Source organism: Streptomyces sodiiphilus, from assembly GCF_039529215.1.
Classification (GTDB): Bacteria; Actinomycetota; Actinomycetes; order Streptomycetales; family Streptomycetaceae; genus Streptomyces; species Streptomyces sodiiphilus.
In genome coordinates, this window is the sequence record NZ_BAAAMJ010000057.1 from 1 (window position 1) to 54513 (window position 54513).

The 54513-nt window shown below is 73.3% G+C and carries 56 protein-coding genes and 2 pseudogenes (1 of these 58 only partly in view); 30 read left to right on the forward strand and 28 right to left on the reverse strand.

The window, feature by feature from the left end:
* The 4 genes from panC to ABD299_RS20895 form a co-directional block, all read right to left on the reverse strand.
* On the reverse strand, positions 1–673 hold a 673-nt coding region (gene panC, locus ABD299_RS20880; protein WP_344264902.1), incomplete at its 3' end, for a pantoate--beta-alanine ligase.
* On the reverse strand, positions 670–1578 hold the full coding sequence (locus tag ABD299_RS20885; RefSeq protein WP_344264905.1) for a Rossmann-like and DUF2520 domain-containing protein: 909 nt from the start codon (positions 1576–1578) through the stop codon (positions 670–672). The genes panC and ABD299_RS20885, both read right to left, overlap by 4 nt.
* Positions 1579–1734: 156 nt before the next feature.
* A complete protein-coding gene (locus ABD299_RS20890; RefSeq protein WP_344264908.1) occupies positions 1735–2466 on the reverse strand; it encodes a response regulator in 732 nt (243 codons plus the stop codon).
* The gene (locus ABD299_RS20895; RefSeq protein ID WP_344264911.1) at positions 2463–3758 is read right to left on the reverse strand and encodes a sensor histidine kinase; all 1296 of its coding nucleotides are present in this window, start codon (positions 3756–3758) and stop codon (positions 2463–2465) included. Before ABD299_RS20895 ends, ABD299_RS20890 begins: the two co-directional genes overlap by 4 nt.
* Before the next feature lie 98 nt (positions 3759–3856).
* Between ABD299_RS20895 and ABD299_RS20900 the strand changes: the two genes are divergently transcribed.
* On the forward strand, positions 3857–4909 hold the full coding sequence (locus tag ABD299_RS20900) for an SAM-dependent methyltransferase (protein WP_425581385.1): 1053 nt from the start codon (positions 3857–3859) through the stop codon (positions 4907–4909).
* Positions 4910–4914: 5 nt separating this feature from the next.
* Here ABD299_RS20900 and ABD299_RS20905 read toward each other — a convergent pair whose 3' ends face one another.
* Positions 4915–6075 carry an NADH-quinone oxidoreductase subunit D gene (locus ABD299_RS20905; RefSeq protein WP_344264917.1) on the reverse strand — a complete coding sequence of 387 codons (1161 nt, stop codon included), beginning with the start codon at positions 6073–6075 and terminating at the stop codon, positions 4915–4917.
* A gap of 71 nt (positions 6076–6146) precedes the next feature.
* On the opposite strand from ABD299_RS20905, the gene ABD299_RS20910 reads away from it, so the two are divergent.
* On the forward strand, positions 6147–6659 hold the full coding sequence (locus ABD299_RS20910) for a PH domain-containing protein (protein ID WP_344264920.1): 513 nt from the start codon (positions 6147–6149) through the stop codon (positions 6657–6659).
* A gap of 5 nt (positions 6660–6664) precedes the next feature.
* A complete protein-coding gene (locus ABD299_RS20915; RefSeq protein WP_344264923.1) occupies positions 6665–8182 on the forward strand; it encodes a PH domain-containing protein in 1518 nt (505 codons plus the stop codon).
* An 18-nt stretch (positions 8183–8200) separates the two neighbouring features.
* Here the strand turns inward: ABD299_RS20915 and ABD299_RS20920 are convergent, their stop codons facing one another.
* Together ABD299_RS20920 and folP are read right to left on the reverse strand one after the other, a co-directional pair.
* Positions 8201–8677, reverse strand: a complete 477-nt coding sequence (locus ABD299_RS20920; RefSeq protein ID WP_344264926.1) for a nuclear transport factor 2 family protein — start codon at positions 8675–8677, stop codon at positions 8201–8203.
* A complete protein-coding gene (folP, locus tag ABD299_RS20925; RefSeq protein WP_344264929.1) occupies positions 8674–9639 on the reverse strand; it encodes a dihydropteroate synthase in 966 nt (321 codons plus the stop codon). Before folP ends, ABD299_RS20920 begins: the two co-directional genes overlap by 4 nt.
* Positions 9640–9967: 328 nt before the next feature.
* Here folP and folB point away from each other — a divergent pair, with 328 nt between their 5' ends.
* The 3 genes from folB to ABD299_RS20940 are packed head-to-tail and all read left to right on the forward strand — an operon-like array spanning position 9968 to position 11471.
* Positions 9968–10327 (forward strand): dihydroneopterin aldolase, encoded by a 360-nt coding sequence (gene folB / locus ABD299_RS20930; RefSeq protein ID WP_344264932.1) that lies wholly within the window; start codon positions 9968–9970, stop codon positions 10325–10327.
* Positions 10324–10932, forward strand: a complete 609-nt coding sequence (folK, locus tag ABD299_RS20935; protein WP_344264935.1) for a 2-amino-4-hydroxy-6-hydroxymethyldihydropteridine diphosphokinase — start codon at positions 10324–10326, stop codon at positions 10930–10932. Before folB ends, folK begins: the two co-directional genes overlap by 4 nt.
* Positions 10933–10988: 56 nt before the next feature.
* The gene (locus tag ABD299_RS20940; protein WP_344264938.1) at positions 10989–11471 is read left to right on the forward strand and encodes a DUF3180 domain-containing protein; all 483 of its coding nucleotides are present in this window, start codon (positions 10989–10991) and stop codon (positions 11469–11471) included.
* 4 nt (positions 11472–11475) lie between these two features.
* Here ABD299_RS20940 and ABD299_RS20945 read toward each other — a convergent pair whose 3' ends face one another.
* Entirely contained in the window at positions 11476–12642 is a 1167-nt protein-coding gene (locus ABD299_RS20945; RefSeq protein ID WP_344264941.1) for an ABC transporter ATP-binding protein, read from the reverse strand.
* Here ABD299_RS20945 and ABD299_RS20950 point away from each other — a divergent pair.
* The 4 genes from ABD299_RS20950 to ABD299_RS20965 all read left to right on the forward strand — a co-directional run bounded on the left by ABD299_RS20950 (position 12641) and on the right by ABD299_RS20965 (position 16057).
* On the forward strand, positions 12641–13417 hold the full coding sequence (locus tag ABD299_RS20950; RefSeq protein ID WP_425581386.1) for an ABC transporter permease: 777 nt from the start codon (positions 12641–12643) through the stop codon (positions 13415–13417). The genes ABD299_RS20945 and ABD299_RS20950 overlap by 2 nt on opposite strands.
* Positions 13408–14157 (forward strand): ABC transporter permease, encoded by a 750-nt coding sequence (locus tag ABD299_RS20955; RefSeq protein ID WP_344264947.1) that lies wholly within the window; start codon positions 13408–13410, stop codon positions 14155–14157. The genes ABD299_RS20950 and ABD299_RS20955 overlap by 10 nt, the downstream gene beginning before the upstream one ends.
* Before the next feature lie 62 nt (positions 14158–14219).
* Entirely contained in the window at positions 14220–15134 is a 915-nt protein-coding gene (locus ABD299_RS20960; RefSeq protein ID WP_344265071.1) for an ABC transporter substrate-binding protein, read from the forward strand.
* A 104-nt stretch (positions 15135–15238) separates the two neighbouring features.
* Positions 15239–16057, forward strand: a complete 819-nt coding sequence (locus ABD299_RS20965; RefSeq protein ID WP_344264950.1) for a hypothetical protein — start codon at positions 15239–15241, stop codon at positions 16055–16057.
* A 30-nt stretch (positions 16058–16087) separates the two neighbouring features.
* Here ABD299_RS20965 and folE read toward each other — a convergent pair whose 3' ends face one another.
* The 6 genes from folE to dacB form a co-directional block, all read right to left on the reverse strand.
* Positions 16088–16693 carry a GTP cyclohydrolase I FolE gene (gene folE, locus ABD299_RS20970; RefSeq protein ID WP_344264953.1) on the reverse strand — a complete coding sequence of 202 codons (606 nt, stop codon included), beginning with the start codon at positions 16691–16693 and terminating at the stop codon, positions 16088–16090.
* A 99-nt stretch (positions 16694–16792) separates the two neighbouring features.
* A complete protein-coding gene (gene ftsH, locus ABD299_RS20975; RefSeq protein ID WP_344265074.1) occupies positions 16793–18805 on the reverse strand; it encodes an ATP-dependent zinc metalloprotease FtsH in 2013 nt (670 codons plus the stop codon).
* Between the two features lie 303 nt (positions 18806–19108).
* Positions 19109–19648 carry a hypoxanthine phosphoribosyltransferase gene (gene hpt / locus ABD299_RS20980; RefSeq protein WP_344264955.1) on the reverse strand — a complete coding sequence of 180 codons (540 nt, stop codon included), beginning with the start codon at positions 19646–19648 and terminating at the stop codon, positions 19109–19111.
* Positions 19641–20729, reverse strand: a complete 1089-nt coding sequence (tilS, locus tag ABD299_RS20985; protein ID WP_344264957.1) for a tRNA lysidine(34) synthetase TilS — start codon at positions 20727–20729, stop codon at positions 19641–19643. Before tilS ends, hpt begins: the two co-directional genes overlap by 8 nt.
* A gap of 223 nt (positions 20730–20952) precedes the next feature.
* On the reverse strand, positions 20953–22086 hold the full coding sequence (locus ABD299_RS20990; RefSeq protein WP_344264960.1) for a zinc-dependent metalloprotease: 1134 nt from the start codon (positions 22084–22086) through the stop codon (positions 20953–20955).
* A 69-nt stretch (positions 22087–22155) separates the two neighbouring features.
* Positions 22156–23610: a D-alanyl-D-alanine carboxypeptidase/D-alanyl-D-alanine endopeptidase gene (dacB, locus tag ABD299_RS20995; RefSeq protein ID WP_344264963.1), complete on the reverse strand. Its 1455-nt coding sequence runs from the start codon at positions 23608–23610 to the stop codon at positions 22156–22158.
* 87 nt (positions 23611–23697) lie between these two features.
* On the opposite strand from dacB, the gene ABD299_RS21000 reads away from it, so the two are divergent.
* On the forward strand, positions 23698–24195 hold the full coding sequence (locus tag ABD299_RS21000) for an inorganic diphosphatase (RefSeq protein WP_344264965.1): 498 nt from the start codon (positions 23698–23700) through the stop codon (positions 24193–24195).
* 26 nt (positions 24196–24221) lie between these two features.
* On the opposite strand, the gene ABD299_RS21005 is transcribed toward ABD299_RS21000, so the two are convergent.
* Positions 24222–25895, reverse strand: a complete 1674-nt coding sequence (locus tag ABD299_RS21005; RefSeq protein WP_425581387.1) for a threonine/serine exporter family protein — start codon at positions 25893–25895, stop codon at positions 24222–24224.
* A 177-nt stretch (positions 25896–26072) separates the two neighbouring features.
* Here ABD299_RS21005 and ABD299_RS21010 point away from each other — a divergent pair, with 177 nt between their 5' ends.
* Positions 26073–27005 carry a DUF368 domain-containing protein gene (locus tag ABD299_RS21010; protein WP_344264968.1) on the forward strand — a complete coding sequence of 311 codons (933 nt, stop codon included), beginning with the start codon at positions 26073–26075 and terminating at the stop codon, positions 27003–27005.
* A 39-nt stretch (positions 27006–27044) separates the two neighbouring features.
* Here ABD299_RS21010 and ABD299_RS21015 read toward each other — a convergent pair whose 3' ends face one another.
* The 3 genes from ABD299_RS21015 to ABD299_RS21025 all read right to left on the reverse strand — a co-directional run bounded on the left by ABD299_RS21015 (position 27045) and on the right by ABD299_RS21025 (position 30308).
* Complete coding sequence (locus ABD299_RS21015) at positions 27045–27806, reverse strand: MerR family transcriptional regulator (RefSeq protein WP_344264971.1); 762 nt, start codon at positions 27804–27806, stop codon at positions 27045–27047.
* Between the two features lie 147 nt (positions 27807–27953).
* Positions 27954–29411 (reverse strand): aldehyde dehydrogenase family protein, encoded by a 1458-nt coding sequence (locus tag ABD299_RS21020; protein WP_344264974.1) that lies wholly within the window; start codon positions 29409–29411, stop codon positions 27954–27956.
* 57 nt (positions 29412–29468) lie between these two features.
* Entirely contained in the window at positions 29469–30308 is an 840-nt protein-coding gene (locus ABD299_RS21025) for a helix-turn-helix domain-containing protein (RefSeq protein WP_344265080.1), read from the reverse strand.
* 323 nt (positions 30309–30631) lie between these two features.
* Here ABD299_RS21025 and ABD299_RS21030 point away from each other — a divergent pair, with 323 nt between their 5' ends.
* Positions 30632–31117, forward strand: a complete 486-nt coding sequence (locus ABD299_RS21030; RefSeq protein ID WP_344264977.1) for an ATP-binding protein — start codon at positions 30632–30634, stop codon at positions 31115–31117.
* An 11-nt stretch (positions 31118–31128) separates the two neighbouring features.
* On the opposite strand, the gene ABD299_RS21035 is transcribed toward ABD299_RS21030, so the two are convergent.
* From ABD299_RS21035 to rpmG, 4 genes are all read right to left on the reverse strand, one after another.
* On the reverse strand, positions 31129–31344 hold the full coding sequence (locus ABD299_RS21035) for a DUF397 domain-containing protein (RefSeq protein ID WP_425581388.1): 216 nt from the start codon (positions 31342–31344) through the stop codon (positions 31129–31131).
* A gap of 226 nt (positions 31345–31570) precedes the next feature.
* Positions 31571–32716, reverse strand: coding sequence for a CobW family GTP-binding protein (locus tag ABD299_RS21040; RefSeq protein WP_344264983.1), 1146 nt, complete (start codon positions 32714–32716; stop codon positions 31571–31573).
* Positions 32716–32970 (reverse strand): type B 50S ribosomal protein L31, encoded by a 255-nt coding sequence (locus ABD299_RS21045; RefSeq protein ID WP_344264986.1) that lies wholly within the window; start codon positions 32968–32970, stop codon positions 32716–32718. Before ABD299_RS21045 ends, ABD299_RS21040 begins: the two co-directional genes overlap by 1 nt.
* A gap of 50 nt (positions 32971–33020) precedes the next feature.
* Complete coding sequence (gene rpmG / locus ABD299_RS21050; RefSeq protein WP_344264989.1) at positions 33021–33185, reverse strand: 50S ribosomal protein L33; 165 nt, start codon at positions 33183–33185, stop codon at positions 33021–33023.
* A 64-nt stretch (positions 33186–33249) separates the two neighbouring features.
* Here rpmG and rpmB point away from each other — a divergent pair, with 64 nt between their 5' ends.
* The 6 genes and pseudogenes from rpmB (at position 33250) to mreB (ending at position 40152) form a co-directional block, all read left to right on the forward strand.
* Positions 33250–33486: a 50S ribosomal protein L28 gene (gene rpmB, locus ABD299_RS21055; protein WP_344264992.1), complete on the forward strand. Its 237-nt coding sequence runs from the start codon at positions 33250–33252 to the stop codon at positions 33484–33486.
* Entirely contained in the window at positions 33486–33791 is a 306-nt protein-coding gene (gene rpsN, locus ABD299_RS21060) for a 30S ribosomal protein S14 (protein ID WP_344264995.1), read from the forward strand. The genes rpmB and rpsN overlap by 1 nt, the downstream gene beginning before the upstream one ends.
* 105 nt (positions 33792–33896) lie before the next feature.
* Positions 33897–34844 carry a DUF3048 domain-containing protein gene (locus ABD299_RS21065; protein ID WP_344264998.1) on the forward strand — a complete coding sequence of 316 codons (948 nt, stop codon included), beginning with the start codon at positions 33897–33899 and terminating at the stop codon, positions 34842–34844.
* Positions 34845–34983: 139 nt separating this feature from the next.
* Positions 34984–36891, forward strand: coding sequence for an ABC transporter ATP-binding protein (locus ABD299_RS21070; RefSeq protein WP_344265001.1), 1908 nt, complete (start codon positions 34984–34986; stop codon positions 36889–36891).
* Positions 36892–37296: 405 nt separating this feature from the next.
* Positions 37297–38927: pseudogene (locus ABD299_RS21075) on the forward strand (beta-N-acetylhexosaminidase).
* Positions 38928–39048: 121 nt separating this feature from the next.
* Positions 39049–40152 carry a rod shape-determining protein gene (gene mreB / locus ABD299_RS21080; RefSeq protein ID WP_344265004.1) on the forward strand — a complete coding sequence of 368 codons (1104 nt, stop codon included), beginning with the start codon at positions 39049–39051 and terminating at the stop codon, positions 40150–40152.
* Between the two features lie 24 nt (positions 40153–40176).
* Here mreB and ABD299_RS21085 read toward each other — a convergent pair whose 3' ends face one another.
* The gene (locus ABD299_RS21085; RefSeq protein WP_344265006.1) at positions 40177–41280 is read right to left on the reverse strand and encodes a peptidoglycan DD-metalloendopeptidase family protein; all 1104 of its coding nucleotides are present in this window, start codon (positions 41278–41280) and stop codon (positions 40177–40179) included.
* 178 nt (positions 41281–41458) lie between these two features.
* On the opposite strand from ABD299_RS21085, the gene ABD299_RS21090 reads away from it, so the two are divergent.
* The gene (locus tag ABD299_RS21090) at positions 41459–42535 is read left to right on the forward strand and encodes an SDR family oxidoreductase (RefSeq protein ID WP_344265008.1); all 1077 of its coding nucleotides are present in this window, start codon (positions 41459–41461) and stop codon (positions 42533–42535) included.
* A 63-nt stretch (positions 42536–42598) separates the two neighbouring features.
* Positions 42599–42928, forward strand: coding sequence for a plasmid stabilization protein (locus tag ABD299_RS21095; protein ID WP_344265011.1), 330 nt, complete (start codon positions 42599–42601; stop codon positions 42926–42928).
* Between the two features lie 31 nt (positions 42929–42959).
* Here the strand turns inward: ABD299_RS21095 and ABD299_RS21100 are convergent, their stop codons facing one another.
* Positions 42960–44330: a cytochrome P450 gene (locus tag ABD299_RS21100; protein WP_344265014.1), complete on the reverse strand. Its 1371-nt coding sequence runs from the start codon at positions 44328–44330 to the stop codon at positions 42960–42962.
* Positions 44331–44410: 80 nt separating this feature from the next.
* Positions 44411–45286, reverse strand: coding sequence for a SigB/SigF/SigG family RNA polymerase sigma factor (locus ABD299_RS21105; RefSeq protein WP_344265016.1), 876 nt, complete (start codon positions 45284–45286; stop codon positions 44411–44413).
* Between the two features lie 460 nt (positions 45287–45746).
* Between ABD299_RS21105 and ABD299_RS21110 the strand changes: the two are divergent.
* The 6 genes and pseudogenes from ABD299_RS21110 to ABD299_RS21135 form a co-directional block, all read left to right on the forward strand.
* A pseudogene (locus tag ABD299_RS21110) lies at positions 45747–47130 on the forward strand (thiamine pyrophosphate-dependent enzyme); the annotation flags it as partial.
* Positions 47127–48011 carry an SDR family oxidoreductase gene (locus ABD299_RS21115; protein WP_344265018.1) on the forward strand — a complete coding sequence of 295 codons (885 nt, stop codon included), beginning with the start codon at positions 47127–47129 and terminating at the stop codon, positions 48009–48011. The pseudogene ABD299_RS21110 and the gene ABD299_RS21115, both read left to right, overlap by 4 nt.
* 102 nt (positions 48012–48113) lie before the next feature.
* On the forward strand, positions 48114–48467 hold the full coding sequence (locus tag ABD299_RS21120; protein WP_344265021.1) for a DUF8129 domain-containing protein: 354 nt from the start codon (positions 48114–48116) through the stop codon (positions 48465–48467).
* Positions 48464–48781: a DUF6480 family protein gene (locus tag ABD299_RS21125; RefSeq protein WP_344265023.1), complete on the forward strand. Its 318-nt coding sequence runs from the start codon at positions 48464–48466 to the stop codon at positions 48779–48781. The genes ABD299_RS21120 and ABD299_RS21125 overlap by 4 nt, the downstream gene beginning before the upstream one ends.
* A 2-nt stretch (positions 48782–48783) precedes the next feature.
* Positions 48784–50001 (forward strand): carboxylate-amine ligase, encoded by a 1218-nt coding sequence (locus ABD299_RS21130; protein ID WP_344265025.1) that lies wholly within the window; start codon positions 48784–48786, stop codon positions 49999–50001.
* On the forward strand, positions 50001–51053 hold the full coding sequence (locus tag ABD299_RS21135; RefSeq protein WP_344265026.1) for an iron-containing redox enzyme family protein: 1053 nt from the start codon (positions 50001–50003) through the stop codon (positions 51051–51053). The genes ABD299_RS21130 and ABD299_RS21135 overlap by 1 nt, the downstream gene beginning before the upstream one ends.
* Here the strand turns inward: ABD299_RS21135 and ABD299_RS21140 are convergent.
* Together ABD299_RS21140 and ABD299_RS21145 are read right to left on the reverse strand one after the other, a co-directional pair.
* Positions 51018–51269: a CDGSH iron-sulfur domain-containing protein gene (locus ABD299_RS21140; protein ID WP_344265029.1), complete on the reverse strand. Its 252-nt coding sequence runs from the start codon at positions 51267–51269 to the stop codon at positions 51018–51020. The two genes, ABD299_RS21135 and ABD299_RS21140, sit on opposite strands and share 36 nt — an antisense overlap.
* Positions 51253–51882, reverse strand: coding sequence for a HemK2/MTQ2 family protein methyltransferase (locus tag ABD299_RS21145; RefSeq protein ID WP_344265032.1), 630 nt, complete (start codon positions 51880–51882; stop codon positions 51253–51255). The genes ABD299_RS21140 and ABD299_RS21145 overlap by 17 nt, the downstream gene beginning before the upstream one ends.
* 146 nt (positions 51883–52028) lie before the next feature.
* Here ABD299_RS21145 and ABD299_RS21150 point away from each other — a divergent pair, with 146 nt between their 5' ends.
* The 3 genes from ABD299_RS21150 (at position 52029) to ABD299_RS21160 (ending at position 54329) form a co-directional block, all read left to right on the forward strand.
* Positions 52029–53210, forward strand: coding sequence for a zinc-dependent alcohol dehydrogenase (locus tag ABD299_RS21150; protein ID WP_344265034.1), 1182 nt, complete (start codon positions 52029–52031; stop codon positions 53208–53210).
* 126 nt (positions 53211–53336) lie between these two features.
* Positions 53337–53756 (forward strand): DoxX family membrane protein, encoded by a 420-nt coding sequence (locus ABD299_RS21155; RefSeq protein ID WP_344265037.1) that lies wholly within the window; start codon positions 53337–53339, stop codon positions 53754–53756.
* A 123-nt stretch (positions 53757–53879) separates the two neighbouring features.
* Positions 53880–54329, forward strand: a complete 450-nt coding sequence (locus ABD299_RS21160; RefSeq protein ID WP_344265040.1) for a hypothetical protein — start codon at positions 53880–53882, stop codon at positions 54327–54329.
* A gap of 94 nt (positions 54330–54423) precedes the next feature.
* Here ABD299_RS21160 and ABD299_RS21165 read toward each other — a convergent pair whose 3' ends face one another.
* Positions 54424–54513: the final stretch of a glycoside hydrolase family 6 protein gene (locus ABD299_RS21165; protein ID WP_344265043.1), read on the reverse strand. It continues 1122 nt past the right edge of the window; 90 of the gene's 1212 nt are visible here — the last part of the coding sequence; the start codon falls outside the window, past its right edge; its stop codon occupies positions 54424–54426.

The following is a 54513-nucleotide window of genomic DNA, read 5'->3' on the forward strand; positions in this document are numbered from 1 at the left end:
AGGCCAGGGCCGGCTCGGCGGCCAGCCGGTCGCGGGCGGTGAACAGCGCGCGGGACAGCGCCAGCGCGGTGGAGCGCTCCTCGGCCGACAGGTAGCGGTTGCGGCTGGACAGGGCCAGGCCGTCCTCCTCCCGCACGGTCGGCACGCCGACGATCTCCACGGGGAAGTTGAGGTCCTTGACCATCCGCCGGATCAGCGCGAGCTGCTGGGCGTCCTTCTCCCCGTAGAAGGCGAGCGTGGGCCGGGTCAGGTGCAGCAGCTTGGCCACCACCGTCAGCATGCCGTCGAAGTGCCCGGGCCGCGACGCGCCCTCCAGGCGCTCGCCGGCGGGCCCCGCGCTGATGCGCACCTGCGGCCGGCCGCCGGGGTAGACGGTGTCGTCACCCGGCGCGAAGACGACGTCCGCGCCGGCCCGCTCGGCGATCCTGGCGTCGGACTCCAGCGTCCGCGGATACCGGCCGTAGTCCTCGCCCCGGCCGAACTGCAGCGGGTTGACGTAGACGGTGACGACCAGCTGCCCGCCGCGCGGCAGCCGCTCGCGGGCGGCACGGATCAAGGCGGCGTGCCCCTGGTGCAGCGCTCCCATGGTCATCACCACCGCCCGCGGGGGTCCGCCCCCGGCGGGCAGCGCCGCGTGCAGGTCCTCGGCGCGGTGCAGCACGGAGAAGGTCATCGCTCCTCGTCCCCCAGTACGCCCAGCAGTTCCTGGGCCAGCTCCGGTTTCAGCAGACCGTTGTCCAGTGCCCGGTCGGCGGTGGTGCGGGCCATCGCCAGGTAGCCGGCGAGCGCCTGCGGGGCGTGCGCGCGCAGCTCGGCGACGTGTGCGGCGACGGTGCCCGCGTCACCGCGGGCCACCGGGCCGGTCAGCGCCGCGTCGCCGGACCGCAGGGCGTTGTCCAGGGCCGCGCCCAGCAGCGGGCCGAGCATCCGGTCCGGCGCGGCCACCCCGGCGGTGCGCAGCAGTTCCATCGACTGGGCGACCAGCGTCACCAGGTGGTTGGCGCCCAGCGCCAGGGCGGCGTGGTAGAGCGGGCGGGCCCGCTCCTCGATCCACTCCGGCTCGCCGCCCATCTCGATGACCAGCGCCTCCGCGGCCAGCCGCAGCTCCTCGGGGGCGGTGACGCCGAACGAACAGCCGGCCAGCCGCTGGACGTCCACCGAGGTGCCGGTGAACGTCATCACCGGGTGCAGCGCCAGCGGCAGCGCGCCCCTGCGCAGGGCGGGGTCCAGAACGGCGGTGCCGTAGCGGCCGGAGGTGTGCACCAACAGCTGGCCCGGCCGTACGGCGCCGGTGCCGGCGAGCCCGGTCACCAGGCCGGGCAGGACGTCGTCGGGGACGGTGAGCAGCACCAGGTCGGCGCGGGCCAGCACCTCGGCGGGGTCGGCCAGCTCCACCCCGGGCAGCAGTTCCGCGGCCCGGCGGCGGGAGGCGTCCGAGACGCCGGAGGCGGCGACCGGCCGGTGTCCGGCCAGAGCGAGCGCGGCGCCCAGCGCGGCGCCGACGCGTCCGGCACCGACCACGCCGACGGCGAGCCGGGCCGGACGGTCGTGTGCCTCGGTGGTGAGGGGTGCGTTCACGGCGGGAGGGCCTCTTTCGGTCCATGCGTTCCGGGCCGCGGCGCGGTCCCGGACGTGTACCGGCCATGCTACGGGGCACCGGACGCCGCGGCCCCGGCGCCCGGGCAGCCCCGCACGCCGTCCGGTGGCCGGAACGCTCCCGCCGGCCCCGTCCCGTCAGGCTCCGCCCCGGGCCCGCACCAGGCCCGTCTCGTAGGCCAGCACCACCGCCTGCACCCGGTCGCGCAGCCGCAGCTTGGCCAGGATGCGCCCGACGTGGGTCTTCACCGTCGCCTCGGACACGAAGAGGGAGGCGGCGATCTCACCATTGGACAGGCCCTGGGCGACGAGCAGCAGCACTTCCCGTTCCCGGCCGGTCAGCAGTCCGAGGCCGGGGTGGGAGACGGCACCGGTGGCCGGGAGGATCGCGGCGAAGCGGTCCAGCAGTCTGCGGGTGGTGGTGGGAGCCACCACGGCGTCGCCGCTGTGCACGGAACGGATGGCGGCCAGCAGCTCGTCCGGCGGCACGTCCTTGAGCAGGAACCCGGAGGCGCCGGCCTTCAGGCCGGAGAAGGCGTACTCGTCCAGGTCGAAGGTGGTCAGGATCAGCACCGACGGGCTGCCCGGCCCGCCCTGCCCCTCCTGGCACACCAGCCGGGTCGCCTGCACCCCGTCCATCCGGGGCATCCGCACGTCCATCAGGATCACGTCGACGGTGGTGGTCCGCAGCACGTCGAGCGCCTCCGCGCCGTCGCCGGCCTCGGCCACCACCTCCATGTCGGGCTGGGCCGCCAGCACCATGCGGAAGCCGGTGCGCAGCAGCACCTGGTCGTCGACGAGCATCACGCGGATCGGCGCCGAGCCGTCCCGCGCCCCGTCGTCGTGCTCCCGGTCCGTCTCCGTCGTCATGTCTCCGCCGCTCCCGCTGTTCCGGCCGATCCGGCTGATCCGGCCGCTTGTTCCGTTCCCGGCGGGTGTCCCGCGCCTCCGCGGCCGGCCGGCTCCGCGTCGCCCAGCGGCAGCCTGGCCAGGATCCGGAAGCCTCCGCCCGGGCGGGGTCCGGCCTCCAGCCGGCCGCCGACCATGCCGACCCGCTCCCGCATGCCGATCAGCCCGTGGCCCTGCCCGTCGGCGCCGCCGTCCCGGTACAGGTCGCGCTGCGCGCCGCGGCCGTCGTCCTCGGCGAGCACGGTGAGCAGGCCGCCGTCGTAGGTCAGCCGGACCGTCGCGCCCGCCAGCGGACCGCCGTGCTTGCGGCTGTTGGTCAGCGCCTCCTGCACGATCCGGTAGGCGGTGAGCTCGACCCCGCTGGGCAGCGGCCGGGGGGTGCCCTCGATCCGGAAGTCCACCGGGAGCCCGGCGTCGCGGACCTGGTCCACGAGGTCCGCGAGCTGCCCCACGCCGGGCTGCGGATGGTAGCCCTGCGCGGAGGCCTCGTCGCCCTCCGCCGGCGCCCGCAGCACACCCAGCAGCCTGCGCATCTCGGTGAGCGCCTGCCGGCCCGTCTCGGAGATCGTCTCCAGGGCGCCGCGGGCCTGCTCCGGCGCGGTGTCCAGGACGTAGGCGGCGCCGTCGGCCTGGACCACCATCACGGACACGTTGTGCGCCACCACATCGTGCAGTTCACGGGCGATCCGGGCGCGCTCGGCCGCCACCGCCATCCGCGCCTGGGTCTCCCGTTCCTCCTCCAGCCGCGCGGCGCGCTCCTCCAGTTCCGCGTAGTAGGCGCGCCGGGTGCGCAGCGAGTCCCCGAGCACCCAGGCCAGGCAGAAGGCGACGGTGAGGAAGACGGTCTCGACCGCCGTGGCGGCCGGCGACTCCTCACCCCCGGACCAGCGCAGCACGGCCAGCGAGGGCGCGATCAGGGAGGCGGCGAGCGCCGCCCGGGAGGGCAGGCGCGGCGGGCGGGAGGCGACGGTGAAGGTGATCAGCAGGAAAGCGAAGTTCAGCGGCAGCGGCGGAAGGTCGGTGATCAGCTGCAGCGCCCCGGTGGCCAGGGCCAGCGCCAGCATGGCCTCCGGGAAGCGGCGCCGCAGCGTCACCACGGTGGTCAGAGCTCCCAGGACCGCCAGCCCCGGCAGGGGCTCGACGGACATCTGCGAGTCGGCGGCGAGCAGGGCCGAGGGAACGAACAGGATGAACGCCCAGCACCCGTCCACCCCGGTGGGGTGACGGCGCAGGAAGTCGTACAGCCGGTTCACGTCACCCAGCGTAGGCAACCGGGAGGCGAGAGGAGTCACCCGGACGACCGATCCACGAGACCGCCAACTAGTCCTCAGGGTGGACAACGCGCCGTACCGTGTCCTGCGTGAGCACTGGTGAGGCGTGGGACGGGCGGCGGCCGGTCCGCTGGCGGACCGCCGCCGAGCGGGCGCTGTACGGCCCCGGCGGCTTCTTCGTCCGGGAGGCGCCCGCCGCCCACTTCCGGACCTCCGTGCACGCCTCGCCGCTGTTCGCCGGCGCGGTCGCCCGGCTGCTGCTGCGGGTGGACGAGGCGCTGGACCGCCCGGGAGAACTGGCGCTGGTGGACGTCGGCGCGGGCCGCGGTGAACTGCTGGCCGGGGTGCTGGAGGAGCTGCCGGCGTCCGTGGCCGGCCGGGTGCGGGCCTGCGCGGTGGAGCGGGCGCCCCGCCCGGAGGGCCTGGATCGGCGCGTGAGGTGGCGGGAGCGGCTGCCCGGCCCGGTCACCGGCCTGCTGTTCGCCAACGAGTGGCTGGACAACGTGCCGGTGGACGTCGCGGAGACGGACCCCGCGGGAGTGCCGCGGTACGTGCTGGTGGACGGCTCCGGCCGGGAGTCCCCGGGGGACCCGGTGACCGGTGCGGACGCCGCGTGGCTGCGCCGCTGGTGGCCCGGGTCTGCCCGGCCGGGGACGCGGGCCGAGATCGGGCGGCCGAGGGACGCCGCCTGGGCCGCCGCGGTGGGATGCCTGCGCCGCGGTGTCGCGGTCGCCGCCGACTACGCGCACAGCAGGGAGAGCCGGCCGCCGGCGGGCACCCTGACCGGCTACCGGGACGGGCGGGCGGTGGCTCCGGTGCCGGACGGCGGCTGCGACCTGACCGCCCATGTGGCCCTGGACGCGTGCGCGGCCGCCGGACGCCCGGCGGGCGGGGCGGCGGGGGACGCGGCCCCGGTGCTCTCCTCGCAGCGCGAGGCGCTGCGCGCGCTGGGCGTGGACGGCCGGCGGCCCCCGCTCGCGCTGGCCTCCCGGGACCCCGCGGGGTACGTCGCCGCGCTGGTCCGGGCGGGCGAGGCGGCGGAACTGCTGGACCCGGCGGGGCTGGGCGCCTTCGGCTGGCTGGTCCAGCCGGTGGGCGTCCCCTCCCCCCTGCCGCCCGGCGCCCCGCGCTGAGAGGGCTACTTGTCGATGTCGCCGACGACGAAGAAGAACGACCCGAGGATGGCGACCATGTCGGCCACCAGCGTGCCGGGCAGCAGTTGGCTCAGTGCCTGGATGTTGTTGAACGAGGCGGTCCGCAGCTTCAGCCGGTGCGGGGTCTTGTCACCCTTGGACACCAGGTAGTAGCCGTTGACCCCCAGCGGGTTCTCCGTCCAGGCGTACGTGGCACCCTCCGGGGCCTTCAGCACCTTGGGCAGCCGCTGGTTGACCGGGCCCGGCGGCAGCTCGGCGAGACGGTCCAGGCAGGCGTCGGCCAGTTCCAGCGCGTTGCGGGTCTGGTCCAGCAGCACCTCGAAGCGGGCCAGGCAGTCGCCCTCGGTCCGGGTGACGACGCGCAGCGTGTCCTGGAGCTCCCCGTAGGCGAGGTACGGCTCGTCGCGCCGCAGGTCGAAGCCGACGCCGCTGGCGCGCGCGATCGGTCCCGACACCCCGTAGGCGTGGACGGTCTCCGGTGCGAGCACGCCCACGCCCTTGGTGCGCGCCCGGAACACCTCGTTGCCCGACACCAGGTCGTCGATCCGGCCCAGGCCCGACCGCACCTTCGCCACGGCCTGCCGCGCCCGGCCCGTCCAGCCTGCCGGGAGGTCCTCCTTGAGGCCGCCGACCCGGTTGAACATGTAGTGCATCCGCCCGCCGGACACCTCCTCCATGACGTGCTGGAGGTCCTCCCGTTCGGAGAAGGCGTAGAAGATGGGTGTGAGGCCGCCCAGCTCCAGCGGGTAGGAGCCCAGGAACATGAGGTGGTTGAGGGCCCGGTTCAGCTCGGCGAGCAGCGTCCGCAGCCACACGGCGCGCTCGGGGACCTCCATGCCGAGCATCCGCTCGACGGCGAGCACCACGCCGAGCTCGTTGGAGAACGCCGACAGCCAGTCGTGCCGGTTGGCCAGCACGATGATCTGCCGGTAATCCCGGGCCTCGAACAGTTTCTCCGCCCCGCGGTGCATGTAGCCGACCACCGGTTCGGCCCGGGAGATGCGTTCGCCGTCCAGGACCAGCCGCAACCGCAGCACCCCGTGGGTGGAGGGATGCTGGGGGCCGATGTTGAGCACCATGTCGGTGCTCTCCGCCGCGCCGCCCACGCCGACCGTCGCCTCGGTGATGCCCGTGCTGTCCGCCATGCCGGACAGTGTGGCAGCTCTCCGGACCGATGCCTACGCGCTGTCACGCCCGGCCCTCTAAGCTCGACGGCATGGACACCGTGGCGGATGGGCCGCAGCAGGACGGCGGAGAGCGGCCGGGAACCGGCGAGTGGCTGGGGGTGCGCCCCGGGCTGCTCACCATGCGGCGGCTGCTGCTGGCGCTGTGGCTGGGGCCGGTGGTGGCGACGGCCGCCGTGCTGCCCGCGCTGCTGGGCGCCCCGCGGTGGTCGCTGCTGGGGCTGCTGCCGGCCGGCATCGTCTGCTGGGCCTGGTGGGTACTGGGCCGCAACTGGCGCTCCTGGCGGTATCTGGAGCGCGCCGACGACCTGCTGATCCGGCGGGGCATCCTGTGGCGGCAGCTGACCGTGGTGCCCTACGGAAGGATGCAGCTGGTGGAGGTCACCTCGGGCCCGCTGGAGCGCAGGTTCGGGCTCTCCCGGCTGCAACTGCACACCGCCGCGGCCGCGACCGACGCGGCCATCCCCGGCCTGGACCCGGCGGAGGCCGAGCGGCTGCGGGACCGGCTGACGGAGCTGGGCGAGGCCCGCTCGGCAGGGCTGTGAGCGCCATGGAGGACTTCGTACCGGACAGCTCCCCGGCCAGCCGGCCCGTCCCGCGCGAGGAGGACACCGGACCGGAGGCCCCCGGGCCCGGGGGGACCGCCCCGGAACCGGACCGGGCGGCGCAGGTGCCGGGGACGATCCAGGACGCCGTGCGGGACGACGACCCGGCCGCCGCGTTCCCCGGCGGCCGGGGCAAGCGCCTGCACCCGGTGACACCGTGGCGGCGGGCCTGGGCGCCGCTGGCCGGCCTGTTCGCGATCTTCATGCAGAACCCGGAGCGGCTCCGCGCCTGGGTGACCGCCCTGGACCTGGGCTGGATCCTGCTGCTGGTCGTGCTGTTCCTGGCGTCCGCGGCGGCCTACGGCTATCTCTCCTGGCGGGTCACCCGCTACCTGGTGACCGAGACCGAGCTGCGCATCCGCACCGGCCTGCTGTTCCGGCGCACCGCCCATCTGCGGCTGGACCGCATCCAGTCGATCGACGTCAGCCGCCCGCTGCTGGCGCGGGCGCTCGGCGTGGCGAAGCTGAAGATGGACGTGGTGGGCTCCGGCTCCAACGACGAACTGGCGTTCCTGGGCGAGACGGAGGCCCGCGATCTGCGGGCCGAACTGCTGGCGCGGGCCGCCGGCATAGCCCCGGAGGCCGCGCCGACGGCCGGGGAGGCGCCGGCCCGGGAGCTGTTCCGGGTCGAGACCAGGACTCTGGCCCTGGCCCTGGCCCTGCTGGGCAGCGGCTGGGGCGCCCTGCTGGCCGTGCTGGTCATCCCCCCGCTGGTGTGGCAGTTCACCTCCAGCGCCTTCGCAGCGGTCGTGGTGGGTCTGCCGATGATCGCGGCGGTCTGGCAGAGCAGCGTGGGCGGTTTTCTGACCCAGTACGGCTGGACGGTCAGCGAGTCCCCGGACGGCCTGAGGCTGGATCACGGCCTGCTGCAGAAGGACCACGCGACGGTCCCGCCGGGCAGGGTGCAGTCCGTGCGGATCGTCGAGCCGATGCTGTGGCGGCCGCGCGGCTGGGCCCGGCTGGAGCTGGAGGTCGCGGGAGCGGGGAACGAGAGCGGCCTGCTGGTCCCGGTCGCCAGCCGGCAGGTGTGTGCGGCGCTGATCGGCCGGATCCTGCCGCAGGTGGACATCGACGAGGCGATGGCCTCGGTGCGCCTGGCGCCGCGGCGGGCGCGCTGGGCGGTGCCCGTCTGGCGCCGCGGCTTCGGCCACGGCGTGACGGACACGGTCTTCGTGGCCCGGCGGGGCCGGCTGCGCCGGGTGCACACGCTGGTGCCGCACGCGAAGGTGCAGAGCGTGCGGATGACGCAGGGGCCCTGGGAGCAGCGCCTGCGCCTGGCCGACATCCACGTGGACCACGGTGCCAACGGAACGGCCACCGCCCGCCTGCAGGACGCGTCGTACGCGGCGGGCGAGGTGTCCGCGCAGGCGGACCGGTCCCGGCTGGGCCGCCGGACCGCCGCCCCGGAACGCTGGCTCACCACCGGCCCGCCCCCCGCCGTCCCTCCGGCGGACCCGTCCTGACAAGGAGGCGTAGGCGTGTCAGCCGATCTCGGCGATGCCGCCCTCGCCCGGTTCCTCGTCGTCCTCGTCCTCGCGGTCGATCAGGACGGGTGATCCGTGGTGGGACCACATCTTCCAGCCGCCGTCCTCCGTGCGCCGGAAGACGTTCGTGGCCACCACCAGGCCGCCGACCAGAGGACCGGCGGTGCCGTCGTCCTCGGCCGGGCCGCCGCTGAGGATGTTCTCCGTGCAGGTCACCAGCGCGGTGTCTCCCAGGACGGACACCTCGACGTCGGTGAGGAAGAACTGGATGTACTCGGTGTTGGCCATGATCAGGGCGTAGGACCGCATCACCTCGTCGCGCCCGGTGAGCACGGGCCAGCCGGGGTGGACGACACTGATCTCCTCGTCCAGCCAGTGGCCGGCCATCGCCTCGAGATCGCCCTTCTCCAGAGCGTCGTACAGCGCGGTGTTCGCGGCTTCCACCGCTTCGATGTCGGTGCGGGCACTGCTCATACCGATCCCTCCGCTCCCTCCGCGGCCGGTCCGCCTGCCGGGTGTGCCGTCTTCGCCCCGTTCGTGCTCGTGGCCGTCCTTTCCGTGCTCCCCGCTTCTTCCGCGTCCGCGGCCTCGTTCACGGCCCGCACCACCCGTACCGCGTCCGCGCTGGCCCGGACCTCGTGCACCCGCACGGCCCAGGCCCCGGCGTGGGCCGCGAGCGCCGAGACCGCGGCCGTGGCGGCGTCCCGCTCCCGGGCGGGCGGCGGGCTGCCGTCCGGACCGGCCAGGACCCGCCCCAGGAACCGCTTGCGGGAGGCGGCGATCAGCAGCGGCCGGCCCAGTTCGCGGCGCAGCCTGCCGGCCGCCGCCACCAGCGCGAGGTCGTGCTCGGCGCGCTTGGCGAAGCCCAGGCCGGGATCGACGACGATGCGGTCGGCCTCGATACCGCCGGCGACGGCCCGGTCCAGGCCGGCCCGCAGTTCGCCGATCACCTCGGTGACGACGTCCCCGTAGACGGCCCGGTCGTTCATGTCGATGCTCCGGCCTCGCCAGTGCATCACCAGATAGGGGACCCGCGCGTCGGCGACCACCGGCACCATCGAGGGGTCGGCCCGCCCCCCGCTGACGTCGTTGACCAGCCGGGCGCCGGCGGCGACGGCCTGCCCGGCGACCGACGCCCGCATGGTGTCCACGCTGACGGTGACCCCTTCGGCGGCCAGGTCGCGCACCACCGGGATCACCCGGCGCAGCTCCTCGGCCTCGTCCACTCGGGAGGCGCCCGGCCGGGTGGATTCCCCTCCCACGTCGATCAGGTCGGCGCCCTCCGCCACCAGTTCCAGACCGCGTTTGACCGCCGTCTCGGGGTCGAACCAGCGTCCGCCGTCCGAGAAGGAATCGGGTGTGACATTGACCACCCCCATGACCGCGCAGCGATTCCACCGGGGCAGCCCTCTCACCTGGCCGCGCGAGTTCCTCATGTCCCCAGAGTAGGTCCTGTGCTGCCCGCCGGGGCGCGGCCGGGAGTAGCGGGCGCCGGCACGGGGAAGGGATGCGGCACTCCGGCGCATGAGTGCGACGACATCGCAGGTCACCCGTTCGAGCGGTACCGGAGGGGTGACCGCGTAGGTCCTTGCACGGCCGGGTATGCGCGGCGACGCCTGATGATCATGGCCCGGCCCCTTCCCGACCCCACGGGCGGGGCGGTGCACGGCTCGCAGGTAGATTCGAAAGCCGGGTGCGCCGCGGCGCACCCGGACGCCGGATCCCGTGCCGGAAGGACAATCCGACCCGAGGGAGTGACGCACGATGGACCGTATCGCCCTGCGCGGGCTGCGCGGCCGGGGCTTCCACGGCGTGCTCCCCCACGAGCGCGCGAACGGCCAGCCTTTCGTGGTGGATGTCGAGCTGTGGCTGGACACCCGCCCGGCCGCGGCCGAGGACGACCTGACCCTGACGGTGAACTACGGCACCCTGGCCGAGGAGGTCACGGCTGTCCTCACCGGTGAGCCGTGCCGGCTGATCGAGACGCTGGCACAACGGATCGCGGATCACTGCCTCACGTACGACGCGGTGCTGGAGGCCGAGGTGACCGTGCACAAGCCGAAGGCCCCGATCCCCGTTCCCTTCGACGACGTGACCATCACCATCAAGCGGAGCCGATCATGACCCCGAGCACTGCGTCATCCCCCGACCCGACCGTCCAGCCGGTCCCGGCCTCGGTGGTGCGCCAGGTCGACGCCGCCGACTCCACGCTGCACAACCCGAAACGGGCCGTGCTCTCCCTCGGCAGCAACCAGGGCAACCGGCTGGAGACCCTGCAGGGCGCGATCGACGCGCTCGCGGACACCCCCGGCCTGCGGGTCAAGGCGGTGTCCCCGGTCTACGAGACGGAACCGTGGGGCGTGGAGCCCGGCAGCCAGGCCACCTATTTCAACGCCGTGGTCCTGGTGAGGACCACCTTGCCGCCCTCCTCCCTGCTGGAGCGCGCGCACGCCGTCGAGGAGGCGTTCGCGCGCGTGCGGGACGAGCGCTGGGGGCCGCGCACCATCGACGTGGACATCATCGCCTACCAGGGTGTGGTGTCCGGCGACCCCGCGCTGACGCTTCCTCACCCCCGGGCCCATGAGCGTGCCTTCGTGCTGGTGCCGTGGCACGATGTCGAACCCGGCGCCGAGGTGCCCGGGCACGGGCCGGTGGCGGGGCTGCTTCCGGAGCTGTCCGGCCAGCAGGTGACGCTCCGCGCCGACCTGGAGCTCGTCCTGCCGGACTGAACCGGGGCCGGGCCGGATGCGCCGAGGACCGACCACGACGAGGGGCACACACAGCGGTGGAGCAACTGCGGATCCGTACGCTGATCGGACTGTTCGTCGCGGCGTTCGCCCTCACCTGGGCCGGTGCCGGGCTGTGGGACACCTGGGGAACGCCGCCCGCCGTCCCGCTGCTGGCCCCGGTGGTGCTGGGCGCCATCGCGGTGGTGCTGCTGGCGACCGCCTTGTCGCTGCGTTCCCGGCTCCGCGCCCAGCGTGACCGGGTGCCGGGCGCGCGGGGGGTGGAGCCGCTGATGGCGGCCCGCGCGGTGGTGCTCGGACAGGCCAGCGCGCTGGTCTCGTCGGTGGTGGCGGGCATGTACGGCGGCTTCGGGCTGTTCCTGGTGCTGGAGTACATGGAGGTGGCCAACCGCCGCAGCCAGGCGCTCTACGCGGGTCTCTCGGTGCTCGCGGGTGCGGCGGTGTGCGCGGTGGCGGTCTTCCTGGAGCGGGTGTGCAGGCTCCCGGGCGATGACGACGACCCCCTGGGCAGCCCGGTGTGATGCCTCAGGCGTCCGGAACGGTCTCCAGCAGGACATCCGCGCGGGCCAGCTCCCGGGCGTCGGCGTCAATGGAGCGACGCAGCGCCTCATGCAGCCGGGCCGGGGTGAGAACCCCCAGGAAACGGTCGCCGTCCAGCACGGCTATCCAGCCCGCGTCGTACTGCAGCATCGTGCTGAATGCCTGCTTCAGCGGGGCGCCCACGGGCAGCCACGCCTCCATCCGCCGGGCGTGCGCGGCCACCTGCCCGGCGGGCGAGACCATGCCGTCCGCCCCTTCGGCGGGCACCCAGCCGTGCAGTGCGCCCTTGCCGTCCAGGACCACGGCCCAGCGCGCGCCCTGGTCGCGCATGGCCGCGACGGCGTCGCTCATGGTGTCCGTCAGCCGGACCACCGGCGGCTGCTCCAGGTCTCCCTCCTCCACAGGGGTGACCGACAGCCGCTTCAGGCCCCGGTCGGCGCCGACGAAGGAGGCGACGTAGTCGGTGGCGGGGGCGCCGAGCACGGTGGCCGGCGTGTCGAACTGCTCGATGCGGCCGTGCCCGTAGACGGCCATCCGGTCCCCGAGCCGGACGGCCTCCTCGATGTCGTGGGTCACGAACAGCACCGTCTTGCGCACCTCGGCCTGGAGCCGCAGGAACTCGTTCTGCAGGTGCTCGCGCACCACCGGGTCCACCGCGCCGAACGGCTCGTCCATCAGCAGCACCGGCGGGTCGGCGGCCAGCGCCCGGGCCACCCCGACCCGCTGCCGCTGCCCACCGGACAGCTGGTCGGGATAGCGGTCGCCGTGGACGGAGGGGTCCAGGCCCACCAGGTCCAGGAGTTCGGCCGCGCGCTCCCGGGCCGGTGCCCGCCGCCACCCCAGCAGCCGCAGGACGGTGGCGGTGTTGTCCAGCACCGTGCGGTGCGGGAAGAGCCCGGCCTGCTGGATGACGTAGCCGATGCGGCGCCGCAGCAGCACCGGGTCGATGCCCGCGATGTCCTCGCCGGCCAGCAGGATGCGCCCCTCGGTGGGCTCCTCCAGCCGGTTGACCATCTTCATGGTGGTCGTCTTGCCGCAGCCCGACGGCCCGACCAGGGTGACCAGTTCGCCCTCGGCCACCTCCAGGGACAGCCCGTCCACCGCGACGGTCCCGTCCGGGTAGCGCTTGGTGACGTCCTCGAACAGCAGCATGTACCACATTCTGACAGTCGTAACGGTTAGGGTCCTGTGCGTGAGTGCGAATGGCTGCCTGGCCGCCAACGACTGGATCTGCGGGGAGTACCTCCGCACCCGCGGCCAGGAACTCGTCGACGCCACCGCCCAGCACGTGCTGATCAGCACGTCCGCGGTCGGCATCGCCGTGCTGGTCGCCCTCCCCCTGGCGCTGCTGGCCCGCGGCCGGAAGTCCGCCGCGGGGCCCGTGCTGGGCCTCACCACCGTGCTCTACACCGTGCCGACGCTGGCCATGTACGCCCTGCTGCTGCCGGTGTTCGGGATCTCCGCCGCCGTCGTCGTGTGCGGCCTGGTGCTGTACTCGCTGACGGTCCTGGTGCGGAACATGCTGACCGGCCTGGAGTCCGTGCCCGCCGACGTCCGCGAGGCCGCGCGCGGCATGGGCTACGGGCCCGGCCGGCTGCTGCTCACGGTGGAGCTCCCCCTGGCGCTGCCCACGGTGATGGCCGGGGTGCGGATCGCCATGGTGTCGGCGATCTCGCTCACCACGGTCGGCGCCATCGTCGGCCACGGCGGCCTGGGCAACCTCATCTACAGCGGCATGAACAGCTACTTCAAGGCCGAGGTGCTGACCGCCTCGGTGCTGTGCGTGGTGCTCGCGGTGGTGGCCGACGTGCTGCTGCTGGGGGTGCAGCGGCTGCTGACGCCGTGGGCCCGGGCGCGCGCCGCGGGGCGGCGGCCGCAGGCGGCCCGCACACCGGAGAAGCGGACCCCGGGGGCGGCATGGACGTGATCGCGGACAGCTGGTCCTGGCTGACCACGGCGGACCACTGGTACGGCACCGGCGGCGTGTGGCAGCGGCTGGGCGAGCACCTCTATCTGACCGGCGTCTCCCTTCTGCTCGCCTGCGCCGTGGCGCTGCCGCCGGCCCTGTGGCTCGGCCACACCGGCCGCGGCGGCGCACTGGCCGTCAACATCTCCAACGCCGGGCGCGCCGTGCCGACCTTCGCCGTGCTGGTGCTGCTGGTGCTCAGCCCGCTGGGCAGCCACGGCGACCTCCCGGTGATCATCGCGCTGGTGCTGTTCGCCGTTCCCCCGCTGCTCACCAACGCCTACGTCGGGGTGGCGGAGGCCGACCGGGACGTGGTGCAGGCGGCCCGCGGCATGGGCATGTCGCCCGGCCAGCTGCTGGCCCGCGTCGAGCTGCCGCTGGCCTTCCCGCTCATCGCGACCGGGGTGCGGACCGCGGCGGTGCAGATCGTGGCGACCGCGACCCTGGCCGCACTGCCGGGCGGCGGCGGGCTCGGCCGCATCATCACCGCGGGCTTCGCCACCCACCGCACGGCGCAGGTGGTGGCCGGTGCGGTCCTGGTGGCCCTGCTCGCCCTGCTGGTCGAGGGCCTGCTGGTGCTCGGCCAGCGGCTGCTCGACCCGATGGCACGCCGTCCGCGGCACCCCCGGGAGAACCGGCAATCCGTTCGACGCCCGGAGAACCGGGCAGACACAGTGGAGCCGGGCACGCACCCCGCGTGACCCGAACCGAAGAATGGGTGGACACCGTGAAGCTACGCACCGCGGCCGCGGCCCTCGGCGCCATGGCCCTGGCCCTCTCCCTGACCGCCTGCGGCGCCGACAGCCTGGAGGCGGAGGGCGGCACCGGGGGGACCGGTGACGGAAAGAACCTGGTGATCGGCGGCGCGGGATTCACCGAGGCCGCCGTCATGGCCGAGCTGTACGCCGGGGTCCTCCGGGAGGCCGGGTACGAGACCACCATCACCCGGGTCGAGAGCCGCGAACTGTACGCGCCGGAGCTGGAGCGCGGCGCCATCGACATCGTCCCGGAGTACGCCGCCACCATGGCGGAGTTCCTGAACGCCAAGGTCAACGGCCCGGACGCCGAGCCCGTCGCCTCCAGCGACGTGGACGCCACGGTCGCCGCACTGCGCGAACTGGCCGGTCCACTGGGCCTGGAGGTGCTGGACGCCGGGGAAGCGGTGAACCAGAACGCCTTCGCGGTGACCGAGGAGTTCGCCGCGGAACACGGTCTGACGACCCTCAGCGACCTGGGCGAGTCGGGGCTTCCGGTCCGGCTGGCCGCCGGTGACGACTGCGAGCAGCGTCCGTTCTGCCGGCCCGGCCTGGAGGACACCTACGGCATCGACATCACCGAGATCGACCCCAAGGGCGTCGGCTCCACCCAGGCCAAGCAGGCGGTGCAGAACGGCACCGACGACATGGTGCTGGTGACCACGACCGACGCCACCCTGGAGGAGTTCGGCCTGGTGCTGCTGGAGGACGACCGGAACCTCCAGCAGGCCGACAACCTGCTGCCGGTCGTCAACGCCGACAGCGCCGGGGACGAGGAGATCGCCGCCGCCCTGGACGGGCTGACGCGGGTCCTGACCACCGAGGACCTCATCGAGCTGAACCGCAGGGTCGACGCCGAGCGCCACAAGCCCGTGGACGTGGCCCGGGACTACCTCACCGACAAGGGCCTGATCTCCGGCTGACCCCGCCCGGGGCCGCCCGGGGCCGGGCCCGGATCGGGTAACCGGCGGAGAACGGTCTCCCTGGGGCTCTCCCGTCCGGCCGGGCGTCACGGTAGGTTTCGGACATGGCCCGTGGACGTCACCGACACGCACCGCTGCACCGCCTGCTGATCCCCGCCGCCGCCGGCGGCCTGGCCGTGCTGTGCGCCCTGATCGCCTGGCTGGTGGGAGACCTGGGGGACGGGACCCAGCTGGCTTTGCGACTGCTGATCACCCTGGTGGCGGCCGCCGCCGTGACGGTGGCCCTGCTGATACGGCGCTGGGACCTCGACGCCGGCCGGAAGGTCGCCCGGGAGCGCGCGGCGAAGGCCGGCATCAGCTGGCAGGTGGAGGAGCGCAAGGCCGAGCTGGAGGAGGCTCAGGAGCTCGTCAGCGCCCTGGAGGAGAAGATCCGGGACAAGCGCGGCGAGCTCGGGCGGATGCGCACCGAGCACGCGGACCTGCTGCGCCGCTACGCGCACGCCGAGAGCGAGCGGGTCAAGGCGCTGGAGGGCAGGCGCCAACTGGAGCTGGAGGCCTCCGAGCCGGCCAAGGCGCTCACCGCGCACGCCGCCGACCACCGCAACGCGGCCGGCGCTCCGACCAGGCTGACCTACCTCCAGGCGTACGAGGCGCTGGGCCGGCTCTCCCGCAATGTGGCGCGCCAGCGGGCCGAGGAGGAGCGGAAGCGGGAGGCGGAGAGCCGCGAGCCCTATGTGTCCTCCGGGGTGCCCCCGCGCCGGCCGGACGGTTCCCCGGCGCAGCAGCACGGACAGGGGCGCGGGCGCATCGGCGGTTTCGACTTCTTCGGGACCGGCGGCGACGGCCCGGCATCCGGCCACGGCCCGGACTCCCGCGCGGGTGCCGCCGGCCGGCCGGCGGCGAACGGTTCACCCAGGCGCTGAGCGCCGCGGCGGCCGTCGGGCCCGGGGCGGTCAGCGGGCGAGGATGAGGCTCATCGCCTCGGCGCGGGTGGACGCCTCGCGCAGCTGGCCGCGGACGGCCGAGGTGGTGGTCTTGGCGCCCGGCTTGCGGATGCCGCGCACCGACATGCACATGTGCTCGGCCTCGATGACGACGATCACGCCGCGGGCCTCCAGGATGCGGGTGAGGGACTCGGCGATCTGGGTGGTCAGCCGCTCCTGCACCTGGGGGCGACGGGCGAAGACCTCGACCAGCCGGGCGATCTTCGACAGCCCGGTGATCTTTCCCGAGGTCGCCGGGATGTAGCCGACGTGGGCGACACCGTGGAAGGGCAGCAGGTGGTGCTCGCACAACGAGACGATCTCGATGTCCTTGACCAGGATCATCTCGTCGTGGCCGAGATCGAAGGTGGTGGTCAGGACGTCCTCGGGCTCCTGCCACAGGCCGGAGAGGATCTCCTTGTAGGCGCGGGCCACCCGGGCGGGGGTGTCCCGCAGTCCTTCCCGGTCCGGGTCCTCCCCGACCGCGATGAGCAGTTCCCGCACCGCGCTCTCCGCGCGCTTCTCGTCGTACTCCCTGATGGAGCCCTCGCCCGCCAGCGTCACCGGGTCGGTCATCGATCCTCTTTCTCCCGCAGCGTGCGCGGCGCCGTGCACAAGCACGCGCGCCCCTCAGGGTAGAACCCGAGGGGCGCGACGGTCATTCCGGGGGCCGGGTCAGCCGGCTCCGCCCTGGCCGGACGGCGGGTCGGCCGGCCTGGGCGGCGGCTCCTTCTCCAGCGACGGCTTGCCCGCCGGGCCGCCGTTCGCACTGCCGTTGGCCATGGTCAGCTCCTTGGCGGGGGCCGAGACCGGCGGGCGGGTGGAGGGGGTCCGGCGCGAGGAGCCCGTCCAGGCGGGCCGCGGGGGACGCTTGATCACCGGCTCGAAGATCTCGGCCAGCTCCTCCTTGTTGAGCGTCTCCTTCTCCAGCAGCTCCAGGACGAGGTTGTCCAGGACGTCCCGGTTCTCCACCAGGATCTCCCAGGCCTCGTTGTGCGCGGCCTCGATCAGCTTCTTGACCTCCTCGTCCACCAGCCCGGCGACCTCCTCGGAGTAGTCGCGCTGGTGGCCCATCTCCTTGCCCAGGAAGGGCTCGGAGTTGTCGGAGCCGAACTTGATCGCGCCCAGCCGCTCGGTCATGCCGTACTGCGTGACCATGGCGCGGGCGGTGGCGGTGGCCTTCTCGATGTCGTTGCCGGCGCCGGTGGTCGGGTCGTGGAAGACCAGCTCCTCGGCGGCCCGGCCGCCCAGCATGTAGGCGAGCTGGTCGAGCATCTCGTTCCGCGTGGTGGAGTACTTGTCCTCCTCGGGGAGGACCATGGTGTACCCCAGGGCCCGGCCGCGGGAGAGGATCGTGACCTTGTGCACCGGGTCGCTGTTCGGCGAGGCCGCCGCCACCAGGGCGTGGCCGCCCTCGTGGTAGGCGGTGATCATCTTTTCCTTGTCGCTCATGATCCGGGTGCGCTTCTGCGGCCCGGCGACGACCCGGTCGATGGCCTCGTCGAGGAACTTGTTGTCGATCACCTTGGCGTTGCCGCGGGCGGCCAGCAGCGCGGCCTCGTTGAGCACGTTGTTCAGGTCCGCGCCGGTGAAGCCGGGGGTGCGGCGGGCGACGGCCTGGAGGTCGACGTCCGGGGCGACCGGCTTGCCCTTCTGGTGGACCTTCAGGATCTCCAGGCGGCCCTGCATGTCGGGGCGGTCCACGGCGATCTGCCGGTCGAAGCGGCCCGGCCGCAGCAGCGCCGGGTCCAGGATGTCCGGGCGGTTGGTGGCCGCGATGAGGATGACCCCGCCCTTGACGTCGAAGCCGTCCATCTCGACCAGCAGCTGGTTCAGGGTCTGCTCGCGCTCGTCGTGGCCGCCGCCCATACCGGCGCCGCGGTGCCGGCCGACGGCGTCGATCTCGTCGACGAAGACGATGGCGGGGGCGTTCGCCTTGGCCTGCTCGAACAGGTCGCGGACCCGGGAGGCGCCGACACCGACGAACATCTCGACGAAGTCGGAGCCGGAGATGGAGTAGAACGGCACCCCGGCCTCGCCCGCCACGGCACGCGCCAGCAGCGTCTTGCCGGTGCCGGGCGGGCCGTAGAGCAGGACGCCCTTGGGGATCTTGGCCCCGACGGCCTGGAACTTGCCCGGCTCCTGGAGGAACTCCTTGATCTCGTGGAGCTCCTCGACGGCCTCGTCCGAGCCGGCGACGTCGGCGAAGGTCGTCTTGGGGGTGTCCTTGGTGATGAGCTTGGCCTTGGACTTCCCGAAGTTCATCACCCGGGAGCCGCCGCCCTGCATCTGGTTCATCAGGAACAGGAAGACGATGATGATCAGCAGGAACGGCAGGATCGACAGCAGCATGCCGACGAAGGGATTCTGCGACTTGGGCGTGACGGTGTAGCCGTTGGGCAGCAGCTCGTCCTCGTGCTGGAACTTGGACTGCAGCGTGGTGGCCAGGAACTCGCCCTGGGAGTCCAGGTAGCTCGCCTGGACCTGGCTGCTGCCCTCGATCTCCTCGCCCTCGATCAGCTCGATCTTGATGTTCTGCTCGTCACCGGTGGTGAGCTCGGCGGACTGCACCCGGTTCTGGCTGATCGCCTGGATGACCTCGCCGGTGTCGACGGTCTTGTAGCCCTCGGACGAGCTGAACACCTGCATCAGCAGAATGACGGCGAGGACGGCCAGCACGATCCACATCACTGGCCCACGGAAGTAGCGCTTCACGTCTCTCCACACGGGGCGGCGCAGCCCCGTCCCTCCTGGCACATAAAGGCACAGCCCCCGGACGGGATCTGCTGTGCGTGCGGTGTCCTACCCGGCCGGCGCGCGCCCGGCACCTGAACTTGCTGACCTCTTGCGACGGTACCGCAGCCTGGTCCCCCGGCGCTGCCGGAGAACGGAAGCTGTCGCTCCTGATGCTCCAACGGCGCACGGACGGCGGTTGTTCCCCGCCGGCAGCCGGGCACGGGCCGCCTGTGCGCGACGGCCCCTGCCGTCGCCCTAGCCTCCGTACACATGCGGGGCGAGGGTCCCGACGAACGGCAGGTTGCGGTACTTCTCGGCGTAGTCCAGCCCGTAGCCGACGACGAACTCGCTGGGGATGTCGAAGCCGACCCAGCGCACGTCGATGTCGACCTTGGCCGCGTCCGGCTTGCGCAGCAGCGTGCACACACCCAGCGACGCGGGCTCGCGGGAGCCGAGGTTGGACAGCAGCCAGGACAGGGTCAGCCCGGAGTCGATGATGTCCTCGACGATCAGGACGTCCTTGCCCTTGATGTCGGTGTCCAGGTCCTTGAGGATGCGCACCACCCCGGAGGACTGGGTGCCCGCGCCGTAGGAGGAGACCGCCATCCAGTCCATGGTGACCGGGGAGGACAGGGCCCGGGCCAGGTCGGCCATGACCATGACCGCCCCCTTCAGGACACCGACCAGCAGCAGCTCCCGGCCGCCGTACGCCTCGTCGATCCCGGAGGCCAGTTCCGCGAGTCTGGCGTCGATCTGTTCCTTGGTGATGAGCACCGACCTGAGGTCGTCACCCATGTCCGTCTCTCGCACCCGTGCCACTCTCTATCGGCTGTCGGTCGGCTTGCTGGAGGACCAGTCTGCCACCTTGCCTCCGGGCCTCGACGCGGCCGGGGAGATTCAGCGGGCGCTGGCCGTGCCAGGCGGTGACCAGCCGGTCGGTCTCCTCGATATGGCGGGCGAACAGGGATCCGGCCGGGGCACCGGCGGCGATGGCCGCCCGGCGCAGCACCCGGCGGCGCACCGCCGGCGGCAGGGCGCCCAGCGCGGCGACCTCCAGGGCGCCGTCGGGGCCGGTGACGGCCCGCTGGGCCTCCCGCGCCCAGGCGTCCAGGGCGTCGGCGTCGTCCCGGGAGAGCTGCGCGGTGCGGGCCAGCGCCTCGACGACGCCGCGGCCGAGCGTCTTCTCCAGCACCGGGAGGGCTTCGTGCCGGACCCGGGAGCGGGTGTAGGAGGGGTCGGCGTTGTGCGGGTCGTCCCACACCGGCAGCGACTGCTCCAGGCAGGCCTTGCGGGTGGTCTGGCGGTCCACCGCCAGGAACGGGCGGTGGTAGCGGCGGGTGGCGCCGGGGCCGGCGGAGACCGCGGCCATGCCGGACAGCGACCGGGTGCCGGAGCCGCGGGCGAGGCCGAGCAGGACGGTTTCGGCCTGGTCGTCCCGGGTGTGGCCGAGGAGGACCGCCACCGCGCCGTGCCGTTCGGCCAGGGCGTCCAGCGCGGCGTAACGGGCGTCGCGGGCCGCGGCCTCCGGGCCGCCGCCGCGTCCGACGCGCACGGCGGCGGTCTCGACGGGGTCCAGGCCGAGCGCGGTGAGCCGGTCCGCGACCTCCCGGGCGCGGGCCGCCGAACCTGCCTGGAGGCCGTGGTCGACGGTGACGGCGCCGGCGCGCACACCCGCGCGCGGCGCCTCGAAGGCGAGGGCGGAGGCGAGCGCCATGGAGTCGGCGCCGCCCGAGCAGGCGGCCAGCACGAGCGGCGCGCGGCCGGCGGAGGCGGGACCGGCGGGCGCGGGAGGCGCTTCGGGGAGCGAGGCGAGCACGTCACGCAGCACGCGGCGGACCGCCAGGCGTATCGCTGCGACCGCGGGATGGGGACCCATGTCCGGATCACTTCTTTCTGCAGGGGGAGCATTCTCGGCAGGGCACTCGGCGGGAGCCGAGGCATGCCGTCACACTGAGTGCCTGAATGGTGACAGAAGAGTGGTGCTCCCCGAGCATCGCACGCCAGGCATGCGTGGGCGGTCCCTCGTACGAGTGATTGCGGTGGCGTTCACCACCCGTCGGCCGGCGCAACGGACAGCATGCGCCCCGTGAGGCGCGTCCCTACGAGAGCCCCGGGCGCACGCGGGCGACCCAGTCCGCCGGGGAGGCGATCTCGTCCTTGGTCGGCAGGGTGTTGGGGGATGTCCACACCTTGTTGAAACCGGCCATGCCGGCCTCGTCCACCACCGAGCGCACGAAACGCTCCCCCTCGCGGTACTGCCGGAGCTTGGCGTCCATGCCCAGCAGCTTGCGCAGCACCCGGTCCAGCCGCCCGGCGCCCATCTGACGGCGACGGGTGAACTTCTCCCGGATCTCCACCACCGACGGCACGACCTGCGGCCCGACCCCGTCCATGACGTAGTCGGCGTGGCCCTCCAGCAGCGACATCACGGCGGTGAGCCGCTCCAGGATCTCCCGCTGCCGCGAGGTCTGCACCAGGTCGGCCAGGCTTCTCCCGCCGTCCTGGCCGCTCCCGCGCTCGGCGGCCTCCTGCTCGGCGGGGCGCCCGGCCACCGCCTGGGCCGCCTCCTTGAACCGCTCCAGCAGCGTGGCCGGATCGACATCGGCCTCCGAGAGGAACGCGTGGATCTCGCCCTCCAGGTGGTCCCGCAGCCAGGGCACCGCGGTGAACTGCGTGCGGTGGGTCTCCTCGTGCAGGCACACCCACAGCCGGAAGTCGTGCGGATGGACGTCCAGCTCGCGCTCCACGTGCACGATGTTGGGCGCCACCAGCAGCAGCCGTCCGCCCCCGCTGCCGGCGGGCAGCCCGGGCCCGGGCGGGGCGAAGGTCTCGTACTGGCCGAGCACCCGTGAGGACAGGAACGCCAGGAGCATGCCGACCTCGACGCCGGTCACCCTGGAGCCGACCGCGCCCAGCGCGGCACCGCCGGGCATCTCCGCCCGGCGCCGGCTCATCCGGTCGGTCATCGGCGCCAGCAGCTCCCGGAAGCCGGCGACATTGGCCCTGACCCAGCCGGGCCGGTCCACGATCAGCACCGGGGTGTCCGCGCCACCGGTGTCCATCCGGGTGAAGGACCGGACGTGCTCCTCGGAGGCCGTCGCGTGCCGCCGCAGCTCGGCCACGGCCTCCCGGGCCTCGTCCCGGGTCACCTCGGGACCGGGACGGGCGAGGCGGGTCGCCGTGGACACCGCGAGATTCCAGTCGACCATGTCCGTACCACCGAGACGCGTCATGCCCTCCACGGTACGGCCCCGGCCCGGGGGACGGACAGTCAGCGGGCCCCGTACCTCGGCGGAAGGGCGTCAGTGGTCCGCCAGGCGGGCCGCCGCCCGGTCCAGCGCCTCCTCGGCGGCACGCGCTCCCGGGGTTCCGGTGGCCAGGAAGGCGAAGGCCAGTACCCGGCCGTCCCCGGTCACCACCGTGCCGGCCAGGGCGTTGACGCCGGTCAGCGTGCCGGTCTTGGCGCGCACCAGCCCGCCGCCCTCCTCGGCGTACCGGCCGCTGAGGGTTCCGGTGAATCCGGCCACCGGCAGCCCGGTCAGAGCCGGGCGCAGCTCCGGGTGCCCCGGGTCCGCGGCCGTCACCAGCAGGCCGGTCAGCAGGCCGGGGGTGAGGCGCCCGGAGCGGTCCAGCCCGCTGCCGTCGGCGATCCGCACCCCCCGCATCGGCAGCCCGAGATCCTCCAGCCGCTCGGTGACCGCGCGGGCGGCCCCCGCCCGGTCGGCCCGGTGGCCGCCGGCGATCGCGGTCTGCAGGGCGAGGGACTCGGCCAGGTCGTTGTCGCTGTCGGTCAGCATCCGTTCGACCAGCACCGAGACCGGGGCCGAGCGGTGGCCGGCCAGCCGTTCGGCACCGGCCGGGGCGGTGCGCTTCGCCGCCGAGGCCCCCTGGACGGTGATCCCGTGCTCCCGCAGATGGCCGGTGAAGGCGGCGGCCGCCTCGCCGGCCGGGTCCCCGGTGCGCGGTGCCGGCCCCCGGGTGCTGTCGTCCAGCCGGCCCGCGTTCACCATGAGCGGGCTGATCGGGGCGATGTTGGCGTTGACGCCGATCGGATGCCGGGTGCCGCCGCCCCGGTAGCGGGTGACGTCGTAGCCGACGCCGACACCGGCCTCGTGCTCGCCCCGTTCGCGCAGCGCCTCCGCGGTGCGGGCGGCCAGTTCCTCCAGCCGGCGGGCGGTGAGCGTGGTGTCCCCGCCGCCGACGAGGATCACCCGCCGGTTCCCGGCGTCCCACACGACATGAGTGTCGAGCCGGTGGTCGGGGCCGAGCGCATCGAGCGCGGCCACGGCGGTGGCCAGCTTGGTGGTGGAGGCCGGCGACGAGGCGGCGTCCGGACGGAGGGCGAACAGCTGCTCACCGGTGCCCAGGTCCACCACGGCGGCAGCGACCCCCTTCCCCAGCGCCTCGTCGGCCAGCAGCGGCTTGAGTTCCCTCGCCAGGGCGGCGGGGTCCGGCAGCGCCTCCTGCCGCCCCTGCGGGGCGTCACCGGGGGGCGCTTCACCGAGGGGCGCGAGCGGCGTGAGAACGGCGCCGGCCGGCGCGGGGCCGCCCGCCGCCGGACGCGCGGGCGGCAGGCCGTCCCGCCCGTCGGACGCCTCGGCGGCGCTCACCCGCTCGGCCGTACGCTGGCCGTGGTCCCACGGGCCGGTCAGAGCCACTGTGACGGCGGCCACCGCCAGTCCCGCGGCAGCGGAACCCACCGCCAGCCGTACGGCCGCGCGGTGCCCCCGCACCGTCTCGGACGCCCTCCGCAGCACTTGGGACCAGCCCCTTTCGCGAGCGCATACCTGCGTGGGGGACACTTAATCACCTGTTGGCTGCACATATGCTTAAGGAGCCTCCCCGTGGAGTTCGACGTCACCATCGAGATCCCGAAGGGTTCACGCAACAAGTACGAGGTGGACCACGAGACCGGGAAGATCCGGCTGGACCGGCACCTGTTCACCTCGACCGTCTACCCGGCGGACTACGGGTTCGTGGACAACACTCTGGGCGAGGACGGCGACCCGCTGGACGCGCTGGTGCTCCTGGACGAGCCCACCTTCCCCGGCTGCCTGATCAAGTGCCGGGCGATCGGCATGTTCCGGATGACGGATGAGGCGGGCGGCGACGACAAGCTGCTGTGCGTCCCGGCCTCCGACCCCCGGATGGAACACCTGCGTGACATCCACCACGTGAGCGAGTTCGACCGGCTGGAGATCCAGCACTTCTTCGAGGTCTACAAGGACCTGGAGCCGGGCAAGTCGGTCGAGGGCGCCGACTGGGTCGGCCGCACCGAGGCGGAGGCGGAGATCGAGGCCTCCTTCAAGCGGCTGGCCGACCAGGGCGGCGAGCACCACTGACGCCCTCCCGGCCCGAGCGCCGGAAGTCAGAAGCCCCGGGTGCGCTTGGCCGCCCGGCGCCGCTCGCGGCTGAGCAGGCCGGGGGTCCTGATGAACAGCCTGGCGATCTCGCTGCCCAGGTTCACCCCGATGGCGATCGCCAGCGCCAGCGTGACCGCCCGGAGCAGATGGCCCAGCCCTTGGTCGATGTCCCCCTGGGCGAAGCCCAGCAGCCCGAAGTAGACGGCGCTGCCCGGCAGCAGCGGGCCGATGGCGGCGGTGATGTACGGCATGGCGGAGGCGAACCGGTACCGGGACTGGAGCTGTCCGAACAGTCCCACCATCCCGGCGCCGACCAGGGTCGCCGCGAAGGGCGACAGCCCGGCCGTGTCGTGCATGGCACCGAACATCAGCCAGGCGATCCCGCCGTTGAGCGTGGCGGGAAGCACCGTGTCCCGCTCCTGCTGGAGCAGCACGCAGAAGGACAGGGACAGCAGCAGTGCCGCACCGAGCTGGATGGCGGGCCGGACGGCCCGCTCCATCACGTCCGGGGTGAGGCCGACCCCGCTCACCTCGCCGATGTAGAGCACCCCGAGCACACCGACCACGATGCCCACGATCAGGTAGCCGACTTCCAGCAGCCGGGCCGAGGCGGTGATGTAGTAGCCGGTCAGCCCGTCCTGCACGCCGGCGACCAGGGCCCGTCCGGGGATGAGCGCGAACAGGCCGCCGGTGATCACCGAGGCGGCCTGGCCGGCCGGGTGGCCGACCGCCCAGACGACCCCTATCGCCGCCGGTGCCACCGCGGCGGCCACGAACTGGTAGAACTCCGGCAGTCCGCGGCGGGACAGCACCCAGGCGAACCGGTCGCCGAGCATCGCCCCGGCCGCCGCCAGCAGGAACACCTGCCAGTTGCCGCCGACCAGGGTGCTGGCCGCCCCGGCCAGCAGGCCGCTGGCGACGGTGAGCTGCCACGTGGAGTACGGGTGGCGGTTGCGGCGGATGTCGGCCAGCCTGCGGTAGGCCTCCTCCAGCGTGACGTCACCGGAGGTGATGTCGTCGACCAGCCGGAACACGGCGGCCAGCCGGGTGTAGTCGGTGCCGCGGCGGCGGACCGTGCGGCTGAGCGTCACCGGGTCGTCCACCAGCGAGGGCTGGTGGGTGATGGACAGCAGGGTGAAGGTGACCGTGGCCTCGCTGCGGTCCAGGCCGTAGGAGTGTGCGACGCCGAACATCGCGGCCTCGACGTCCTCGGCTCCCTCTCCCCCGGCCAGCAGCAGTTCGCCGATGCGCAGCGTCAGGTCGAGCACGCGCGGCACCGGCAGCGGGGTCTCCGCCTCGGCGGCCGGTTTCTCGGGCGCGGGCCGCTCGGCCAGCGGCAGACGCACCATGCTGCGCATCCGGTCCTGCCAGGGCGCGCTCCGGGTGATCCCGAGGGCCGGTATGCCGGTCGCCGGGGTGAAGGCGAACTTGCTGTGCTCCTCCTCCTCCGGTTCCGGGACGCGCAGCCGTTCCGGGACGGCGAACTCCGAGGTGGGGTGCTCCTCGGCGGGCCCGGGCAGTTCCAGGCCCTCGGGGACGGCGAACCCCGAGCTCTGCTCGTCCTCCTCCAGCCGTATCACGGGCATGAGCTGCGGCGAGGTGAACGCGCTGTGTCCGTCCCCGGTCTCCGGCCGCCCGGTGGCCCGGCCGTCCTCCGGCCGCTTGTCGTCCCCGGCCACGTGCTGATCGCTCCTCGGTCGCTCGGCGGGCGGTCCGGGGATCGCCCGGCACCGCGCTTGAGGTCTTCCCCCGGCGAAGTGGGGGGTTGGCCCCGCTATGGGCCCCTGTCGCGAAGCATAGGATGATCCACACATCCGGGTGCGAGGACACCCCCGGCAGCAGCGAGAGTGGAGAGCATGGCCGAGCAAGCCGACAGCCGCGTCTTCAACGCGTTCCGGGGGTCCCTGATCGGGACCGCCGAGGCGCTGCCCGGCATCAGCGGTGGCACCGTCGCGTTGATCACCGGGGTCTACGAGCGGCTGATCGCCGCGGCCGGCCACATCACCAGCGGGCTGCGGATAGCCGTGACGGATCTGCCCCGGGGCAGGGGCGGCCGCCGCGCCGCGGACGAGTTGCGGCGGGCCGACTGGGGGCTGCTGGTGCCGCTGGCGGTGGGCATGGTGGCGGGCCTGCTGCTGAGCGCCCGGCTGCTGGCCCCGCTGGTGACCGATCACCGGCAGTACGCCTACGCGGTGTTCTTCGGTCTCGTGCTGGCCTCGCTGTGGATCCCGTACACCGGCTCCAAGCAGCGGTGGAAGGGGTCGCACTACGCCCTGGCCCTGGCCATGGCGGTGGCGGCCTTCTGGCTCACCTCGCTGTCGCTGGGGGGTGCCGCGGACAATCCGCTGGCGGTGCTGGGGTCGGGCGCGGTCGCGATCTGCGCACTGGTGCTGCCCGGGCTCTCGGGGTCGTTCCTGCTGCTGGCGCTCGGCATGTACGAGCCGACGATCGACGCCGCGAACGAGCGGAACCTCGCCTATCTGGGGATCTTCGCGCTGGGCTGCCTGCTGGGCCTGGCGCTCTTCGTCAAGCTGCTGCGCTGGCTGCTGGAGAACCACCACCATCTGACGCTGGTGGTGCTGACCGGCGTGATGGCGGGGTCGCTGCGGGCGCTGTGGCCCTGGCAGGGCGACGAGCACGACCGCCGGCTGTACGCACCCGACGAGGGGGTCGGGCTGACGGTGGCGCTGGCCCTGCTGGGTTTCTCGGTGGTGGTGGCCATCCTGGTGGCGGCGCGGCGCCGCGGCGCTCCCTCCCCCCGCCGCGGCCGGCACGCCAGGGTCGGCTGAGCACCGGCGGGCGCGCCGCGCCGCCGCGGGGTTCCGCCGCTACCGCCGCCGGGCGGCGTTGGCGAGGATCGCGTCGTGCAGGTAGCGCGCCAGCCCGGGGTGGATCTCCTCGTAGGTGGCGGTGAACCGCTGGTCCTCGATGTACATCCGGGCCAGGCCGGTGTGGATGTCGTAGGTGCAGTCGTAGAAGTACCGGCTGATCTGCCGGCGCTGCTCCTCGGCCAGTTCCATGGCCGCCTCGCCGTCCGGGGCCTCGCCGGCGGCCAGCAGGCCGGCCAGGCGCCGGTGGAGCCCGTCGCTCTCCTCCTTGATCCGCCGCCAGTCCTCCTTGCCGAGCGCGGCCGCCCGGCGCCGGGACTGCTCCCAGGCCTCGGTGGTGCCCCAGCGCCGCTCGGCCTCGCGGTCGTACTCCTGCCAGTCGTGCGCGTCGCCGAAGACCTCGAAACGCTCTTCCGGGGTGAGCCGGATGCCCATCTTTCTCGCCTCCATCGCGTACTCGACGGCGTCGGCCATCTCCCGCAGCCTGCCGATCCGCGCCGTCAGCAGCTCGTGCTGCCGCCGCAGGTGCTCGACCGGGTCCGCCTCCGGGTCGTCGAGCAGCACGGCGATCTCCTCCAGCGGGAAGCCCAGTTCCCGGTAGGAGAGGATCTGCTGCAGCCGGTCCAGATCGGCGTCTGTGTAGCGCCGGTGGCCGGCCGGGGAGCGTCCTCCGGGCCGCAGCAGGCCGATCGCGTCGTAGTGGTGCAGGGTGCGCACCGTGACGCCCGCGAGCGCGGCGACCCGGCCGACGGAATGGCACACGTCCGCCTCCTCGGTGTCCGTACGGCTTCTCCGTACGGAACCACCGTGCCCCCTCACGTCGCGTGAGGTGCAACCCGGCGCGTCCCTGCCCGGCCGCGGGGCGGCCGCGGGGCGGCCGGGCAGGGGCGGGGGACGGGACGGAAGGCGTCAGAACGGGAACGCGGTGCGTCCGTGCTGGACGGTGATGGTCTTGGTGGTGGTGAACGCCTCGATGGTGGCGTCGCCGTTGAGCCGGCCCACGCCGGAGGACTTCTCGCCGCCGAAGGAGACGATCGGCTCGTCCGCGACGGTGGAGTCGTTGATGTGGATCATGCCGGTGTCGATGCGCTTGGCGATCCGCACTCCACGGTCGGTGTCGGCGGTGTGCACGGCGCCGCTGAGTCCGTAGGGGGTGTCGTTGGCGATCCGCACCGCGTCGTCGTCCCCGTCGAAGGGGATGATCAGCGCGACCGGGCCGAAGATCTCCTGGTTCAGCACGGAGGAGTTCTCGGGGATGCCGGTGAGCACGGTGGGCTGGACCACGTTGCCCTGGGTCTCGCCGCGCAGCAGCGCGGTGGCGCCGTCGCGGACCGCGTCCTCCACGACCCGGGTGACGGCGTCGGCCTGGGTGGAGTTGATCAGCGGGCCGATGTGGGTCTGCGGGTCGGTGGGGTCCCCGGTCCTGAGGGTCTTCACCTTGGCCACGAACTTCTCGGTGAACTCCTGCTCCAGACTGCGGTCGACGAGCACCCGGTTGGCCGCCATGCAGACCTGGCCCTGGTGGACGTAGCGGCTGAAGACGGCCGCGTCGACGGCGTAGTCCACGTCGGCGTCGTCCAGCACGATCAGGGCGCTGTTGCCGCCGAGCTCCAGGACGCACCGCTTGAAGTTGGCGGCGGCCACGGTGGCCACGTGGCGGCCGACCTTGTCGGAGCCGGTGAAGGAGATCACCTTGGGCACCGGGTGCTCGATCAGCGCGTCCCCGATCTCCGCGATGTCGGTGATGACGACGTTGAGCAGCCCCTTGGGGAGCCCGGCCTCCTCGAAGATCCTGGCGATGAGCGAGCCGCCGGTCACCGGGGAGTTCTGGTGGGGCTTGAGCACCACCGCGTTGCCCAGGGCCAGCGCCGGGGCGACGGACTTGATGGCGAGGAACAGCGGGAAGTTGAAGGGGGAGATGACGCAGACCGTGCCGACCGGCAGGCGGTAGACGCGGTTCTCCTTGCCGTCGGTCATGGAGGGCAGGATGCGCCCCTCCGCGCCGACCGCCCAGTGGGTGGCCTCGCGGAGCATCTCCTTGACCAGCATCAGCTCGAAGCCGGCCTTGAGCCGGGTGCCGCCGAGCTCCGCCATGATCAGTTCGGCGTACTCGGCCTCGCGCTCCTCGACGATCCGCAGCGCGCGCTCGATGACCTGCCGGCGGGCGTAGGGGTTGAGTTCCGCCCACTCCTTCTGGGCCCGCTCCGCCGCGCGGTACGCCTGGTCGATCTCCTCGGTGGTGGCCACGGTGATCGAGGCGAGCTTGTCCCCGTTGTAGGGGTTGAAGTCGATGATGTCCCAGGAGCCTTTGCCGGGCCGCCAGTCGCCGTCTATGTACTGCTGTGCCAGATCCGCGAACGAAGCCATGCCCATCCCATCCTGTGGAGATCCCACGCCCTGATGGCCGGTCATCTTACTTGCACATCACAGTTGTTGGCGGAGATCGCGGAGAAGGGTGCGGGTCTCCTCCGGTGAGGCGGCGAACTCCGTGAGCCGGCCGAAGACCCGCAGGTACTGCCGCACCTCGTCCTTCTTGTCCAGGTAGAGCGCGCTGGTGAGCTGTTCGAGGTAGACGATGTCGGCCAGCTCCCGCTGGGCGAACCGCAGGACGGTGAACGCGCCGCTCTCCGCCCCGTGCCCGCCCCGCGCGAACGGCACGACCTGCAGGGTGACGTGCGGCCGTTCGGAGAACTCCTCAAGCAGCCGCAGCTGTTCGGTCATCACCGCCCGGCCGCCGTAGGCGCGGCGCAGCGCGGACTCGTCCAGGACGCAGTGCAGGTCCGGCGCGTTCTCCGACAGCAGCAGCTTCTGGCGTTCCATCCGCAGGGCGACGCGGCGGTCCACCTCGGCGGTGGGCAGCACACCGCGGTGGCCGCTGACCACGACGGCGTGGGCGTAGTCCTCGCTCTGCAGCAGGCCGTGCACGAACTGGAGCTCGTAGGCGGCTATCCCGCTCGCCGCCGCCTCCAGGCCGACGTAGGTCTGGAACCAGCCGGGCAGCACGTCGTTGTAGCTGTGCCACCACCCGGCCACGCTGGAGGTGTGGGCCAAGGAGAGCAGCGGCTCGCGATCGGCGTCGTCGGTGACGCCGTAGAGCGTCAGCAGGTCGGCCACGTCGCGCGGCTTGAATCCCACCCTGCCCAGCTCCATGCGGCTGATCTTCGACTCGGAGGCGCGGATCGAATAGCCCGCCTCCTCGCGGGTGATGCCGCGCGCCTCCCGCAGCCGGCGCAGCTGCGAACCGAGCAGGATGCGGCGCACCATCGGCCCGCCGGCCTCACCCGGTCCCGCGCCGCCGGCGCCTTCCGGAGTCTGCCCTGCCGCCATTTCCTCAGCCCTCCACTCGCGAACCAGGGCAGTGTGCCATCTCCGGGCACCGTTGTGTGCCCGTGCGGTCACCCTCCATCGATTTTTCGGCGTGCACGTGCATCTTCCCTTGCATTTGCTGTGAGCCTTGGGAACCATGAGGCGCGTGCACCGTCGGCCGGTGCGCGCGCAGGTCTCGCCGCGGTCTCCCGCCTCGGCGGGCACGGGGGCGTACCCCCACATCGCAGTGTCGCCGCCGCGAACGCCAGGAGTGCCGCGCCATGGGGATCGAAGGAACGCCCGTGCTCGACGTGTTAAGGCAGCAACTCCCGCCGGTGGATCCGCGTTCGCTGGCCGGCACCGCCTGCCTCGGGCTGCCCGGCCGCCCCGAATCCGTGCGCAGCGCGAGGGAGTTCACGCGCAGCACGCTGCACGGCTGGCGGCTTCCCGAACAGTTCGACGCCGTCGGGCTGGTCGTCTCCGAACTGGTCACCAACGCCCTCCGGCACGGGGTGCGGACCCGGCCTGCCGCCGCCGGGCGGCTGCGCGCGTCGGTGGAGCTGGAGCTGATGCGCTGTTCCCGCCGGCTGGTGTGCGCGGTGCGCGATCCGGGAGAGGCGGTCCCGAGGCTGGGCAGGCCCGACTGCTCCGCGGAGAGCGGCCGGGGCCTGCAGCTCGTGGAGAGCTTCAGCGACGCCTGGGGCTGGCGCCCGCTGTCGGGCGAGCGCCCGGGAAAGGTCGTCTGGGCCGCCTTCCGCACCTGCTGAGGGGCGGGCCGTCAGGTGACGAGGTGGTCGAACTCCCCGTCCTTCACTCCCCTCAGCAGTGCCTCTATCTCCGCCGGGGTGTAGACGAGCGCGGGCCCCTCGGGGAAACGGGAGTTGCGCATCGCCACGTCTCCGCTGGGGAGTCTGGCGAACTCGGCGCAGGTTCCCTGGGAGTTGCTGTAGCTGCTCTTGAGCCACACCACGTCCTGCAGGTGGTGGGCGGCCATGCCGTTGCTGATGTCGGGCACAACAGTCTCCCGGGGGTGCGGGTGCGGGGGTCGTCGAGCCGGGCACGCGAAGACACCGGCGCGGCGCGCCGGCAGATAGCTGTGCGACTCAACTTCCCGCGATCATAACCGGGCCCTGTGGCATATGCACGCGCAGATGCACGTGCATACCGGCCGTCCCCACCCCGTCACCCCGGGTCCGGCCCTCGGCACCTCACCTCCCGGTTCAGCCCACCGGATCGAGGAACTCGTCGAAGGCCGAGGGCAGCGTCCGCCAGGCGTCGGGCCCGGCCGCGAACTCGGCATCGGTGAGCCGGCAGGAGTCCAGCAGCCCCGAGACCGCGGCGGCGTCCAGGCCCGGCGAGACGAAGACCAGGTGCTGGTCACGGTCGCCGTGCTCGGGATGCCACCGCAGGGCGGCCGCCACCCGGCACGACGCCGGCACACTCTCCCACTCGGTGTCGGGAAGCCCGGCCAGCCAGGGGCCGGCCGACTCCACGCACAGGGCACCGCCCGCGGCGTCCCATGCCAGCAGGGTGCCGGGCCGGTCGGCGAGCCAGAACCTGCCCCGGCTGCGCACCGCGGCGCAGGTCAGCTCCTCCAGCGCGGCATACAGGCGCCCCGGGTGGAACGGCCTGCGGCTCCTCCAGACCAGGGTGGCGACGCCGTGCGCGGCGGCCTCCTGCGGAAGCAGCGCGCAGGCGGGGTGCTGCCGTTCGCGGGCCACCCCCGTGTCGCACCCGATGCCGGCCGTGGCCAGCGAGGCGAAGTCCGCCTCGTGGATGTGGACATGCCGGGCCGTCGGGTGGAGCTGGCGCAGCAGCTCCAGGTCGGTCTCGTCGGCCGGTTCGGGGCCGTCCGCCAGGGCCAGCAGCGCGGGGTACTCCAGTTGCCGGGCCCAGGTGTCGGCGATGGTGCGCCGGTCGCTGCGGGCCGCGGCCAGGCCGGCGTCGGCCAGGTCGTCGCCGCAGCCGAGGCAGGGCAGCACCAGGGCGGGATCCACCGCGGTCAGCACTCCGGCGAGCCGCAGCCCGTCCCCCTGCGAGGCGATCAGCTCGGCCGTCGAGCGGGGCTCGACGGAGTCCCACAGATCCACCACGGCCAGCCGGAAGGAACCGTCCTGAGCCAGCCGCTCCAGCTGCGGCAGCAGGTCTTCGCGCAGTGCGCAGCAGGCGCAGTCGTTGACCAGCCCGGCCTGCGACTCCTCCACCGGGCCGCCGGCGGTGCGCAGCGTGCGGGTGACGGACCCGGAGGAGGCGGTGGACAGGTCGTGGTGGAGGGCGACGCTGCCGGGCACCCGGCGCAGCAGGCGTTCGACGGCGGCCCGGCGGGCGTCCGTGTGCAGCCCGCCGACGACGACCACGGGGAGCATCAGCGGCTCCCGGTGCGGCCGTACCGGCGCTCGAAGCGTTCCACCCGGCCGGCGGTGTCCATCACGCGCGCGGTGCCGGTGTAGAAGGGGTGGCTCGCCGAGGAGACCTCGACGTCGATGACGGGGTAGGTGTTGCCGTCCTCCCATTCGACGGTCCGGTCGCCGGCGGCCGTGGACCGGGTGAGAAAGGCGAATCCGGCGGCCCGGTCGCGGAAGACGACGGGCCCGTAGGAGGGGTGGATGCCGGGCTTCATGAAGGTTCTTCTCCTGTGTCGGGGCCCCGGGAGGGCCCGCTGCGGACGGGTCAGCGCTCCTCGCGGAAGACCACGTGCCGGCGGGCGACGGGGTCGTACTTGCGCAGGTGGAGCCGGTCCGGGTCGTTGCGGCGGTTCTTGCGGGTGACGTAGGTGTAGCCGGTGCCCGCGGTGGACTTGAGCTTCACCACCGGGCGGATGTCGTTGCGGGCCATGGGCGGTACTATACAGAAACGGAAACCATTTTCATTTTCGCGACCACCGAGGAGGCCGCACCCCGTGTCCGCCCACTGCCAGCTGACCGGCCGCAAGCCGGGCTTCGGCAACACCATCTCCCACTCCCACCGGCGCACCCCGCGGCGCTTCGACCCGAACATCCAGCGCAAGCGCTACTGGCTGCCCAGCGAACGGCGGTATGTGCGGCTGACGCTCAGCACCCGGGGCATCAAGACCGTCGACGCCATCGGCATCGAGCGGGCCGTCGCCCGCATCCGCGCCCGAGGGGGCTCGGTCTGATGGCGAAGAAGAGCAAGATCGCGAAGAACGAGCAGCGCAGGATCGTGGTGGCCCGCTACGCCGCGCGGCGGGCGGAGCTCAAGGAGATCATCCGCAGTCCGCGCAGCACCGAGGCGGAACGGGCGGACGCCCAGCGCGAACTGCGGCGCCAGCCGCGGGACGCCAGCGCCACCCGGATCCGCAACCGGGACAGCGTGGACGGCCGCCCCCGCGGGCACTTCCGCGCCTTCGGCCTGTCGCGGATCAGCCTGCGGCAGCAGGCCCACGCCGGCTACCTGCCCGGGGTGCGCAAGTCGAGCTGGTGACGGCTCCCGGCGGGCCCGCGCCCGCCGGGTCACCCGTTGTGTCCGGTGCGCCCCGGTGACGGCGGGGCCTCCGGCATGGTGCACTGAGCACCAGGGGTGATGGTGATGAGGCTGCGGGTACGCATGGCCGCGTTCGTGGTGATCCTGGCAGCGCTGACCGGCGGATGCCAGACCGGGAACGGCGAGGACGAGACACCGCCGGACGGCGTCTCGCCGTTCACCGGCGAGGAGGCGGAGGCGGGCCCGGTGCTCGCCGTGAAGATCGACAACGTGGAGCGGGCCCGGCCGCACACCGGCCTGGAGGACGCCGACCTGGTCTACGTCGAGCCGGTGGAGTCCGGGCTGACCAGGCTGCTGGTGGTGTTCTCCGGCAGCCTGCCGGAGACCGCCGGGCCGGTGCGCAGCGCGCGGGAGTCCGACCTGGAGCTGCTGCGGCAGTTCGGCCGGCCGGCCCTGGCGTACTCCGGCGCCCAGTCGGCTCTCCAGCCGCTGATCGACGAGGCTCCGCTGTACGCGGTGCCGCCGGACCGGGCGTCCGCCGCCTACGAGCGCAGCGGCGACCGGCCCGCCCCGCACAATCTCTACCTCCGCCCGGACGCGCTGCTGCTCGCCGCCCCCGAGGCGAGCGAGGCGGCCGACATCGGGCTGCGCTTCGGGGACGCGCCCGACGGCGGCACCGAGACCTCCGAGTACACCGTGACCTACCAGGCCGCCTCCTACGACTTCGGCTGGTCCGGCGAGGACGGACGCTGGCTGGTCTCCATGGACGGCACGGAGGCGGTCACCACCGGCGGGGAGCGGCTGAGCGCGGCGACGGTGGTGGTCCAGCAGGTCCAGATCCGCCCCTCGGCCTTCCAGGACCGCTCCGGGAACATCACGCCCTACACCCAGACCATCGGCTCCGGGGAGGCTCTGGTGCTGCGCGACGGGCAGGCCCACGAGGCCCGGTGGTCCCGCTCGGCGGCGGACGGCGGCACGACGTTCACCACCGCGGACGGCGATCCGCTGCCGTTCGCCACCGGACCGGTCTGGTTCCTGTTCACCGACTCGTGAACTCACACTCGGACAACTACGGTTGAGAGCTCGCGGCCGGGAACGGCCTTGACTTCAAGTTGACATGAGGTCCTACCGTTCCGGGGACCGGTGCGGGACCCCGGACCGGTCCCGTCGGCACCCGATCCCGGAGACCGCAATGAGCATGGAGATCACGGCCTGGCACGCCCTGTATCACGCCAGGCACGCCAAGGACGATCAACGCCCCTTCTCGCGCCGGACCTTGCGCCGCATCGCCCGCTTCGCCCGGCCGCACCGCCGGGAACTGGCGCTGTTCATGGTGCTGAGCGTCGCCACCGCGCTGCTGGCCGTCGCCACCCCGGTGCTGGCCATGCGGGTGGTCAACTCCATCGTGGCGGGCACCGACACCGCGGTGGTCGTCCGGCTGGCCCTGCTGATCGCCGCCATCGCCGTCGGCGAGGCCGCCCTCGGCCTGCTGGCCCGCTGGCTGTCCGCCCGGATCGGCGAGGGCCTCATCTACGACCTGCGCCGCGCCGTCTTCGACCATGTGCAGCGGATGCCGATCGCCTTCTTCACCCGCACCCGGACCGGCGCGCTGGTCAGCCGCCTGAACAACGATGTGCTCGGCGCCCAGCGGGCGTTCAGCGACACCCTCTCCGGAGTCCTCGGCAACCTGGTGACGCTGCTGCTCACCCTGGGCGTGATGCTCACCATCTCCTGGCAGGTCACCCTGCTGGCGCTGGTCCTGCTGCCGGTCTTCGTGCTGCCCGCGCGGCGGCTGGGCGTCCGTCTGGCCCGGCTCTCCCGCGAGGCCGCCCACCACGACGCGGTGATGAACACGCAGATGACCGAGCGGTTCTCGGCCCCCGGCGCGACGCTGGTCAAGCTCTACGGCAGGCCCGCCGAGGAGTCCGCCGAGTTCGCCGCGCGGGCCGCCCGGGTGCGGGACATCGGGGTGCGCACCGCCATGCTGCAGATGGTCTTCGTCACCGCCCTCACCCTGGTCTCCGCGCTGGCGCTGGCCCTCGTCTACGGGCTGGGCGGCTTCTACGCGCTGCGCGGCTCGCTGGACGCCGGCGCGGTCGTCGCCATGGCCATGCTGCTCACCCGGCTGTACGCGCCGCTGACCGCCCTGGCCGGCGCCCGGCTGGAGATGATGACCGCGCTGGTCAGCTTCCAGCGGGTCTTCGAGGTGCTGGACCTCAAGCCGCTGATCAGTGACCGTCCGGACGCCCGGCCGGTGCCCGAGGGGCCGGTCTCGGTGGAGTTCGACGCCGTGGACTTCGCCTACCCGTCGGCCGACAAGGTCTCGCTCGCCTCCCTGGAGGAGGTCGCCGTGCTCGACACCCGGGGCGGCGAACAGGTGCTCCACCAGGTCTCGTTCCGGGCCGAGCCCGGGCAACTGGTCGCCCTGGTCGGCTCCTCGGGCGCGGGAAAGTCCACCATCGCCCAGCTGCTGCCGCGGCTGTACGACGCCGACGCGGGCGCGGTGCGGCTGAGCGGGGTGGACGTGCGGGAGCTGAGCGCGCACTCGCTGCGGCAGACGCTGGGCATGGTGACGCAGGACGGCCATCTCTTCCACGACACGATCCGCGCCAACCTGCTGCTGGCCAGGCCGGAAGCGGCGGAGGAGGAGCTGTGGGAGGTGCTGCGCCGGGCGCGCCTGGAGGAGCTGGTCGCCTCCCTGCCGGACGGGCTCGACACCGTGGTCGGGGAGCGCGGGTACCGGCTCTCCGGCGGGGAGCGGCAGCGCCTGACCATCGCCCGCCTGCTGCTGGCCCGCCCGCGGGTGGTGATCCTCGACGAGGCGACCGCACATCTGGACTCCACCTCCGAGGCGGCCGTGCAGGAGGCGCTCGCCGAGGCACTGGCCGGCCGCACCTCGGTGGTCATCGCGCACCGGCTCTCCACCGTGCGGGCCGCCGATCTCATCCTGGTGATCGAGGACGGCCGGGTCGTGGAGCGCGGCACGCACGACGAACTGCTGGCGGCCGCAGGGCGCTACGAGCAGCTGTACCGGACCCAGTTCGCGGAGCCGGGCGAGGCCGGGCCGCGGGCCGGGGAGGAGCCGGCGGCCCGGGTGTGAGCGCGGCGGTGCGGGGCGCCGATCGGACGCGCGCCGCCGGTCCGGGGGTTGGAGAGCATCCGCGTCCGCAACGCGGTCTCGGGAGACGAACTGGCGACACTCGACACCGCTGATGCCGAAGTCGTGACGCTCACCGTCCAGGCGCTCGACGGTGCCGCCATACTGCCGGCCGGCACCCGGGGCGGGAAGGTGCGGGCCTGGCGGCTGCCGGACAGTGCCGAGATGGGCGAGATCTCCCTGCCCCGGACGCCGCTCGCGCTCCGGTTCTCCTCGCCCGGCACCCTGCACTTCGTGAGCGGCAGCGGCAGCGGCCGGGTAAGGTCCGGGCGGCTGCCGGTGTCCCGACGGTCGCGCCTCAGTACCATCAGCTCCCGCTCCCTGGTTCCCGGCCGAGAGGACAACCCCATGCATCTGGTCCCCGCGCCCAGGGAGTTGCGGCGCGGTCCGCGGGAGGCGGAAGCCTTCGTCCTGGGGACCGGCACCGGCGTGGCCACGGATGCCGCGAGCAGTGCGGTCGCGTGCCGGCTGAGGTCGGTGCTCGGTGCTGCGACCGGTCTCCCGCTGCCCCCGGCACCGCACGGCACCCCGGGAGCCATCACCCTGCGGATCGGCGAACACCTCGCCGCCCGCGGTCCCGAGGCGTACGAGCTGACGGTGGACGCCTCAGGGGTCCTCATCGAGGGCGGTGGTTCGGCCGGGGTGTTCTGGGGCGCACAGACCCTGCGGCAGCTCCTGGGCCCCGACGCCTACAGGCGCGCACCGCTGCGTGACAGCCCCTGGACCGTGGCCCCGGTGCGGATCGCGGACGCCCCCCGCTTCGCCTGGCGCGGCATGATGCTGGACGTCGCCCGGCACTTCATGCCGAAGGACGGCGTGCTGCGCTACGTCGATCTCCTCGCCGCCCACAAGCTCAACGTGCTGCACCTTCACCTCACCGACGACCAGGGCTGGCGCGTCCAGATCGAGCGCTACCCGCGGCTCACCGAGGTGGGGGCCTGGCGCGCCCGCAGCGGGCCGGCTTCGGTGATCCTCCGCAGTGGGAAGAGCGCCCGCACGGCGGCTACTACACCCGCGACGACCTGCGCGAGATTGTCGCCTACGCCGCCGCACGGCACATCACCGTCGTCCCCGAGATCGACATCCCGGGCCACTCACAGGCCGCCATCGCCGCCTACCCCGAACTGGGCAACACCGATGTCGTCGACACCTCGGCGCTCACGCCGTTGGACCGCTGGGGCATCAACCCGAACGTGCTGAACGTCTCCGACGCGACCTTGAAGTTCTACGAGAACATACTCACCGAGGTGCTGGAGATCTTCCCCTCCCCGTACATCCACATAGGCGGCGACGAGTGCCCCAAGGAGCAGTGGCGGGCCTCCCCGGCCGCCCGGCAGCGCATCCAGGAACTGGGGCTGGCAGATGAGGACGAGCTCCAGAGCTGGTTCGTCGGCCACTTCGACCGCTGGCTGGCGGACCGGGGCCGCAGGCTCGTCGGCTGGGACGAGATCCTGCAGGGCGGCCTGGCACCGGGCGCCGTGGTCGCGTCCTGGCAGGGCTACGCGGGCGGCGTCACGGCGGCGCGCGCCGGACACGACGTCGTGATGTGCCCGCAGCAGCACACCTATCTCGACTGGCGCCAGGCGGACGGCCCCGACGAGCCCGTCCCGATCGCGCATGTGCGCACCCTGGAGGACGTCTACCGCTTCGAGCCGGTGCCGGACGCGCTGACCGAGACGGAGGCCGCGCACGTCATCGGCGTACAGGCCAACGTCTGGACCGAGGCCATGGACAGCCCCCGGGCCGTGGACTACATGACCTTCCCGCGCCTGGCAGCGTTCGCAGAGGTCGCCTGGCGGCCTCTGCCGTCGGCCGCCGGGCGGGACTTCACCGACTTCGAGCACCGGATGGAGGCCGCCCACTACGCGCGTCTGGACGCGCTCGGCGTCGAGTACCGGCCGCCGTCCGGTCCCAGGCCCTGGCAGCGCCGGCCCGGCGTCCCGGGACGGCCTCGGGGAGGAACCCCGCCGGAGCGCTGAGCCCGCAGCCCAGGAGACGGCGCCACCCCGTCACCGGCCTGCGCCCGCCGCCCGGCCGCGCCCTCCCCCGGGCGGGCCATCCCAGCGGGCGGGGTGCGGCAGGGGCCCACACCATGGCGGTATGAGCCTTCTGACCCTCGACCACCTGCGCCGCTGCACCATGGCCGTCGACCTCGGTGCCTCCCGCACCCGCGTCTACCTCAAGCAGTCCGGTCTTCTCGTCGACGAGCCGTCGGTGGTGGCCATGAGCACCCGCAGCGGGGCGCTGATCGCGGTCGGCACCCCGGCGGACCGCATGGCCGGCCGCACCCCGGACAGCATCCGCGTGGTGCGGCCGGTGAACGGCGGCACCGTGGTGGACATCGAGATGGCCCAGCGGATGCTGCGGGCGATGATCGGCTCACGGCTCCGGCGCAGCTGGCGGCGCAGGACGGTGCAGCGGGCCGCGGTCTGCGTGCCCCACGACGCGGACCCGCTGGCCCGGCGGGCCGCGTGGGAGACCCTTGCGGGTCTGGGGGCGCGCCGGGTCGAGCTGGTGGACAGCCTGCTGACCGCCGGAATCGGCTGCGGGCTGCCGGTGGAGGAGCCCGAAGCGGCCATGATCGTGCAGTGCGGCGCGGCCACCACCGAGGTCGCCGTACTGTCGCTGGGGTCCGTGGTGGCGGCCGAGAAGGTGCCGATGGGCGGCGAGACCATCGACCGGGCCCTGACCCAGTACCTGCGCAACACCCACGAACTGCTGCTGCTGCGGCACGCCGTGCGCCCGCTGCACGACGCCCTGGCCCGGACGGCGCACCAGGAGACGGAGGTGCACGGCCAGGACGTGGTGACCGGCCGGGCCCGGACGGTGCGCGTCGATCCGGAGCGGCTGCGGGAGGCGGTCCGGATGCCGGTCACCTCGCTGCTCGACGCGATCCGCGCCGTGCTGCACCGCTGTCCCCCGGACCTGGTGGCGGACCTGGCGGACCGGGGCGTGGTGCTGACCGGAGGGGGCGCTCTGCTGCCGGGTCTTGACGCCACGATCCGGGAGAACACCGGGATGCCGGTGCGGGTGGCCGGCGACCCGGCGCTGTGCGCGGTGCTGGGGCTCGGCCGGATGCTGGAGGGCAGCGTCCGGGCCGCCGGCGCGAGGCCGGAGCCCGAGGAAGCCGGTGAGGGCCGGCCGGAGCCCGCCCAGGACGCCGAACCGGCACCGGCCGGTGCGGAGCCGACCCCGGCGCGCTGACGCCCCGCCGGCCCGCCGGGCCCCTCAGATGGTCACACCGTGGTCGCGCAGCCAGGGCACCGGGTCGATCGCCGAGCCCAGGTAGGGGGTCAGCCGGATCTCGAAGTGCAGGTGGGGGCCGGTGGAGTTGCCGGTGGACCCGGACAGTCCGATCCGCTGCCCCGCGCCCACCCGCTGGCCCGCCTTCACCTCCAGCAGCGACAGATGGGCGTACTGGCTGTAGTAGCCGTTGTCGTGGGCGAGCACGATGCTGTTGCCGAACGCGTCCCCGCAGCCGGTGGTCACCACGGTGGCGTCGCCGACCGCGCGGACCGGGGTGCCGGTGGGGACCGCGAAGTCCTGCCCGGTGTGGCCGTTGCGCCAGCGCCCCCCGGCCTGGGCGAAGCTCGCGGAGATCACGTAGCTCTCCACCGGCGCCACCCAGTCCGCCGTACCGGCCCGCCGGGCGAGCGCGGCGGCGTCCCGGACGGCGGCCGGACAGCCGGAGGGGGTGTGCCGCACCCGGCCCGGTGCGGGCGCGGCCCGGGCCGCCGCACGCTGCCGGGCCTCCTTCAGCTCCCGCAGCTGCCGCTCGGCGCGGGCCAGCTTCGCGTCGATCCCCTCCTTCCGCTCCCGCTGGCGCTGTTCCTGCTCGCGCAGCCGGGCGTGCGCCCGCGCGGCGGCGGTCTTGTCGCGGACCAGCTGCGATTCGGCCTCCAGGACCTGTTCCAGGAGCTGCCGGGCGGCGTTCTCGCCGCGCCCGATCCGGGTGGCCTGGTCCAGGAAGTGCTCCGGCGAGTCGGACAGCATCAGCCGGGCCAGGCCCGAGGTGCCTCCGTTGCGGTACTGCTCCCGTGCCTGCCGGCCGGCGATCTCCCGCAGCCCGGCGAGTTCCTCGCGCGCGCCCTCCAGGCGGCCCCGGAGCCGCTGCACCTCCGAGCGCTGGCGAACCTCCTGCCGTCTGGCGCGCTCGTGCCGTTCGCTGGCCCGTGCCGCCTCCTGGCGCAGGCGTTCGATCTCGGTCGCTATGGCCTCGACGTTCCGGGGCGAAGTGGGCGTGCTGCTGTCGGCCTGGGCGGGGGCCACTGCCGTGAGGACGGCACAGCCCACCGCTACCAGGCAGCTGAGCTTACGAGCGGTTGGCCACACGAGCCGATAGTTGCCATGTGCTCGGCGTGACGGCGCATGGACACGCCGTGGCACCACCCGTGGTCACCCGACCGGCAGCCCCGGCAGGCGGCACCGTTTCGGGACGCCCTCCCGGGAAACCCGCCGGCATGGGTGCCGGCGTGCCGGGCGCCCGGGCCGAGCGAGAAGGGGTGCAGCGATGAGCGAGAAGCGGCGGCGAGTGGTGGTCCTCGGAGCGACCGGGAACGTCGGCAGCAGTGTGGTCCGGGCGCTGGCCGAGGATCCCGGCGTGGAATCCGTGCTCGGGCTGAGCCGCCGGATACCCGCCTGGCAGCCGGAGAAGACCGAGTGGGCGAGCGTCGACATCCGCACCGGCGAGCTGGCGGAGGCCGAACTGACCCGGCACTTCCGCGGCGCGGACGCCGTCGTCCACCTCGCCTGGCTGATCCAGCCGACCCACGATCCGCTGCTGACCTGGCGCACCAACGTCCTCGGCAGCATCCGGGTGCTGCGCGCGGTCGCGGCGGCAGGGGTGCCCTCGCTGGTGTACGCCTCCTCGGTGGGCGCCTACTCCCCCGGCCCCAAGGACCGCCCGGTGCCGGAGAACTGGCCCACCCACGGCTGGCCGGAGGCCGCCTACTGCCGGGAGAAGTCCTACCTGGAACGGCTGCTGGACACCTTCGAGCTGGAGCAGCCGCAGGTGCGGGTGGTCCGCATGCGTCCCGGCTTCATCTTCAAGCGGGAGTCGGCCATGGAGCAGCGGCGGCTGTTCCTGGGCCCGCTGCTGCCCCACCGGCTGGTCCGCTCCGACCTGGTCCCGGTGGTGCCCGACATCCCGGGACTGCTCTTCCAGGTGCTGCACTCCGACGACGCCGCCGAGGCGTACCGTCAGGCCGTACTGCGGCCGGTGCGCGGGGCGTTCAACCTGGCCGCCGGTCCGGTGGTGGACGCCCGGCTGCTGGCCGAGCTGCTGGACGCCCGGACGGTGCGGCTGCCGCGCCCGCTGGTGCGCGGCGCGGTCTCCGCGGCCTGGCGCTCGCATCTGGCCCCCGCCTCGCCGCAGTTGTTCGACGCGGTGCTGCGGCTGCCGCTGATGGACTGCGCGCGGGCCGCGGACGAACTGGGATGGACGCCGCGCCACAGCGCGGCGCAGACGCTGGCGGAGTTTCTCGAAGGGCTGCGCGAGGGCGCGGGCATGGACACCCCGCCGCTGGCCGCCCGGCTGCCGGGCGGCCGGGCGAACGAGCTGGCCACCGGCGTCGGCTCCCGGCCCTGAGGACCTGCCCGAGTACCCGCACACCACCGCACGCGGCTCCCGGCCGCGGGAAGGAGGGCGACCATGCCCGCAGGATCGAGCCCGAAGCGTGAACGGCAGTACGAGAAGATCAAGGAGAGTCAGGAGGAGCAGGGACGCGGCACCGAGCGGGCCAAGGAGATCGCCGCCCGGACGGTGAACAAGGAGCGGGCCCGCACCGGGGAGGCGAGGACCTCCAGCCGGCAGTCCCGCGAGGACATGTCCTCCGGCCGCCGCGGCGCGCAGCGGGCGACGCACGGTCCGCAGCGCATGACGCGCGACCAGCTCTACGAGGAGGCCAGGCGGAAGAACGTCAAGGGCCGCTCGCAGATGAACAAGGACGAACTGGCCCGGGCCGTGGACAAGAACGACTGACTGCCGCCGGGTGTGCTCAGGACCCGTGCGCTCAGGACCCGCGCGCCGGGTCCCGGACGGTGCAGCGCAAGGTGAAGTGGTTGAGCGTCTTCGGCAGCGGGGTACCCGCCTCCGGGCGAGGGGTGGATGCCGGCTCGAAGTCCCGGTGGTCCAGCAGGGACGCCAGCCAGGTGGCGGCGGTGAACAGCACGAGGTTCTCCCCCGGGCAGCGTCCCGGCCCGCCGCTGAAGGGCACGAAACCGCGGTTCTCACGTGCCCGCCCGTCCAGCCAGATGTCCGGGACGAAGCGGTCGGCGACCGCTCCGGCGGGCTCGGCCCGGTGGAACCAGGGGGCGTAGACGGCGAATCCGGTGCCGGCCGGGATGACCGTCCCGCGCCAGCGGGTGTCCTCGGTGCTCTCCCGCAGCACCATCGGCGTGGTCGGCCACAGTCGCACCGACTCCAGCACCGTTCCTCTCAGGAACGGCAGTTCCCGCGGCTCGTCGAGGTCCGCGCCTCCGGTCTCCTCCCTCGCCCGGCCGGCCTCCGCCGGGTGGCCCGCGAGGAGGGCGAGCGCGCGCAGCGTGACGATGGCCTCGGCGTCGAACGCGAACAGCCAGTGCGGGATCTGTCCCACGGGGTCGGTGTCCGGGTCGGTGTGCATCTGCTGCAGGCTGCCGGCCAGGGTCTGCGGTCCGGCGCTGAAGGCGTACCGCTGCAGCTGCACCAGGAACTCCGCCCGCAGCCGCTTGCGGCGCGGGGCGAAGACCGAGAGGTTGGCGGCCGCCCGCAGCCTGTCCAGCCCACGGGTCAGGCCGGTGTCCTTTGCCGCGTCGTCGCCCAGGACGATCCGCCGGACGCCGCGCCACCACGCCTGGTGGAAGGTGTCCCAGTCCAGGACTCCCCCGGCCGCCGCGGCATCCTCGGCCAGCCGCGCCGCCTCCTCGCGGACCACCCGCACCACGGCGGGCGCCAGGTGGTGCAGCGGCTTGTCCATCTCCAGGGCGTCCTCGTTGAACCGCCGCCGCTGTTCGCGCTTCTCCCCTCTGGTGATGAGGGAGCCGTGCGGCTGGAACTTCGCCAGCGCCCCGCGTTTCTCCGCCGTGGCCGGCGTGAACGGCTCCGGTGTCCCGTCCAGGACGCGGGCGACGTCCTCCTGTTCCAGCAGCAGGGCCATCGAGCGTCCGCCGGCGCGCAGGTGCAGCGGCCCCGGCCCGTAGCGCTCCCGCATCTCCCGCACGAGGTCGATGCCGCGCCGGTCCCACTGGAACCGCTCGGAGGGCGCCATCCCGAACCGGTGACGGACGATGACCCCTTCCAGGATCTTGGGGAGGATCAGCTGACCGGCGATCCTCATCTCGTCCCGGGCGCTGGCCCGGGGCAGGGCGGAGGGCGGAGCGGAGGGCGTCCGCAGCAAGGGCATACGGCCTCCAGGACAGAGGGCTGGGTGTGCGGGGTGACTGGCCGGGGCAGGCGTATCGCGGCCCTCCGGCCAGGGCCCGCTCAGGCGGCGGTACGGTCGCCTGCGGTTTCCCCGGTCCGGGCACGGCTCCGGTTGCCCGCTTTCTCGCGGGGCCGGTCGGTTCCCTCGACCTCTTCGTAGATGCGCTCGCAGGTCCGGCTGATGAGCCGGGAGACGTGCATCTGGGAGATGCCGAGCTGTTCGGCAATACGGCTTTGCGTCATCTCACGGAAGAACCGGAGGTAGAGGATCTTCCGTTCGCGTTCGGGAAGTTTCTCCAGCTTGGGCTTGACCGATTCGCGATAGACGACCTGGTCGAAGCCGGGCTCGGAAGTTCCGAGGGTGTCCTTCAGCGCGTACCCGTCGTCGGCACCGGGGAGCTCGGCCTCCAGAGACAGCGGACTGTAGCTTTCCAGGGCCTCCATACCGGTGCGGACCTCGTCCTCGGTGAGTCCGGTGTGCTCCGCGATCTGCTCGATGCCGGGGCCCCGGTCGTCGAGGCGGTAATTGAGCTGACGGTAGGCGGCACGCACCCGGTTGCGCAGCTCCTGGGTGCGGCGGGGGACGTGGACTCCCCACAGATGGTCACGGAAGTGCCGCTTGACCTCGCCCACTATCGTCGGGACGGCATAGCTCTCGAACGCGCAGCCTCGGTCCGGGTCGTACCGGTTCACCGCCTTGACCAGGCCCAATGCCGCGACCTGCTCCAGGTCCTCCAGGGACTCGCCGCGGTCGCGGAAGTTCCGGGCGAGCCGGCCGGCCATGGGCATCCAGGCGGTAACCACCTCCTGGCACAGCCCCTCGCGCTCCGGGCCGTCCGGCAGCGAGGCTATCCTCCGGAACTTCTGGGTGGTGTCCGGGGCGTCGTCGTGGGGGTGCTTTCCGGGCTTCGTTCGGGTCCGTGCAGACGTGCTCATCGCGCTCTCCAGACTTCGGCCGCGTCTTCCTGTTTAGCAATCTGTGATCACCGCCGCGACATGTGCAAGCCGACCAGGGCAATCGCAGTACCCAGGCACCCGCTGCATGTGCCGGCGGAGGTGCCTGCTGTCCGAAGCACGTTGGGGCACATGCCCGGCCGAATACCCCTCAAACGAGGTTTTCCGATTCCTTTCCGGGTTACTCGCGAGTGAATACGCACGCAAAGACGAACGCGGCCGGGCGGCTCCACAGGGTCACCATCCGGTCATCGGCCGCGCACGCCGACCCCGCCGGGTCACCGCACGGACACACGCCGGACACAACCGGGCGGTGACAACGGCGCCAGGCTTTTCCGGAGCACCGCAATTCGAAACCGCACTCGAAAATCAGCGGCCCGTGGCCCGGCGCCGGCGGGGCGAGGAGGGACCACACACGAGCATGGTGGAGAAGGTTTCCGACTGGGAACGGGCCGGCGACAACCCGCGCTTCATCCAGGCCCGGCACGAGGAGATGTCCGCCTTCCAGGCCGTCGGTCACACCAGGTACGGCGGCCGGCTCGGCGTCTGCGCGGCGACCTCCGGCCCCGGCGCGGTCCACCTGCTGAACGGGCTGTACGGCGCGAAGCTGGACCACGTGCCGGTGGTCGCCCTCGTCGGGCAGACCTGCCGCAGCCCGATGGGCGGCGCCTACCAGCAGGAGGTGGACCTCCACGCCCTGTTCAAGGACGTCGCCTCGGACTTCGTGGAGACCGTCACGGTCCCCCAGCAGCTGCCCAACGTGCTGGACCGGGCCATCCGCACCGCGCTCGCCCGCAGCGCGCCCACCGCCGTGATCATGCCGGCGGACGTCCAGGAACTGGAGTACGAGGCCCCCCGCGCACGAGTTCAAGATGGTGCCCTCCAGCCGGGACCGAGCGGGTGGACCACCGAGCCGGACGAGGAGGCAGGTGAACCTCGTCGGGGACGCCCGGGCCACCCTGCGCCGGCTGCTGCCGCTGCTGCGCCGCAAGGAGGAGGCCACCGAGTGGCACGAGGAGATCATGGCCGGGGTGGACCGGTGGCGCGAGGTCCTGCGCCGGCAGGCGGAGGTCCCGGCCGATCCGGTCAATCCGCAGTACGTCGCGCACTGCCTGGACCCGCTGCTGCCCGACGACGTCATGCTGTCCGTCGACTCCGCCTCGGTCACCACTGGTACGCCCGGCACATCCGGATCCGCGGTGACATGCGCGCCGCCCTGTCCGGGACGCTGGCCACCATGGGCTGCGCGGTGCCGTACGCCATCGGTGCCAAGTTCGCCCGCCCGGACCGCCCCGCGGTGGCCCTCAGCGGCGACGGCGCGATGCAGATGAACGGCATGAACGAGCTCACCACCATCGCCAAGTACTACCGCTCCTGGCAGGACCCGAGGCTGGTGGCCGAGTGTGGAACAACCAGGACCTCAACCAGGTCACCTGGGAGATGCGGGCGATGTCCGGCTCCCCGCGGTTCCTCCCCTCGCAGTCGATCCCCGATGTCTCCACCGCCGCGTTCGCCCGCTCCCTCGGGCTGCTGGGCATCCGGGTGGAGAAGCCGGAACAGGTGGAGGACGCCTGGCGGCAGGCGCTGACGGCCGACCGCCCGGCGGTCGTGGAGTTCATGACCGACCCGGCCGTCCCGCCCATCCCCCCCTCCACCGACTGGGACCAGCTGGAGTCCACGGCCCGCTCCCTGCTGAAGGGCGACTCCGACCGCGCCTCGGTGCTCAGGCAGGCCCGCGGGCCAAGGCCCAGGAGTTCCTGCCCGGCAGCCGGCCGCACCCCAGTGAACGACGAGACGACCACACACCGGAAGGGCACACACCATGACCGACCGACCGCAGCAGAACCCCGCCGAGGAATACCCGACCCCGGAATACCCGGAGCAGTCCCAGAAGCACCCGGGAAGCACGGCGGAGATGGACCCCGCTCCCGACCACGGGGAGGAGTCCTACCGCGGTCACGGCAGGCTGAAGGACAAGCGGACCGTCATCACCGGGGGTGACTCCGGGATCGGCCGCGCGGTGGCGCTGGCCTACGCCCGCGAGGGCGCCGACGTGATGTTCACCTACCTGCCCGAGGAGGAGAAGGAGGCCGAGCGGACCATCGCGCTGGTGGAGGACGCCGGCCGGCGCGCGGTCGCCATCAGCTGCGACATCCGCTTCGAGGAGGAGTGCGAGCGGCTGGTGGCCAAGGCGGTCGAGGACTTCGGCCGCATCGACGTCCTGGTCAACAACGCGGCCTACCAGATGTCCCGGCCCGGCAGCATCGAGGACATCACCACCGCGCAGTTCGACCGGGTGATGCGCACCAACCTGTACGGCATGTTCTGGCTGTGCAAGATGGCCCTGCCGCACATCCCGGAGGGCGGCAGCGTCATCAACACCACCTCCATCCAGGGCTATCAGCCCAAGCCCCACCTGCTGGACTACGCCACGACCAAGGGCGCCATCATCACCTTCACCCAGGGGCTGGCCGCCCACCTGATCGATCGCGGAATCCGGGTGAACGGGGTCGCCCCCGGACCGGTGTGGACCCCGCTGATCCCCTCCACCATCCCGGAGACCTCCCGCTTCGGGGAGCAGGCCCCCATCGGACGGGTGGCCCAGCCGGTGGAGATGGCCCCGGCGTTCGTCTTCCTCGCCTCGCAGGAGGCCGGCTACATCACGGCCGAGATCGTCAACGCCACCGGCGGCACACCTCTGCCCTGAGCCCTGCCCTCCGGAACCCTTCCCACGGCACGGCACGGCACGGCACGGCCCGGCCCGTGCCGGGGGAGGTTTCCGCACCCGGCGGACGGAAACCCGGCGGTCATGGCTACCTCGCAGCACGACGACCTTCCGGTCCCCGGCTACGACCAGCTCGCCGCCGGGGAGATCCAGCACCGCATCCGGTCCCTGGAGGTCGAGGACCTCCGGCGGCTCCTGGACCACGAGCGGGAGCACGCCGACCGCGTGCAGGTGACCGAAGTGATCAAGGCCCGGCTCGGCGAACTCGACGCCGGGGCGACCCCCTCACCGGGCGGCAGCCCCCGCCCCGGCCAGGCCGAGGCGACCCGGGGCGGCTCCCCGGTGGACCCCGCCACCACTCCCCAGCCGTTCTCCTCCCCACCGCACGGCTCCCCGCACCAGCGGGGCAAACCGAAGGGCGATGAACGCAGGCCATGACACGCGAACCATCCCACCACGGGCCCGCCCGCCGGCACGGCGGCCGCCATCACGACGCGCACGGCCACCGGCACCGGCTCGACCCGCACGCGGACCCCGCCGACCCGGACCCGCGCACCAGCACCGGCCTGGAGCCGGGCGGCGCGGTCCGCTCCGGGGAGACACCGCCCGTCGAGAGCAGCACCGTCGACGCCGGCCCCCGGGAGACCCACAACCCGACCCGCGGCTGGAGCAAGGCACCGGTGGCGGTCCTGATCGTGCTCACGGCGCTGTTCCTGGTGTTCTTCGTCGCCCACGCCATCTCGCTGCTGTGACGGTGCCCGCGATACGGAGCGCCGTCGCGCGGGGACTGAGCATGGGCGTGGAGGAGGAGTTCCTCCTCGTCGATCCCGCCACCGCCCGCACCGCCCCGGCGGCACCGGCGGTACTGCGGCGCGTCCTGCGCGAGCCCCCTCCCGGCGACGGCGGCGCCTACCAGACAGAGCTGCTCACCACCCAGATCGAGGCCAGCACGGGGGTGTGCACCACGCTCGGCCAGCTGCGCCGCCAGCTGACGGCCGGCCGCCGCCGACTGGCCGGGGCCGCCCGCGCCGAGGGCCTGCGGCTGGTCTCCTCCGGGTCCCCCGTGCTCGGCCACCAGGGACCGTGCCCGGTCACCGAGGGCGACCGCTACGCGCGGATCGTCGCGCTGTACGGCACGGCTCTGGAGGACTACCAGATGTGCGGCTGCCACGTGCACATCGGCGTGCCCGACCGGGACACCGCGGTGGCCGTCGTCAACCGGATCCGCCCGTGGCTGCCGGTGCTGCTGTCCCTGTCGGTGAACTCGCCCTCGGACGGCACCAAGGACCGCGGCTACGCGAGCTGGCGGATCGTGGAGCAGGCCCGCTTCCCCAGCGCCGGCATCCCGCCCCGCTTCGCCTCCGCCGCGGCCCACGACGCCGAGGTGGACAGACTGGTGGAGGCCGGGGCCATCTCCGACCCGGCCATGACCTTCTGGCTGGCCCGCCCCTCCTCGCGCTTCCCCACGGTGGAGTTCCGGGTGGCGGACGCCGCGGCCACGGTCGACGAGGCGGTGCTCCAGGCGGCCCTGGCCCGGGCACTGGTCCGCACCGCGCTGGCCGGGCCGGCCGAGGACCGTCCGGTGCCGCTGCTCGACGCCCAGGTGGGCGACACCGCCATCTGGACCGCGGCCCGGCACGGCCTGGCCGGGCCCGGCGTGGATCCGCTGACCGGCGCGCGGGGGCCTGCCGTCGCCCGCGTCCAGGCGCTGCTCGACCACGTGGCCGGGTCGCTGGAGGAGACCGGCGACACCGCCGAGGTCCGCCGGACACTGGCCGCCGTGTGCCGCTGGGGCACCGGCGCGGAACGGCAGCGTGCCGGCTGGATGCTGGGCGGGCCCCGCGCCGTGGTGGACCTGCTGGCCGACCAGACCGACCCGGCCGGCGGCCCCGGACCGCGGGGCACCCCGGGCCCGCCCGGGAGCGGCCTGCCCGAAGACGACGTACCGGCAGACATGGGAGAACCGACCTGATGACAGCACCCCCCGTGGCCCCCTCCGACGCCGCCGCCGCGGCCGACTCCGCGCCGCTGCCCGAGCCCCGCGGCCCGCTCGGCGAGGCGGTCCGCTCGCTCCTCGCCTCCGGTGGCCCCGCGGCCGGCCCGCGGTCCCCGGTCACGCGGCCGCCGGTGGACGGCGCGGACCCCTACGGGGACGATCTCCAGCTCGCCCTCTACACCTGCTACGAGCTGCACTACCAGGGGTTCCGCGGGGTCGATCCCGGCTGGGAGTGGGACCCGGAGCTGCTGGGCCTGCGCCGGGAACTGGAACACCGGTTCCTGGACGCCCTGCGCGGTGACGTCCCGCCCGGCGACGACGTGCGGGCGGAGCTGGAGGAGCTGCTGACCGAACCGGTGAACGTTGGCGGTGTCGCCGGCCATCTCCTGACGGAGGGCCACTGGTGGCAGATGCGCGAGTACCTGACGCACCGCTCGGTGTACCACCTGAAGGAGGCCGACCCGCACGCATGGGTGATCCCCCGGCTCGACGGCCGCGCCAAGGCGGCGCTGGTGGCCGTGGAGTTCGACGAGTTCGGCGGCGGCCGGGCCGAACGCGCGCACTCCCGTCTGTACGCCGACCTGCTGCGCGAGGCCGGTCTCGACGCCTCCTACCTCGGCCATCTGGACGCCGTGCCGGCACCGGCGCTCGCCCTGGTGAATCTGATGTCCCTGTTCGGTCTGCACCGGGCGCTGCGCGGGGCGCTGGTCGGGCACTTCGCCGCGGCCGAGATCTCCACCGCGCCCGCCGCGCGGACCATGGCCAGGGCGCTGGAGAGGATGGACGCCCCGGCCGCCTGCGTGCACTTCTACACCGAGCACATCGAGGCGGACGCCGTGCACGAGCAGGTCATGCGCCACGACGTCATCGGTGACCTGCTGGAGCGCCAGCCCGGGCTCGCCCCCGACGTGGTCTTCGGCATCCGCGCCACCGAGTTCCTGGAGGCCCGCCTCGCCGAGCGGCTGATGACCGCGTGGCGGGCGGGCCGTTCCTCACTGCTGCGGCCCCTCACCGGGCCCGCCGGGTGACCGGTCCCTGCTGCGGCGCCGGTGGCTGGTGTCGCACCAGGGGTAGCGGCGGCTGCGCCGGCAGGTGCACACGGCCGTCACGAACCGGTCCGAGCGTGCCGTGCCGCCGTCGGGCAGTTCCACCTCCACCGGCCCCTCGATCAGCAGCGGCCCGCCCGGCACCGGACGGACCCGGCGCGCACCGGCCCCGGCCGGGCGCTCATCGGGGGCGGTCACCGCGGATCACCACCAGTTCCTCCGTCCGCTGCCCGGAGGCGATCAGGCCTTCCCGTTCCATCCACCGCGCCCGGCCGCCGAGGACCTTCCCGAACGGCTGGACGGTCCGGGCGGCGACCTCGGCCCGCAGCCCGTGATCCCGCAGCCGTTCCAGCGTGCGGTAGGTGCCGCTGATGCCGGAGTGGACCAGCAGCAGCGTCCCGCCGGGGTTCAGCAGGGAGGGCACCCGCGCGCACAGCGGGTCCAGCACCGCGCGGCCGTCCGGGCCCGCGTCCCAGGCGCGCGCCCGGCCGCGGCCGGGCAGCCGGCGCGCGGGCGAGGGGACGTACGGCGGGTTGGCGAGGACCACGTCGAACCGTCCGCCGGTGACCCGGTCGAAGTGCCCGCGCCGGACGGTCAGCGGCAGCCGGCGCAGCCGGGCGTTGCAGCGGGCCGCGGCCACCGCCAGCGGGGAGGTGTCGCAGGCCCAGGCCCGTTCGGCGCCCAGCCGCAGCGCCTGGAGGGCGAGGACCCCGGTACCGGTGCACAGATCGAGCACCCGGGCCCCGGAGGCCACCCCGGATTCGGCCAGGACGCGGTGGAGGAGCCATGTGTCGCCCTGCGGCGCGTACACACCTGGAGGTTTCAGCAGAAACATGAGCCCCCGAGTGCCTCACCTGTCCCCCGGTCAAACTCCGGCCTCTCCGCCGGGATGACTGGCCCCCGGTCGGCCGGGTACCCGCGACCGTCCAGTGACGGCGAGGCGGAGGCGATCTTTCGATGAAGGCCACGGTTTGGCACGGCAGGCGGGACGTCCGGGTCGAGGAGGTCCCCGACCCCGGGATCCAGCAGCCGCTGGACGCGATCATCCGGGTCACCTCCAGCGGTCTGTGCGGCTCCGACCTCCATCTGTACGAGGTCCTGGCGCCTTTCATGACCTCCGGGGACATCCTGGGCCATGAACCGATGGGCATCGTCGAGGAGGTGGGCAGCGGGGTGACGAACCTGGCGCCCGGCGACCGGGTGGTGGTGCCGTTCCAGATCGCCTGCGGCTCCTGCTTCATGTGCGAGGGCGGGCTGCAGACCCAGTGCGAGACCACCCAGGTCCGCGAGCACGGCTCGGGCGCGGAGATCTTCGGCTACACCAAGCTCTACGGCCGGGTCCCCGGCGCGCAGGCCGAGTACCTGCGGGTGCCGCAGGCGCACTACGGGCCGGTCAAGGTGCCGGCCGAGGGGCCCGACGACCGCTACCTCTACCTCTCCGACGTGCTGCCCACCGCCTGGCAGGCCGTGGAGTACGCGGACATCCCCGAGGGCGGCAGCGTCGTGGTGCTGGGCCTGGGCCCGATCGGCGACATGGCCTGCCGGATCGCCACGCTGCGCGGCGCGGCCCAGGTGATCGGCATCGACCTGGTGCCCGAGCGGCTCCAGCGGGCCCGCTCCCGCGGCGTGGAGACCCTCGATCTGACGCTGCACGAGGACATCGTCGCCGCGGTGGCCGACCGGACCGGCGGGCGCGGCGCCGACGCCGTCATCGACGCGGTCGGCATGGAGGCGCACGGCAGCACCAGCGGCAAGCTGCTGCAGGACATGAGCGGGCTGCTGCCGGGCAAGGTGGCGGAGAAGCTGATGTCGAAGGCCGGGGTGGACCGGCTGTCCGCGCTCTACCTGGCCATCGACATGGTGCGGCGCGGCGGGACGATCTCGCTCAGCGGCGTCTACGGCGGCATGGCCGACCCGCTGCCGATGCTGACGCTGTTCGACAAGCAGATCCAGCTGCGGATGGGGCAGGCCAACGTCCGCCGGTGGCTGCCGGACATCCTTCCGCACCTCGGCGACGGCGACCCGCTGGGCGTGGACGGCTTCGCCACCCACCACCTGCCGCTCGGCGAGGCCCCGGAGGCCTACCGCGTTTTCCAGGAGAAGCGGGACGGCATGGTGAAGACGGTCCTCCACCCGTGATCCCCGGCCGGGATGCACGGCCTCCCGGCTGCCACTACCGTCGGAGGAACAGCGCAGATGCCGTGTGCGTGCCCGCCGCTCCCCGCCGCGGGCGCCACCCGGTCCGCATCCGGAAGGTCACGGATCATGGACGTTCTCGTACTGATCGGCCGCGTCCTCTTCGCGGCGTTCTTCCTCGCCTCCGCCTTCAACCACCTGGCCAACACCTCGGCGATGGCCGGTTACGCCGAGTCCAAGGGCGTTCCGTCCCCCCGGCCGGCGACGCTGGGCAGCGGGGTGGTCCTGATGGTGGGTTCACTGAGTGTGCTGCTGGGCGTCTGGCCGGACCTCGGCGCACTGCTGCTGTTCCTGTTCCTCTTCCCGACGGCGCTGCTCATGCACCCCTTCTGGAAGGAGCGGGACTCGGGCAACAGGCAGGCGGAAGCGCTGCACTTCGGCAAGGACATGAGCCTGGCCGGTGCCTCGCTCATGCTGTTCGCCTTCTTCTCCTACGTCGGCACGGATCTGGGGCTGACGGTCACGCCCCCGGCGTTCGACATCGGCTGACCGCCCCCGCACGGATGTGTGCGCTTCCCCTTCCCGGCCGGCCGTTCGTCATTAACCTCTTCGGTCAGGACGACAGGTCGGCCGCGCACAGGAGTGGGGTGCGCGGAGGAGCAGGGGGATCGCATGGTGCCGATCGAGCACAGACCCGTCCGGCCCGCGGGGGCCGGACCCGTTTTACGTCCCGTCGAGGGCCCGCCCGCACCGGCGGACGATGACCATCTGTACGCGCCGCGCTCCGTGGCCCTGCTGGAGGGCCTGGGCCGGCTGGACGACGAGCCCGACCCGGCCGCCTGCCGCGACATGGCGCAGTGGCTGCGGGAGGAGTACGAGGCCGCCCACGGCGTGGCACCGGTCGGCTTCCTGGCCCGGTGTGCGCTGGGCGGACCGTACGTGGACCATCAGCTGAACCTCTTCCACACCACCGTCGAGCACTACGGGCCCGCGGACCTGGTGCCGGAGCCGTTCTCCTCGGCGCGGCCGGTGGTGCGAACCGGCGGCTGCGCCTTCGTCGAGGTGCGCGCCGGCGGCCTGGTGCTGCCGGTCCTGCGCGACGGCACGGTCGTGAGGCCCTGAGCGGCCCCGGCCGGGCATACGTGGTGCCCGGCCGGGGCGCGTGGTGACCGGCGGATGCCTCGGCGTGCGGTCAGCCGTGGCCCCGCCGGAGCCGTCAGCGCAGCGGCGGCTGCGCGTACCGCACCAGTTCGAGCGCCTGCTCGGGGAACCAGGCTCCGGCCGCGGGGAGTTCCATCCCGCGCTC

Bases quoted from the DNA above. Each gene is read 5' to 3' on its own strand.
- ABD299_RS20890 (WP_344264908.1), bottom strand. From the start codon at position 2,466: ATGACGACGGAGACGGACCGGGAGCACGACGACGGGGCGCGGGACGGC.
- ABD299_RS20905 (WP_344264917.1), bottom strand. From the start codon at position 6,075: ATGGCGGACAGCACGGGCATCACCGAGGCGACGGTCGGCGTGGGCGGC.
- ABD299_RS20910 (WP_344264920.1), top strand. From the start codon at position 6,147: ATGGACACCGTGGCGGATGGGCCGCAGCAGGACGGCGGAGAGCGGCCG.
- ABD299_RS20915 (WP_344264923.1), top strand. From the start codon at position 6,665: ATGGAGGACTTCGTACCGGACAGCTCCCCGGCCAGCCGGCCCGTCCCG.
- ABD299_RS20920 (WP_344264926.1), bottom strand. From the start codon at position 8,677: ATGAGCAGTGCCCGCACCGACATCGAAGCGGTGGAAGCCGCGAACACC.
- folP (WP_344264929.1), bottom strand. From the start codon at position 9,639: ATGAGGAACTCGCGCGGCCAGGTGAGAGGGCTGCCCCGGTGGAATCGC.
- folB (WP_344264932.1), top strand. From the start codon at position 9,968: ATGGACCGTATCGCCCTGCGCGGGCTGCGCGGCCGGGGCTTCCACGGC.
- folK (WP_344264935.1), top strand. From the start codon at position 10,324: ATGACCCCGAGCACTGCGTCATCCCCCGACCCGACCGTCCAGCCGGTC.
- ABD299_RS20950 (WP_425581386.1), top strand. From the start codon at position 12,641: ATGTACCACATTCTGACAGTCGTAACGGTTAGGGTCCTGTGCGTGAGT.
- ABD299_RS20945 (WP_344264941.1), bottom strand. From the start codon at position 12,642: ATGCTGCTGTTCGAGGACGTCACCAAGCGCTACCCGGACGGGACCGTC.
- ABD299_RS20955 (WP_344264947.1), top strand. From the start codon at position 13,408: ATGGACGTGATCGCGGACAGCTGGTCCTGGCTGACCACGGCGGACCAC.
- ABD299_RS20960 (WP_344265071.1), top strand. From the start codon at position 14,220: ATGGCCCTGGCCCTCTCCCTGACCGCCTGCGGCGCCGACAGCCTGGAG.
- ABD299_RS20965 (WP_344264950.1), top strand. From the start codon at position 15,239: ATGGCCCGTGGACGTCACCGACACGCACCGCTGCACCGCCTGCTGATC.
- folE (WP_344264953.1), bottom strand. From the start codon at position 16,693: ATGACCGACCCGGTGACGCTGGCGGGCGAGGGCTCCATCAGGGAGTAC.
- ftsH (WP_344265074.1), bottom strand. From the start codon at position 18,805: ATGTGGATCGTGCTGGCCGTCCTCGCCGTCATTCTGCTGATGCAGGTG.
- hpt (WP_344264955.1), bottom strand. From the start codon at position 19,648: ATGGGTGACGACCTCAGGTCGGTGCTCATCACCAAGGAACAGATCGAC.
- tilS (WP_344264957.1), bottom strand. From the start codon at position 20,729: ATGGGTCCCCATCCCGCGGTCGCAGCGATACGCCTGGCGGTCCGCCGC.
- ABD299_RS20990 (WP_344264960.1), bottom strand. From the start codon at position 22,086: ATGACGCGTCTCGGTGGTACGGACATGGTCGACTGGAATCTCGCGGTG.
- ABD299_RS21010 (WP_344264968.1), top strand. From the start codon at position 26,073: ATGGCCGAGCAAGCCGACAGCCGCGTCTTCAACGCGTTCCGGGGGTCC.
- ABD299_RS21020 (WP_344264974.1), bottom strand. From the start codon at position 29,411: ATGGCTTCGTTCGCGGATCTGGCACAGCAGTACATAGACGGCGACTGG.
- ABD299_RS21025 (WP_344265080.1), bottom strand. From the start codon at position 30,308: ATGGTGCGCCGCATCCTGCTCGGTTCGCAGCTGCGCCGGCTGCGGGAG.
- ABD299_RS21030 (WP_344264977.1), top strand. From the start codon at position 30,632: ATGGGGATCGAAGGAACGCCCGTGCTCGACGTGTTAAGGCAGCAACTC.
- ABD299_RS21035 (WP_425581388.1), bottom strand. From the start codon at position 31,344: ATGGCCGCCCACCACCTGCAGGACGTGGTGTGGCTCAAGAGCAGCTAC.
- ABD299_RS21040 (WP_344264983.1), bottom strand. From the start codon at position 32,716: ATGCTCCCCGTGGTCGTCGTCGGCGGGCTGCACACGGACGCCCGCCGG.
- ABD299_RS21045 (WP_344264986.1), bottom strand. From the start codon at position 32,970: ATGAAGCCCGGCATCCACCCCTCCTACGGGCCCGTCGTCTTCCGCGAC.
- rpmG (WP_344264989.1), bottom strand. From the start codon at position 33,185: ATGGCCCGCAACGACATCCGCCCGGTGGTGAAGCTCAAGTCCACCGCG.
- rpsN (WP_344264995.1), top strand. From the start codon at position 33,486: ATGGCGAAGAAGAGCAAGATCGCGAAGAACGAGCAGCGCAGGATCGTG.
- ABD299_RS21065 (WP_344264998.1), top strand. From the start codon at position 33,897: ATGAGGCTGCGGGTACGCATGGCCGCGTTCGTGGTGATCCTGGCAGCG.
- ABD299_RS21070 (WP_344265001.1), top strand. From the start codon at position 34,984: ATGAGCATGGAGATCACGGCCTGGCACGCCCTGTATCACGCCAGGCAC.
- mreB (WP_344265004.1), top strand. From the start codon at position 39,049: ATGAGCCTTCTGACCCTCGACCACCTGCGCCGCTGCACCATGGCCGTC.
- ABD299_RS21090 (WP_344265008.1), top strand. From the start codon at position 41,459: ATGAGCGAGAAGCGGCGGCGAGTGGTGGTCCTCGGAGCGACCGGGAAC.
- ABD299_RS21095 (WP_344265011.1), top strand. From the start codon at position 42,599: ATGCCCGCAGGATCGAGCCCGAAGCGTGAACGGCAGTACGAGAAGATC.
- ABD299_RS21100 (WP_344265014.1), bottom strand. From the start codon at position 44,330: ATGCCCTTGCTGCGGACGCCCTCCGCTCCGCCCTCCGCCCTGCCCCGG.
- ABD299_RS21105 (WP_344265016.1), bottom strand. From the start codon at position 45,286: ATGAGCACGTCTGCACGGACCCGAACGAAGCCCGGAAAGCACCCCCAC.
- ABD299_RS21115 (WP_344265018.1), top strand. From the start codon at position 47,127: ATGACCGACCGACCGCAGCAGAACCCCGCCGAGGAATACCCGACCCCG.
- ABD299_RS21120 (WP_344265021.1), top strand. From the start codon at position 48,114: ATGGCTACCTCGCAGCACGACGACCTTCCGGTCCCCGGCTACGACCAG.
- ABD299_RS21125 (WP_344265023.1), top strand. From the start codon at position 48,464: ATGACACGCGAACCATCCCACCACGGGCCCGCCCGCCGGCACGGCGGC.
- ABD299_RS21135 (WP_344265026.1), top strand. From the start codon at position 50,001: ATGACAGCACCCCCCGTGGCCCCCTCCGACGCCGCCGCCGCGGCCGAC.
- ABD299_RS21150 (WP_344265034.1), top strand. From the start codon at position 52,029: ATGAAGGCCACGGTTTGGCACGGCAGGCGGGACGTCCGGGTCGAGGAG.
- ABD299_RS21155 (WP_344265037.1), top strand. From the start codon at position 53,337: ATGGACGTTCTCGTACTGATCGGCCGCGTCCTCTTCGCGGCGTTCTTC.
- ABD299_RS21160 (WP_344265040.1), top strand. From the start codon at position 53,880: ATGGTGCCGATCGAGCACAGACCCGTCCGGCCCGCGGGGGCCGGACCC.